General features: G+C 69.2%; 50 protein-coding genes (1 of these 50 running past the window's edge). 24 read left to right on the top strand and 26 right to left on the bottom strand.

All coding sequences use genetic code 11. The features are described from left to right. Positions 1-1038 carry the 3' portion of an LCP family protein gene (locus ACWGSK_RS04090; RefSeq protein ID WP_452455215.1) on the top strand. The gene continues 216 nt to the left of window position 1, outside the view, so the window shows 1038 of its 1254 coding nt (coding positions 217-1254); its start codon lies beyond the left edge, outside the window; it ends in the stop codon at positions 1036-1038. A 623-nt stretch (positions 1039-1661) separates the two neighbouring features. On the opposite strand, the gene ACWGSK_RS04085 is transcribed toward ACWGSK_RS04090, so the two are convergent. Further along, complete coding sequence (locus tag ACWGSK_RS04085; protein WP_358510352.1) at positions 1662-2879, bottom strand: NADP-dependent isocitrate dehydrogenase; 1218 nt, start codon at positions 2877-2879, stop codon at positions 1662-1664. A 187-nt stretch (positions 2880-3066) separates the two neighbouring features. Further along, positions 3067-3420 (bottom strand): DUF3017 domain-containing protein, encoded by a 354-nt coding sequence (locus ACWGSK_RS04080; protein WP_452455214.1) that lies wholly within the window; start codon positions 3418-3420, stop codon positions 3067-3069. 525 nt (positions 3421-3945) lie between these two features. On the opposite strand from ACWGSK_RS04080, the gene ACWGSK_RS04075 reads away from it, so the two are divergent. Beyond that, entirely contained in the window at positions 3946-4548 is a 603-nt protein-coding gene (locus ACWGSK_RS04075) for an FHA domain-containing protein (protein ID WP_452455213.1), read from the top strand. Between the two features lie 33 nt (positions 4549-4581). Here the strand turns inward: ACWGSK_RS04075 and ACWGSK_RS04070 are convergent, their stop codons facing one another. Genes ACWGSK_RS04070 through purN form a run of 3 tightly spaced genes read right to left on the bottom strand, consistent with a single transcriptional unit; the run spans position 4582 to position 7625 of the window. Further along, positions 4582-5442, bottom strand: a complete 861-nt coding sequence (locus ACWGSK_RS04070; protein WP_452455212.1) for a bifunctional methylenetetrahydrofolate dehydrogenase/methenyltetrahydrofolate cyclohydrolase — start codon at positions 5440-5442, stop codon at positions 4582-4584. 9 nt (positions 5443-5451) lie between these two features. Beyond that, positions 5452-7017, bottom strand: a complete 1566-nt coding sequence (purH, locus tag ACWGSK_RS04065; protein WP_452455211.1) for a bifunctional phosphoribosylaminoimidazolecarboxamide formyltransferase/IMP cyclohydrolase — start codon at positions 7015-7017, stop codon at positions 5452-5454. Beyond that, on the bottom strand, positions 7014-7625 hold the full coding sequence (gene purN / locus ACWGSK_RS04060) for a phosphoribosylglycinamide formyltransferase (protein ID WP_452455356.1): 612 nt from the start codon (positions 7623-7625) through the stop codon (positions 7014-7016). Before purN ends, purH begins: the two co-directional genes overlap by 4 nt. A 296-nt stretch (positions 7626-7921) precedes the next feature. On the opposite strand from purN, the gene ACWGSK_RS04055 reads away from it, so the two are divergent. From ACWGSK_RS04055 to ACWGSK_RS04015, 9 genes are all read left to right on the top strand, one after another. Then, complete coding sequence (locus ACWGSK_RS04055; protein WP_358510367.1) at positions 7922-8314, top strand: DUF4190 domain-containing protein; 393 nt, start codon at positions 7922-7924, stop codon at positions 8312-8314. Positions 8315-8571: 257 nt separating this feature from the next. Continuing rightward, positions 8572-10236: a chain length determinant family protein gene (locus tag ACWGSK_RS04050; protein WP_452455210.1), complete on the top strand. Its 1665-nt coding sequence runs from the start codon at positions 8572-8574 to the stop codon at positions 10234-10236. Positions 10237-10277: 41 nt separating this feature from the next. Then, entirely contained in the window at positions 10278-11639 is a 1362-nt protein-coding gene (locus ACWGSK_RS04045) for a ligase (protein WP_452455209.1), read from the top strand. Beyond that, positions 11636-12859 carry a phosphotransferase gene (locus tag ACWGSK_RS04040; RefSeq protein ID WP_452455208.1) on the top strand — a complete coding sequence of 408 codons (1224 nt, stop codon included), beginning with the start codon at positions 11636-11638 and terminating at the stop codon, positions 12857-12859. Before ACWGSK_RS04045 ends, ACWGSK_RS04040 begins: the two co-directional genes overlap by 4 nt. Before the next feature lie 64 nt (positions 12860-12923). Next, entirely contained in the window at positions 12924-13799 is an 876-nt protein-coding gene (locus ACWGSK_RS04035; protein WP_452455207.1) for a sulfotransferase family protein, read from the top strand. Beyond that, positions 13769-15316 (top strand): lipopolysaccharide biosynthesis protein, encoded by a 1548-nt coding sequence (locus tag ACWGSK_RS04030; protein WP_452455206.1) that lies wholly within the window; start codon positions 13769-13771, stop codon positions 15314-15316. The genes ACWGSK_RS04035 and ACWGSK_RS04030 overlap by 31 nt, the downstream gene beginning before the upstream one ends. A 70-nt stretch (positions 15317-15386) precedes the next feature. Beyond that, entirely contained in the window at positions 15387-15845 is a 459-nt protein-coding gene (locus tag ACWGSK_RS04025) for a UDP-N-acetylglucosamine--LPS N-acetylglucosamine transferase (RefSeq protein WP_358510381.1), read from the top strand. Continuing rightward, positions 15842-17344 (top strand): glycosyltransferase, encoded by a 1503-nt coding sequence (locus tag ACWGSK_RS04020; protein WP_358510384.1) that lies wholly within the window; start codon positions 15842-15844, stop codon positions 17342-17344. Before ACWGSK_RS04025 ends, ACWGSK_RS04020 begins: the two co-directional genes overlap by 4 nt. A 139-nt stretch (positions 17345-17483) precedes the next feature. After that, on the top strand, positions 17484-18068 hold the full coding sequence (locus ACWGSK_RS04015) for a GNAT family N-acetyltransferase (RefSeq protein WP_358510473.1): 585 nt from the start codon (positions 17484-17486) through the stop codon (positions 18066-18068). Here the strand turns inward: ACWGSK_RS04015 and ACWGSK_RS04010 are convergent. Together ACWGSK_RS04010 and ACWGSK_RS04005 are read right to left on the bottom strand one after the other, a co-directional pair. Next, positions 18065-19186 carry a glycoside hydrolase family 26 protein gene (locus ACWGSK_RS04010; protein ID WP_358510476.1) on the bottom strand — a complete coding sequence of 374 codons (1122 nt, stop codon included), beginning with the start codon at positions 19184-19186 and terminating at the stop codon, positions 18065-18067. The two genes, ACWGSK_RS04015 and ACWGSK_RS04010, sit on opposite strands and share 4 nt — an antisense overlap. Before the next feature lie 129 nt (positions 19187-19315). After that, a complete protein-coding gene (locus tag ACWGSK_RS04005; RefSeq protein ID WP_358510387.1) occupies positions 19316-20242 on the bottom strand; it encodes a sulfotransferase in 927 nt (308 codons plus the stop codon). Between the two features lie 148 nt (positions 20243-20390). Here ACWGSK_RS04005 and ACWGSK_RS04000 point away from each other — a divergent pair, with 148 nt between their 5' ends. Continuing rightward, positions 20391-22622 (top strand): alpha-glucosidase, encoded by a 2232-nt coding sequence (locus ACWGSK_RS04000; RefSeq protein ID WP_358510390.1) that lies wholly within the window; start codon positions 20391-20393, stop codon positions 22620-22622. 104 nt (positions 22623-22726) lie between these two features. Here ACWGSK_RS04000 and ACWGSK_RS03995 read toward each other — a convergent pair whose 3' ends face one another. The 6 genes from ACWGSK_RS03995 to ACWGSK_RS03970 all read right to left on the bottom strand — a co-directional run bounded on the left by ACWGSK_RS03995 (position 22727) and on the right by ACWGSK_RS03970 (position 30378). After that, complete coding sequence (locus ACWGSK_RS03995) at positions 22727-23887, bottom strand: S8 family peptidase (RefSeq protein WP_358510393.1); 1161 nt, start codon at positions 23885-23887, stop codon at positions 22727-22729. A 455-nt stretch (positions 23888-24342) separates the two neighbouring features. Then, positions 24343-25611 carry a sulfate adenylyltransferase subunit CysN gene (cysN, locus tag ACWGSK_RS03990; RefSeq protein ID WP_358510396.1) on the bottom strand — a complete coding sequence of 423 codons (1269 nt, stop codon included), beginning with the start codon at positions 25609-25611 and terminating at the stop codon, positions 24343-24345. Between the two features lie 91 nt (positions 25612-25702). Then, on the bottom strand, positions 25703-26635 hold the full coding sequence (cysD, locus tag ACWGSK_RS03985; RefSeq protein WP_452455205.1) for a sulfate adenylyltransferase subunit CysD: 933 nt from the start codon (positions 26633-26635) through the stop codon (positions 25703-25705). A gap of 59 nt (positions 26636-26694) precedes the next feature. Then, entirely contained in the window at positions 26695-27486 is a 792-nt protein-coding gene (locus ACWGSK_RS03980; protein WP_358510402.1) for a 3'(2'),5'-bisphosphate nucleotidase CysQ, read from the bottom strand. 3 nt (positions 27487-27489) lie between these two features. After that, entirely contained in the window at positions 27490-29055 is a 1566-nt protein-coding gene (locus ACWGSK_RS03975) for a sugar transferase (RefSeq protein WP_358510404.1), read from the bottom strand. A gap of 342 nt (positions 29056-29397) precedes the next feature. Then, positions 29398-30378 (bottom strand): DsbA family protein, encoded by a 981-nt coding sequence (locus ACWGSK_RS03970; RefSeq protein WP_452455204.1) that lies wholly within the window; start codon positions 30376-30378, stop codon positions 29398-29400. Between the two features lie 59 nt (positions 30379-30437). Between ACWGSK_RS03970 and ACWGSK_RS03965 the strand changes: the two genes are divergently transcribed. Beyond that, positions 30438-30989: a TetR/AcrR family transcriptional regulator gene (locus ACWGSK_RS03965; protein WP_358510410.1), complete on the top strand. Its 552-nt coding sequence runs from the start codon at positions 30438-30440 to the stop codon at positions 30987-30989. Positions 30990-30995: 6 nt separating this feature from the next. On the opposite strand, the gene ACWGSK_RS03960 is transcribed toward ACWGSK_RS03965, so the two are convergent. Then, complete coding sequence (locus ACWGSK_RS03960) at positions 30996-32015, bottom strand: LacI family DNA-binding transcriptional regulator (RefSeq protein WP_452455203.1); 1020 nt, start codon at positions 32013-32015, stop codon at positions 30996-30998. A 173-nt stretch (positions 32016-32188) separates the two neighbouring features. Between ACWGSK_RS03960 and ACWGSK_RS03955 the strand changes: the two genes are divergently transcribed. Further along, positions 32189-33322 (top strand): endo-1,4-beta-xylanase, encoded by a 1134-nt coding sequence (locus ACWGSK_RS03955; protein ID WP_358510416.1) that lies wholly within the window; start codon positions 32189-32191, stop codon positions 33320-33322. 56 nt (positions 33323-33378) lie between these two features. Here ACWGSK_RS03955 and pth read toward each other — a convergent pair whose 3' ends face one another. The 4 genes from pth to glmU form a co-directional block, all read right to left on the bottom strand. After that, positions 33379-34014, bottom strand: a complete 636-nt coding sequence (gene pth / locus ACWGSK_RS03950) for an aminoacyl-tRNA hydrolase (protein ID WP_358510418.1) — start codon at positions 34012-34014, stop codon at positions 33379-33381. A 105-nt stretch (positions 34015-34119) separates the two neighbouring features. Continuing rightward, entirely contained in the window at positions 34120-34716 is a 597-nt protein-coding gene (locus ACWGSK_RS03945) for a 50S ribosomal protein L25/general stress protein Ctc (RefSeq protein WP_452455202.1), read from the bottom strand. 393 nt (positions 34717-35109) lie between these two features. Then, positions 35110-36078: a ribose-phosphate diphosphokinase gene (locus ACWGSK_RS03940; RefSeq protein ID WP_358510424.1), complete on the bottom strand. Its 969-nt coding sequence runs from the start codon at positions 36076-36078 to the stop codon at positions 35110-35112. A gap of 17 nt (positions 36079-36095) precedes the next feature. Beyond that, positions 36096-37562, bottom strand: a complete 1467-nt coding sequence (glmU, locus tag ACWGSK_RS03935) for a bifunctional UDP-N-acetylglucosamine diphosphorylase/glucosamine-1-phosphate N-acetyltransferase GlmU (RefSeq protein WP_358510427.1) — start codon at positions 37560-37562, stop codon at positions 36096-36098. A gap of 549 nt (positions 37563-38111) precedes the next feature. On the opposite strand from glmU, the gene ACWGSK_RS03930 reads away from it, so the two are divergent. The 4 genes from ACWGSK_RS03930 (at position 38112) to ACWGSK_RS03915 (ending at position 41436) form a co-directional block, all read left to right on the top strand. Continuing rightward, on the top strand, positions 38112-39092 hold the full coding sequence (locus ACWGSK_RS03930) for an acyl-CoA desaturase (RefSeq protein WP_358510430.1): 981 nt from the start codon (positions 38112-38114) through the stop codon (positions 39090-39092). 14 nt (positions 39093-39106) lie between these two features. After that, a complete protein-coding gene (locus ACWGSK_RS03925; protein WP_358510432.1) occupies positions 39107-39763 on the top strand; it encodes a TetR/AcrR family transcriptional regulator in 657 nt (218 codons plus the stop codon). A 76-nt stretch (positions 39764-39839) separates the two neighbouring features. Then, on the top strand, positions 39840-40349 hold the full coding sequence (locus tag ACWGSK_RS03920) for a MarR family winged helix-turn-helix transcriptional regulator (protein WP_358510435.1): 510 nt from the start codon (positions 39840-39842) through the stop codon (positions 40347-40349). Between the two features lie 88 nt (positions 40350-40437). Further along, the gene (locus tag ACWGSK_RS03915) at positions 40438-41436 is read left to right on the top strand and encodes an SGNH/GDSL hydrolase family protein (protein WP_452455201.1); all 999 of its coding nucleotides are present in this window, start codon (positions 40438-40440) and stop codon (positions 41434-41436) included. Positions 41437-41544: 108 nt separating this feature from the next. On the opposite strand, the gene ACWGSK_RS03910 is transcribed toward ACWGSK_RS03915, so the two are convergent. From ACWGSK_RS03910 to ACWGSK_RS03890, 5 genes are all read right to left on the bottom strand, one after another. Continuing rightward, positions 41545-42030 carry a glutathione peroxidase gene (locus tag ACWGSK_RS03910; RefSeq protein WP_358510444.1) on the bottom strand — a complete coding sequence of 162 codons (486 nt, stop codon included), beginning with the start codon at positions 42028-42030 and terminating at the stop codon, positions 41545-41547. A gap of 14 nt (positions 42031-42044) precedes the next feature. Further along, complete coding sequence (locus tag ACWGSK_RS03905) at positions 42045-43832, bottom strand: ABC-F family ATP-binding cassette domain-containing protein (RefSeq protein WP_358510447.1); 1788 nt, start codon at positions 43830-43832, stop codon at positions 42045-42047. A gap of 106 nt (positions 43833-43938) precedes the next feature. Next, positions 43939-44838, bottom strand: coding sequence for a transketolase family protein (locus ACWGSK_RS03900; protein ID WP_358510450.1), 900 nt, complete (start codon positions 44836-44838; stop codon positions 43939-43941). A gap of 20 nt (positions 44839-44858) precedes the next feature. After that, positions 44859-45563 carry a thiamine pyrophosphate-dependent enzyme gene (locus tag ACWGSK_RS03895; protein WP_358510452.1) on the bottom strand — a complete coding sequence of 235 codons (705 nt, stop codon included), beginning with the start codon at positions 45561-45563 and terminating at the stop codon, positions 44859-44861. 83 nt (positions 45564-45646) lie between these two features. Further along, complete coding sequence (locus ACWGSK_RS03890; protein WP_452455200.1) at positions 45647-46594, bottom strand: 4-(cytidine 5'-diphospho)-2-C-methyl-D-erythritol kinase; 948 nt, start codon at positions 46592-46594, stop codon at positions 45647-45649. Between the two features lie 262 nt (positions 46595-46856). Between ACWGSK_RS03890 and ACWGSK_RS03885 the strand changes: the two genes are divergently transcribed. Then, positions 46857-48752, top strand: coding sequence for a serine/threonine-protein kinase (locus tag ACWGSK_RS03885; RefSeq protein WP_452455199.1), 1896 nt, complete (start codon positions 46857-46859; stop codon positions 48750-48752). Positions 48753-48821: 69 nt separating this feature from the next. Here the strand turns inward: ACWGSK_RS03885 and guaA are convergent, their stop codons facing one another. Together guaA and galE are read right to left on the bottom strand one after the other, a co-directional pair. Then, the gene (gene guaA, locus ACWGSK_RS03880) at positions 48822-50402 is read right to left on the bottom strand and encodes a glutamine-hydrolyzing GMP synthase (protein ID WP_452455198.1); all 1581 of its coding nucleotides are present in this window, start codon (positions 50400-50402) and stop codon (positions 48822-48824) included. Between the two features lie 102 nt (positions 50403-50504). Then, complete coding sequence (gene galE / locus ACWGSK_RS03875) at positions 50505-51518, bottom strand: UDP-glucose 4-epimerase GalE (protein ID WP_452455197.1); 1014 nt, start codon at positions 51516-51518, stop codon at positions 50505-50507. A gap of 118 nt (positions 51519-51636) precedes the next feature. Between galE and ACWGSK_RS03870 the strand changes: the two genes are divergently transcribed. From ACWGSK_RS03870 to ACWGSK_RS03850, 5 genes are all read left to right on the top strand, one after another. Then, positions 51637-52857, top strand: coding sequence for a sensor histidine kinase (locus ACWGSK_RS03870; RefSeq protein ID WP_452455196.1), 1221 nt, complete (start codon positions 51637-51639; stop codon positions 52855-52857). Continuing rightward, entirely contained in the window at positions 52854-53549 is a 696-nt protein-coding gene (locus ACWGSK_RS03865; protein WP_358515903.1) for a response regulator transcription factor, read from the top strand. Before ACWGSK_RS03870 ends, ACWGSK_RS03865 begins: the two co-directional genes overlap by 4 nt. A gap of 97 nt (positions 53550-53646) precedes the next feature. Further along, positions 53647-54546, top strand: a complete 900-nt coding sequence (locus tag ACWGSK_RS03860; RefSeq protein ID WP_358515906.1) for an ABC transporter ATP-binding protein — start codon at positions 53647-53649, stop codon at positions 54544-54546. Beyond that, entirely contained in the window at positions 54546-55307 is a 762-nt protein-coding gene (locus ACWGSK_RS03855) for an ABC transporter permease (protein ID WP_452455195.1), read from the top strand. Before ACWGSK_RS03860 ends, ACWGSK_RS03855 begins: the two co-directional genes overlap by 1 nt. Beyond that, positions 55304-56050 (top strand): ABC transporter permease, encoded by a 747-nt coding sequence (locus ACWGSK_RS03850; RefSeq protein WP_358515909.1) that lies wholly within the window; start codon positions 55304-55306, stop codon positions 56048-56050. The genes ACWGSK_RS03855 and ACWGSK_RS03850 overlap by 4 nt, the downstream gene beginning before the upstream one ends. Positions 56051-57042: 992 nt before the next feature. Here ACWGSK_RS03850 and ACWGSK_RS03845 read toward each other — a convergent pair. Next, a partial coding sequence (locus ACWGSK_RS03845) for an HNH endonuclease signature motif containing protein (protein ID WP_452455194.1) occupies positions 57043-57671 on the bottom strand: 629 nt, incomplete at its 5' end.

Below are 57671 nucleotides of genomic sequence, written 5' to 3'. Positions count from 1 at the left end.
AGCGGACGCGAGTACGACGGCCGCGGCATCCAGCGTCGCGCGAAGGAGCAGCGCAAGAAGCGCTTCCGCAACACCCTGGTCGTCCTGTTGGTCCTGCTGCTGGTGGTGCCCGGAGGCTTCTACCTGTGGGCGAACTCGCGGCTGGAACGCGTGGAGGCCCTGCAGGACTACGAGGGCCGTCCGGACAGCGCTCGCGGCACCACGTACATGATCGTGGGCTCCGACAGCCGCGAGGGCATGGACGAGGAACAGATGCAGGAGTTGGCCACCGGCAACGCCGAGGGCCGCCGCACCGACACCATCATGATCCTGTACGTGCCGCGCGACGGCGAACCCACGATCGTGAGCGTGCCCCGCGACTCCTACGTCCCGATGCCCATCCCCGGCTACGCGGACAACAAGATCAACACGGCCTTCGCCGACTCGGTGTGCGGCGCCGACGAGGAGGGTGAGGAGGTCTGCGGTGGTCCCGCTCCCCTGGTCCAGGCCTTTGAACAGGCCTCGAACGTGCGGATCGACCACTACGTCGAGATCGGCATGGGCGGCTTCGTCGACCTGGTCGACGCCGTCGGCGGCGTGGAGCTGTGCCCCGAGGAACCGATGGCGGACCCGAAGGCGGGCCTGGACATCGAGGCGGGCTGCCAGGAGATGGACGGCGGCACCGCGTTGGGTTACGTCCGTACCCGAGCCACCCCCCGCGCCGACCTGGACCGGATCCAGCGTCAGCGCGAGTTCTTCTCCGCGCTGATTCAGGAGGCCAGCGCCCCCTCCACACTCTTCAACCCCTTCCAGTCCGTCCCCCTGGTACTCGCCGGCACCGACACGTTCATGGTCGACGAGGGCGACAAGCTGCGTCACCTGGCGACGATGCTGCTGGCGATGCGCGGCGGCACCCAGACCACGGCGGTGCCGGTCGGTGAGACCCCCACCCTGGACGGCGTGGGTTCGGTCGTGTTGTGGGACGAGAGCCGGTCGCAGCTGATGTTCGACGCCATGAACGAGGGCGAGCCGATCCCCGAGGAGGCCATGCAGGACTGATCCGGATCGGCGGCACCGTCGCGTCCTCGCGCCCGGCCCCCGTCACCGTCGTGGGAATCCCCCGATTCCACGGCCGGTACGGGGGCCGGTGCGCGTCCGGGGCCGTTCGGGGGAAACCCGTTCCGGGTTTCGGGGTTCGGGGGGATTTCGGAGAAAGTCGAAGGGCCCGTCACCGGAGTGACGGGCCCTTCTTCGTGACGTTCCGTACTGTGCGCGCCTACCCCCCAGCGGGCGCACGGCCGGCACGTCGGCTCGTGGTGGCCGAGGGGCTCGAAACCCGCTCTGGCCTGCCGGTTCTCACCGGCGTGTCTCCACCATAAGTCAAAGTTCGCCAAAGGTGCGAATCGTATGCACGTGTCATACATCGCACTAGGGCCGGGAACTCCCTCTCGACACCACCATCTTCCCACCACCGGCACTTCCATGGGGCCCGAACAGAGGAAACACGCCGGGTGAGTTCGTCGATCGCGTGAACTCGAAACCCCATGGAAACGGCATTTCACCGCGCATCGACCCCGGAGACGACGAAGCCCGGGTGCCCCCTTGGGGACACCCGGGCGTGAGCGGTGTCTCAGCGTGGGCGCCGGCTCAAGACGCCCTGGTGAGGAACCCTCCGCTCCTGCCTAGCCGAGACGCTTGCTCAGGTTCTCGTCCAGCGCGGCGAGGAACTGCTCGGTGGTCAGCCACTCCTGCTCGGAACCGACCAGCAGAGCGAGGTCCTTGGTCATCTGGCCGCCCTCGACGGTCTTGATGACGACGTCCTCAAGGGTGTTGGCGAACTCGATGACCTTCGGGGTGTTGTCCAGCTTGCCCCGGTGCTCCAGACCACGGGTCCACGCGAAGATGGAGGCGATCGGGTTGGTCGAGGTGGGCTTGCCCTGCTGGTGCTGGCGGTAGTGCCGGGTCACGGTGCCGTGGGCGGCCTCGGCCTCGACGGTACGGCCGTCCGCGGTGCGCAGCACCGAGGTCATCAGGCCGAGCGAGCCGTAGCCCTGGGCGACGGTGTCGGACTGGACGTCACCGTCGTAGTTCTTGCACGCCCAGACGTAGCCGCCCTCCCACTTGAGCGCGGCCGCGACCATGTCGTCGATCAAACGGTGCTCATAGGTCAGGCCGGCGGCGGCGAACTTGTCCTTGAACTCCGTCTCGAAGATCTCCTCGAACACGTCCTTGAACATGCCGTCGTAGGCCTTGAGGATCGTGTTCTTGGTGGACATGTAGACCGGGTAGTTGCGGTCCAGGCCGTAGTTGAGGCTGGCGCGCGCGAAGTCCTCGATGGACTTGCGGTAGTTGTACATGCCCATCGCGACACCGCCCGCCTCGGGGAAGTTCGCGACGTCGAACTCGACCGGCTGGCTGCCGTCGGCCGGGGTGTAGGTCATGGTGACCGTGCCGGGGCCGGGCACCTTGAAGTCGGTGGCCTTGTACTGGTCGCCGTGGGCGTGACGGCCGATGATGACCGGCTTGGTCCAGCCCGGCACCAGCCGCGGCACGTTCTCACAGATGATGGGCTCGCGGAAGACGACGCCGCCGAGGATGTTGCGGATGGTGCCGTTCGGCGACCGCCACATCTTCTTCAGGCCGAACTCCTCGACCCGGGCCTCGTCCGGCGTGATGGTGGCGCACTTGACGCCGACACCGTGCTCCTTGATCGCGTTGGCCGCGTCGACGGTGATCTGGTCGTCGGTGCGGTCGCGCTCCTCGATGCCCAGGTCGTAGTACTTCAGGTCGACGTCGAGGTACGGCAGGATCAGACGGTCCTTGATGAAGGACCAGATGATCCGGGTCATCTCGTCGCCGTCGAGCTCGACTACGGGGTTCTCGACCTTGATCTTGGCCATGGCTGTGTGGCTGTCCCTTCAGTCTTCGCTACCGCCTCTTGTCGCGCGAGGCCCTCCGTCGGTTCGTGACCGACGTTCGGGCCGACACGCACACGGCGATCCCCTGATCCCGCCGGGTGTCCGTGCCACCCGGGGAGGCGGTGCTTTTTCGGTGTCGAGGTATCTCGACATCAAGCTTATTAGACGCTCATGAGGAGAGTTGCGGCGCCACCCAGGCCAACACGATCAGCAGGACCGCGAGGGCCACCAATGTGGCCAGATCGACCCAACGGCGGCGCACCGCCAGCAGGCCGATCCAGTCCTTGGGCAGGAACAGGCGGAAGGTCGCCGCGAGCAACAGGGCTCCGGCGATGATGGCCGGCCCACGTTTGAAGTAGGCCGCGGCGACGACCACGATCCCCGCCGCCAAGGCGGACAACACGAGGGCGTAGGGCACCTGGGAGAGCCAATACGGCACCTCCCCCCTTGGTGTGTCCTCACCTCCGTCATCGGGGACGTTCCCGTCCGATCCCGCAACCTCAGCCTGCTCCGCGTCGTTCACCGCGTTCCGACCTGTTCGCTTTCCGGGTTTCCTGGCCGCCGCGCGGCTCGTCCTCACGGCCTCCCCCGGTGTCTGGCACGGACCGGCCACCAGACGGGACGAACGCTGTCCGAAACGGAAAGACGCTCCCCCGTGGCTCATGTTCCTGGCGTTTTCGATCGGCCCCGTTGAGATACGGGTTCCGGCACCGGGAGGGACCGCGCCCATTGTAGTCTCCGTCCCCGCCGACACCTCAGGGCTCACGGATACGGACATGGCGCACTCGGAGAGTCACCACGACCGTTTCCCACTTCCGAGGGGGACACAAGACCGTATTTCCAGGCCTTATCCCTCTAACTCCGAAGTAAGCGCGTAGAACACGTACCAGTCGGGTAACCCAGCCAGAGATGAGCGCACCGGTGAGCGAGGACCCCCATGAAGCCCACACCACGTGTAGACGGAACCGTCGCCCCCCGACAATCACCCCTCCCGCACCGACGCTCGTATCCGCATCGACCGCGCACGGCCGGTACTGGAGGAGTCACCGTGGAGGGTCCCTACCTACGGGTCGAGGAGAGCGCAGAGGTGTGTCCGCTCTCCGGTGAGGTCACCACCGTCGGCCGTGGCGAGGGGGCGGACATCCGCCTGGACGACCGCAGCGTCTCCCAGCTGCACGCCGAACTGATCCGTCGCGGGCCCTACGTCTACGTGGTGGACCTCGGGCTCTCCCGCAACGGCACCCGGGTCAACGGGCGCCCCATCGCCCGCCGCGTCCTTGAGGAAGGAGACGTGGTGACCTTCGGCACCGCCCGCTGCCGGATCGGCGGTCTGCCCAAGGAACAGCTGAGCCCCGACAAGGTGCTGCGCCGTGGCGCGGCCCCCGAACTCACCCGCCGCGAACTGGACGTGCTCACCGCCCTGTGCAGGCCGGCGCTCTCGGAGGAGGCGTTCGTGGCCCCGGCCACCGCGCGCGACATCGCCGAGGCCCTGGTGGTCACCGAGGCCGCGGTCAAACAGCACCTGCTGCGGCTCTACCAGAAGTTCCGCATCCCGGAGGGACAGAACCGACGCACCCGCCTGGCCAACGAGGTGGTGGCTCTGGGCCTGGTCCGACCGATGCCCGTCGGCCACGCCCGCCGCGCCGGCTGACGCGACGGGTGGGCCAAAGCGCCGGCGGCGGCGCTAAACGGTGGTAACGGCTTGGCGTTCGGCGGCCTCGACCACGTTGACCAGCAGCATCGCGCGGGTCATCGGGCCCACGCCGCCCGGGTTCGGGGACACGTGCCCGGCGACCTCGTCCACGCCCGCGGCCACGTCGCCGACCAGGCCCGAGTCGGTGCGTGAAACACCCACGTCCAGCACCGCGGCGCCCGGCTTGACCATGTCCGCGGTGATGAGCCCGGGCACACCCGCGCCGGCGACGACGATGTCGGCCTTGCGGGTGTGCTCGCCCAGGTCACGGGTGCCGGTGTGGCACAGGGTGACGGTGGCGTTCTCCGAGCGACGGGTCAGCAGCAGGCCGAGGGGGCGGCCCACGGTCACGCCACGGCCCACCACGACGACCTCGGCGCCCTTGATCGGCACCTCGTAGCGGCGTAGCAGCTCCACGATGCCGCGCGGGGTGCACGGCAGCGGGGCCTTCTCCATCAGGACGAGCTTGCCCAGGTTGACCGGTTGGAGGCCGTCGGCGTCCTTGACCGGGTCGATCAGTCCCAGCACCCGGTTCTCGTCCAGGCCCTTGGGCAGCGGCAACTGCACGATGTAACCGGTACAGGCCGGGTCCTCGTTGAGCTCGTGGACGGCCTGCTCCACCTGCTCCTGGGTGGCGTCGGCGGGCAGGTCGCGGCGGATGCTCGCGATGCCCACCTGCGCGCAGTCGCGGTGCTTGCCGCGCACGTAGGAGTGGCTGCCCGGGTCGTCGCCGACCAGGACGGTGCCCAGCCCGGGGGTGACGCCCTTGGCGTGCAGCTTCGCCACCCGCTCCGTCAGCTCCTCGCGAATGGCCTTCGCGGTGGCCTTTCCGTCCAGAACGATCGCGCTCATGTGTTTCCCCTAGTGGAAGAAGTGGCGGGTGCCGGTGAGGTACATGGTGACCCCCACGGCCTCGGCGGCGGCGATGACCTCGGCGTCGCGCACGGAACCGCCCGGCTGGACGACGGCGCTCACCCCGGCCTCGGTGAGGATCTCCAGACCATCCGCGAACGGGAAGAACGCGTCACTGGCCGCGACCGAACCCTTGACCCGGTCGGCGGCGCGGGTGACCGCCAAACGCGCGGAGTCGACCCGGTTGACCTGACCCATGCCCACACCGATGGTCGCACCATCGGCGGCGAGGAGGATCGCGTTGGACTTGACCGCCCGCACGGCCTTCCAGGCGAAGGCGAGGTCGGCGAGGGTGGCCTCGTCGGCGGGGGTGCCGGTGGCCAGGGTCCAGGTGAAGGGGTCATCGCCCTCGGCGTCGATGACGTCGGTGTCCTGGACCAGCAGGCCACCGCTGATCTGACGGGTCTCCTGACGGGGGCCCCGCGCCGGATCGGCGACGACCAGCAGGCGGATGTTCTTCTTCTTGGAGAGGGTGGCGACGGCCTCGTCGGTGAACGCGGGGGCGACCACCACCTCGGTGAAGATCTCGGAGATCTGCGCGGCCAGCTCGGCGCCGACCTCGCGGTTGGTGGCGATCACCCCGCCGAACGCGGACACCGGGTCGCAGGCGTGCGCCTTGCGGTGGGCCTCGACGTTGTCGACGCCCACGGCGATCCCGCAGGGGTTGGCGTGCTTGATGATGGCCACGCACGGCTGTTCGAAGTCATAGGCGGCGCGCAGGGCGGCGTCGGAGTCGACGTAGTTGTTGTACGACATCGCCTTGCCGTGCAACTGCTCCGCGCCGGCCAGACCACCGCTCGCACCGGCCTCGGTGTAGAGCGCGGCCTTCTGGTGCGGGTTCTCCCCGTAGCGCAGGGTGTCCTGGCGGGTGTACACCGAAGCGCGAAAGTCCGACCAGCCGGTCTCCGTCGCCTGGCCGTCGGGGGCGTAGGTGGAGGCGAACCAATCGGCGACCGCCGCGTCGTAGGCGGCGGTGTGCTGGAAGGCCTTCCCGGCCAGGGCCTTGCGCCGGTCGAGGGTGAACCCGCCGTCGCGCACGGCCTCCAGCACCGTGTCGTAGGCGGTCGGGTCGACCACGATCGCCACACTGCCGTGGTTCTTGGCGGAGGCGCGGACCATGGCGGGACCGCCGATGTCGATCTTCTCGATGCAGTCGGCCGCGGAGGCGCCCGAGGCGACCGTGTCGGAGAAGGGATAGAGGTTGACCACGACCAGGTCGAAGGGGGCGATGCCCAGCTCGTCGATCTTGGCGACGTGCTCGGGGTTGCCCTGGTCGGCGAGCAGTCCGGCGTGGACGGCGGGGTGGAGGGTCTTGACCCTCCCCTCCATGATCTCGGGGAAGCCCGTGACGTTCTCGACCGGGGTGACGGCCACGCCCGCCTCGATGAGCTTGGCCGCGGTCGAACCGGTGGAGACGATCTCCACCCCGGCAGCGGCCAGGCCGGCGCCCAGCTCCGTCAGGCCGGTCTTGTCGTACACACTGATCAACGCGCGCCTGATGGCCTGTCGGGTCACCGGTTCTCCTCTGTGTCGGTGCGGCCGAACCGCACGTGCCTACCGTCGATGGTCCAGCCCTCGCGGGCGAGCCGGCCGACCGTGTCGACCAGCATGTGCCGCTCCACGACCTTGATCCGTTCGTGGAGGGCGGACTCGTCGTCACCGTCCTCGACGGGCACCGTGACCTGGTCGATGATCGGACCGGAGTCGACGCCCTCGTCGAGGAAGTGGATGGTGGTGCCGGTGACGCGGACACCGTGCGCGAGCGCGTCGCGTACCGCGTGCGCGCCGGGGAAGGAGGGGAGCAGGGCCGGGTGGATGTTGACCGCTTGGTGGCGGCCCACCACGGCGGGGCCGAGGATGCGCATGAATCCGGCGGAGACGACCAGGTCGGGCTCGTACTCGGCGATCCGGTCGGACATGGCAGCGTCCCACTCGGCACGGTCTCCGTAGGCACGGAAGGGCACCACGAACGTGGGTACGCCGGCGGCCTCGGCCACCTCCACCCCGCGGGTTCCTTCACGGTCGGCGCCCACGGCGACGATCTCCACCCCGTAGGCGGGGTCCTTCGCGGCTTCCATCAGGGCGGCCATGTTGCTGCCCGTCCCCGATATGAGAACCAACACTCGCGCGGACAAAGCGTGCTTCTCCCTCATGTGTAGAAGAACGGTGTGGGAACACCGGGTCCCCACGTCCGGGGGCGCCGGGGGACGGCGCAGCATCCGGAAAAATCGCGTACGCCGGGCATGATCGACTGGCATGGGCACAGTCGGCCCGTCCGCGCTCCCACCCTATCGGGCCGGGTAGCGTCTACCCCACGCGGACCTTGAGTTCCCCGCGCGCACGAAGAGCCCCGCCTCCGTCCCGGCGGAGGTGGTCCACGGCGCCCCACCTGCATCGGCGCCACCGAAGGAGTGAACCTGTGACCGACAACAGCCCGGAGACCCAGGCCGACGACCGTTCTCCGAAGGTCGAGCGAGGCGGCCTGTGGGGTCTGTTCCTGGGCCTTGCGGGCCTGTTGTTCCCGCCCTATAGCGGTGTGCTGTCCGCGATGGGCGTGGTGCAGGGCCTGCGGGCCCGTCGGGCCGCGCGGACCAACGGTTCCGAGGCCCCGGGGGCCCTGTCGAGCATGGTCCTCGGCGTGGTCGGTGTGGTCATCTCCGCGTCGATGCTCTCCGTCCTGTTCATCTACAACGACCAGGTCACCGAGTACCGGGACTGCGCGGCGCGAGCGCACACGGTCTCCTCGCAGAAGGCGTGCGACGAGGCCTGGGAGTCCGACACCGGCCTCCCCCCGGTCGTCGTCGGAGGGTAGCTCCGACCTCCCGCACCGCGCGGGGTGCCCGTTCACGTTCGGTGAGGGGCGGCGGGATGATCCCGCCGCCCCTTTCGTGTGCCCATAGGCCGAACATCCGACTTCTCCCCACAGAGCACCCCTGGTCGGAGCAGTTTCCGGACACCTTCGACAAGAAAAAGGGTTGTTTCTGAAACCACCAAGCACACCCAAAGGGATTACACTTAGCATTCAATCGTTCACTAAAAGTGCTGCCATGTCTGCGTGGAGAGGACCCGATGGACACCGACGTCCCCGGCTCGTCCGGACCGGAACTGAAGGAGTACACCGCACTGTTGAGGCGCCGCCGGCGCCTCGTGTGCGTCGGCGTGCTCGGCGGCCTGGTCCTCGCCACCGCCGGGGCTCTCGCCGTGCCCTCCACCTACACCTCGGTCGCGTCGGTCCAGGTCCATCCCACCGAGATGGCGGAGTTCACCGGAGAACGGTCCGGCCGGCTGACCGGCGAGGTCAACCTCGACAGCGAGGCCCAGATCGTGTTCTCGGAGCGGGTGACCGGAACCACCGCCGAGGAGCTCCCCGGTTCACTCACCTCGGAGGACGTGAGCGAGAACATCGAGGTGACCGTTCCGCCCAACAGCAACATCCTGAAACTGAGCTACTCCGCGGGCAGCCCGGAACTGGCACGCGAGGGCGCCGATTCCCTCGCCGACGCGTACCTGGCGCAGCGGGAGGCCCAGGCCCACACCATCATCGAGGGGCGGTTGGAGGCCCTGCGCGCCGAACAGCAGGACCGTTACGACGAACTGGCCGAATCGACCGGGGCGGGCCCGGGGACCGCCGGTACGGACGCCGACGCCGAGGCCCTTCGCCAGGAGATCGCCGACATCGGCAACGGCATCACCCCCCTGAGCGCCCTGCGCGAGACGGTCTCCCCCGGCCAGGTCATCACCCCCGCTTCGCTTCCCGAGTCGCCCTCCTCCCCCATCCTGACCTTGTGGACCGTCGCGGGCGCCGCGCTCGGTCTACTGGTCGGACTCCTGGCCGCCGTGATCCGCGACCGGATGGACCCGCGCCTGCGGGACGTCGAGGAGACCGAGCGGATCGGCGCCCTGCCCGTCCTGCTCGACCTGTCCGCCCCCGGGAAGCACTCCGGCCGTTCACCCGGACTGCTCGACGACACCACCCCGACCGGGCAGCGGGCCAACGAGTTCGCGCACCTGGTCCGGGCCCGAACGGCCGGGACCGACGACGGCGGCACCGAGGCCGACGAAACCGCTCAGGGGCGGGTGATCGTGGTCACCGGAACCACCCCCGGGCGCGCCGGTATCGCCGCCGCGGTGAACCTGGCCGCCGCGCTGGCCCGCGGCGGCGCCGACACCCTGCTGGTCTGCGCGGACCCGCGCACCGACTCCGCCCGAGAACTCCTCGGGCTGCCCGATGGCCCCGGCCTGGCCGACGTCCTCATCGACGGGGAGGACCCCGCCGAGTTGGCGACGCACCCCGCCCACACGCCCAGGCTGCGAGTACTGCGGCATGGGTCCACCGGCGCCGAGGCGCCCCTCCAGGGCGGCGCCGCCGAACTCGTCGACCTGCTGCGTTCGCGCGCGGGCTTCGTGGTCGTGGCCACCGCCTCCGCCGGGGAGCGCGCCGACGTCCACGCCCTCGCCGCCTCCGCCGACCTACTGCTACCGGTGGTGGAACTGGGCCTGAGCCTGCGTTCGGACCTGACCGACCTGGTCACCGCGGGAGCCCGGTTCGGGGTGACCGTCCCCGGGTCGATCACGGTTCCGCGCCAGCCCGGCCCCGGACCCGTCCCGACACCGCGCATGCCGGTGCCGCCCGCGCCGCGTCCGCCCAGTGAGTCCAGGACCACCACCGACCGGTCGTGTGAGGCGGCGCTGCCGGCCGCCGGTGGGTCCGCGTCCGTCGGATCCCGGCGTTGACGGCCCTGGGCGCGGCCTCTGGGGGGACGCGTTCGGCGGGCGTGACCTGGCAGGTCACCGCGCGAGCCGGAGCCACCCCGGCGACCGGGTGGCCGCTCATCTGGTTGTTGGCCGGGTATCCGCTGTGGTGGGCGCTCGGGATGGGCCAGTTCGCCTACTGGCTGTTCGCGGTGCCGATGCTCGCCGAACTGGTGCGCCGACACCGCGCGGTGGGCCTGCGGGTACCACCCTGGTTCTGGTTGTGGGCGCTGTTCCTGGTGTGGACGATGCTCGGTTCGGCGTTGGTGTCGGTGGAGATGCCCGGGACGGTGCCGGACAGCGGCGGCTACCCCGGCGCGATGCTGCGGGTGATCAACTACCTGGTGCTCACCGTGGTGATGCTCTACGTCGGCAACCTCACCGAACGTGAACTGCCGGTCCGTCTGGTGGCGGGGTCGTTGGCGGTACTGTGCCTGGTCACCATCGCCGGCGGTTACCTGGGGATGCTCGCGCCGACGTTCGAGTTCACCGCTCCACTGGAATACCTGTTGCCGGGCGCCCTGGTGTCCGACCCTTACATGCAAACGCTGATCCATCCCGCGTCGGCGCAGGTCATGGACATCTTCGGATATGAGTCGGCCCGTCCGAAGGCCCCCTGGGAGTACACCAACATCTGGGGCTACATGCTCTCCCTGCTGTTGGTGTGGCTCATGGTGGCCTGGGTGGCCCAGGGGACCGGCTGGGCACGTTGGGGCGCGCTCCTCGCGGCCGCGGTGTCGGTGGCCCCGATCGTGTACTCGCTGAACCGCGCCCTGTGGGCCGGCCTGGTGCTCTCAATGGCCTTCGGCGCCGCTCAGGCGCTGCGTCGGGGTCGGGTGGTGTTGGTGGGCGCCGGCGTGGTCGCCACCATCACGCTGTTGCTCGCGCTGGCGGTGTCCCCGCTGGCGGACGTGGTACGCGAGCGGGCCGAGAACCCGCACAGCGACGACGGGCGCGCGGCCACCAACGCCGCGTCGGTGGAGGCCGCCGACCTGTCGCCGATCGTGGGCTGGGGCACCACCCGTGAGGGGTTGGGCAGCTCCGACTCGATCGCCATCGGCCCCAGCCCCGAGTGCCCGGGCTGTGGCCAGCACGTGATCGGCAACGCCGGTCAGCTGTGGATGACGCTCATCGCCTCCGGGTGGGTGGGCACGGCCCTGTTCGTGGCGTTCTTCGCACTGGTGGCCTGGCGGTATCGGGCCGCGACGACCCTGGTCGGGCAGGCCGCCCTGCTCACCGTGCTGCTTCTGTTCTGGTACATGTTCTTCTACGTCGCGCTCATGTCCCCGCTCGCCGTCACCATGATCTCCGTCGCCCTGCTGTGGCGGGTCGAGGAACCCCTGGTGGCCGGGCGTCGGACAGCGCGGGCCGGGGGTGCCTGGTGAGGACCGAGACCACCTACCTGACCGATCTGGCCGCCGTACTGTGGCCATGCGGCGGGCTACTCGGGCAGGGAGACGGCAGTGTGCTGCGCATGGCGCCCCGCGACCGGGGCAACCAGTACCTTCCGGTACCCAACGCGCACAACCCGCGGGTGATCCTGCCCGCGGGCAACCGCTCGGTGGCGACCCGGGGCATCACCTCGTTCGCGCAGGGCCACTCCCTCAAGGAACGGCTGCGCACCCTGGTGTTGGCGGGCGCCTTCGCCACCGGGATGGCGCCGCTGCTGCTGCGCGACCGCCTCTACGTGGGCGCGGGTCCGGGCATCGAGCACGCGCTCACCACCGCGCTCGACCGCGAACTCGCCATCGCCATCCACGTGGGACCACCGCGCGCCAACCGCAAACCGGTCCTGCTGCTGCTCACCCCGGGCGGGCGGACCATCGGATACGCCAAGGTCGCCATCAACGAACTCACCGCGCGGCTGGTGCGGGCCGAGACCCGGGCGCTGCGTCACCTGGCAGAGAGACCGATGCGGGACGTGACCGTCCCCCGTCTGCTCTACGACGGCGAGTGGAACGGCCAACCCCTGCTGGTGCAGGAGGCCCTGCCCGTCGGCGACCAGACCGACCGACCCACCCGCCGCCAGCTGCTGCGCTGCGTCACCCAGATCGTCTCCCTCGCCCCGATCCGAGAGCGCCACCTGTCGGCGAGCCCCTACCGGCGTTCCCTGGACGAACGCATCGCCAAGCTGGGTTCGCGCCCGGAGGTCGCGCCCCTGCGCGCCGCGCTGCGCCGGCTGCCCGACGTACTGCTGCCCTTCGGTGCCTGGCACGGCGACCTGACCCGGTGGAACATCGCCGGTACGGCGCGGCGCGCGTTCGTATGGGACTGGGAACGCCTGGCCATGGACGCGCCCGCCGGGTTCGACGCGTTGCACTACAACCTCAACGAGTGCGTCCAGGCGGGGGTCCATCCGGGGGTCCACCGCTGGTTGGACAGCGGTTCACGACTGCTGCGCGACCCCCTCATGGCCGAGCTCGGACTGCGTCCGCACGCGGTGTCCACGGTGATGGCGCTGTACCTGATCGACCTGGCCACCCGCTACCTGCACGACCGGCAGGCGGAGAGCGGTGGCCACCTCGCCGCGGTCGACGACTGGCTGCTCCCCGCGTTGGAGGGCCTCCAGGAGAGAGCCGCGCATGAAGCCGCCCACGCCGGCTGATCCGGCGTGGTCCCACCCCGTTCACACCCTCTTCGCCATCCACCTCTCATCGAAGGAAATCGTGATGCCTCGGGCCACCTCCATGTTGATCCGCCTGGCCGTGCCGGCCAAGCGTGCTCTGCTGCCCATCGCCGATGGTCTGGGCGGCATGACCCGCCGCGCCAGGGCGCTGCCGGACTTCCTCATCTGTGGTGCCCAACGTTCGGGGACCACCTCCCTGTTCAAGACGTTGAACCTGCACCCCGCGGTCACCGGCCCGGTCCTGCGCAAGGGTGTCCACTACTTCGACACCGGACACCACAACGGCCTGGACTGGTACCGGTCGCACTTTCCCCTGCGCAACGTCCTGCGCGCCCGATGGGGCCGCCCCCGGACCCGGGTGTTCGAGTCCAGCCCCTACTACCTGTTCCACCCCCTCGCGGCGGAGCGGATCTCTCGTGAACTGCCGGAGACGAAGGTGGTGGTGATCCTGCGCGACCCGGTGGAGCGGGCGTATTCGGCGCACGCCCACGAGACCGCGCGGGGCTTCGAGACCGAACCGTTCGCGCGCGCCATCGAGTTGGAGGATCGGCGGCTGTCCGGGGCGGAGGAACGGCTGATCGCCGACCCGACCCACTACTCCCGCTCGCACCAGCACCACGGCTACGTGGCACGGGGGAACTACGTGGACCAGTTGATCCGAATGGAACGTCATCTCGGCCGCGAGCGGATGCACGTGGTGGACTACGCCGACCTGTTCGACGGCACCTCCCGGACGGTGGCGGAGATCATCCGTTTCCTGGAGCTGCCATCGGTCTCGATGGAACCACCCGGGCGGCACAACGCCCGCAAGAGGGCGATGATGCCCGAGTCCCTGCGAGCGGAGCTCACCTCCAGGTTCGCCGAGAACGACGCCCGGTTGGCCCATTGGTGGGGGCGAACCCCCTCGTGGTGCCGGTGAGGACTTCCGAGCGCCGGTCCGACGGCGGGCTGCGGCGCGTTCTGCGCGGCGGTGTGGTGAACATGGCCGGCGCGGTGGTGGGCGCCGCGCTCAACCTCGCGTTGATCGTGGCGATCACCCGGGCCTTCTCACAGGAGACCGCGGGGTTGCTGTTCTCCGCCACCTCGGTGTTCCTCATCATGGCGGCGGTGGCCGGCCTGGGCGCCCCGGACGGGCTGGTGTACTTCATCGCCCGAATGCGGCTGTTCGGCCGGGCCGGGGGTGTTCCGGCGCTGCTCAGGACGGCCATGGGACCGGCGGTGGTGCTGTCGCTGGTGGTGGCGCTGCTCCTGTTCGTGTTCGCCCGGCCCCTGGCCCAGGCCCTGGGCTCAGAGGAGGCGGCCGCGTACCTGCGCCTGCTCGCCGTGTTCCTGCCGTTCGCCGTGCTCACGGACTCCGCGCTGGCCGCCACCCGCGCCCACCACGACATGGTGACGACGGCGCTGGTGGACAAGGTCGGTCGGCCCTCCGCGCAGTTGGTGCTGGTGGGGTTGATCGTGTTGAGCGGCTCGGCGGGGCTGCTCGCCCTGGCGTGGGCCGGGCCGTATCTGCCGGCGGCGGTGCTGGCCTGGTTCTGGTTGGGCAGGATCGTCCACCGGGCGGGCCCCGATGGGACGACCCCCGATCCGGACGGCGCGTCGGATCGGGCGCGGACGCAGGCCGAACGGGTCGCCCCGGCGGCGTTCTGGTCCTTCGCCCTGCCCCGGGCCCTGGGCGGGGTGGCCCAGATGGGCGTGCAGCGCGGCGGCGTGGTGATGGTGGCGCTGTTGAGCGGGTTGACCGGCGCCGCGATCTTCACCGCCGCCACGCGGATCATGGTGGTGGGACAGTTCGGGACCCAGGCGGTGCTGAACGCCGCCCAACCGCGCTTCGCCGAACTGTTGGCCTCGCGCGACCACACCGGGGTCCGTTCGCTGTACCAGGCGGGAACGGCCTGGCTGGTGTGCCTGACCTGGCCGCTCTACCTGTCGGCACTGGTGTTCGCGCCCGAGGTGATGCGGCTGTTCGGCGCCGAGTACGACACCGGCGCGACCGTGCTGGTGATCGTCTGCGCCGGGCAACTCGCCGCGTCCGTCCTGGGGATGGGCGACCTGGTCCTCACCATGACCGGACGCACCGGGCTGAACCTGCTGAACAACCTGCTCTCCCTCCTGGTCAACGTGGGTGTGTGCGTGCTGCTGGTGCCCTCCCACGGAGCACCCGGTGCCGCCGTGGCCCTGGTGTCGGCCGTCCTGCTGCGTAAGGTCCTGCCGCTGTGGCAGCTACGGACCACGGTGGCACTGCACCCGGTGAGCGGGCCGGTGTCGGTGGCCGTCGGCGGGACCCTGGTGTGGTTCGGCGTGCTGCCGCTCCTGGCCGAGGCGGGTCTCGGTGGCGGGCTGCCCACCCTGGTCCTGGCCGTGGGCGTGGGCGCGCTCGGCCATCTGGCCTCGCTCTGGTGGGCGCGCGACCATCTCGAACTCCACCTACGGAAGTGATCCGCGCTCCTGCGAGCCTCCCCCGACCCCCCTCTTCGTTCATCACCCACAGCAATGAATGGAGTACGCATTGTCCGCGCGTCCGGTTCTCCTAGTGGCCTCCAGCGGCGGCCACCTCACCCAGTTGTGCTCGCTACGCCCCTGGTGGCGGGGGAAGGAGCGGGTGTGGGTCACCTTCCGCACCCCCGACGCCGAGTCCGTACTCGGTGACGAGTCGGTCCGTTGGGCCCACCACCCCACCACCCGCAACGTCGGCAACCTGCTGCGCAACACCGGGCTCGCCCTGCGAACGATGCGCGAACGGCGCCCGTCGGTGGTGGTCAGCACCGGGGCCGGGGTGGCCCTGCCGTTCTTCGTCCTGGCGTGGCTGCTGCGGATCCCGACCGTCTACATCGAGGTCTACGACCGCATCGACACCCCCACGCTCACCGCACGGCTCTGCAGGCCGTTCACCCGTCTGTTCCTCGCCCAGTGGGAGGAACAGCGCTCGTTCATGCCGACCGCGATCACCGTAGGACCGCTCCTGTGACCGAACAGACCACATCCCACCGTCCCCGCCGCGGGGGCGACGACGCCCATCCCGACGTGGTCGTCAGTGTCGGAACCGACCACCACGCGTTCGACCGGCTCGTGCGCTGGGTCGACGACTACGCCCGCCGCCACCCCGACCTGCGCGTGCTCGTCCAGCACGGACACAGCGCGGCCCCGTCCCGAGCCACGGGATCGCCGTTCCTGCCCGGGAACGAGCTGTCCGAGGCCATGGGGCGCGCCGGGGTGGTGGTGTGCCACGGCGGGCCCGGCACCATCATCCAGGCCCGGACCGCGGGCCGCCTACCGATCGTGGTGGCGCGCGATCCGGAGCTGGACGAACACGTCGACGCCCACCAGCTCCTGTTCGCCGACCGGTTGGAGGGGGCCGGGCGGGCCCGCGTCTGCTCGACCGCCCAGCAGTTGCACGCCCTCATCGACAAGGCGTTGTCCTCGCCGGCGGACTTCCGGGTGGACCCGGCCGCCGACAGTGGCCCGGGCGACGCGGCCGAACGCGCCGGGACGCTCATCGACCTGCTCAGCGAACAGGAGGCTCCCGAACCCCGGACCAACCCGACGGGCGCCGACGAGGAGTGGCCGCGGGTGACCGTGGTGGTGCCCACCCGGGACCGCCCCGAGCTGCTGCGCCGTACGCTCCGGGCGGTGGCCGAGCAGGATTACCCGGGGCGGATCACGGCCATCGTGGTCTTCGACAACAGCCGACCCGACGACTCGTTGGCCCGGGACGAGGGCGAACGACCCGTCCGGGTGGTGACCAACTCGCTCACCCCGGGGCTGGCGGGGGCGCGGAACACCGGGGTCCTGGCCGCCGACACCGAACTCGTGGCGTTCTGCGACGACGACGACACCTGGATGCCCGGCAAGCTGCGCACCCAGGTGGAGGTCCTGCGGGCCGAGCCGGAGACCGAGATGGTGTGCTGCGGAATCCGGGTGGTCTACGACAAGGTCGAGACCGAACGGGTCCTGGACCGCACCCACGTCACCTATCGGGACCTGTTGGCGTCGCGCCTGACCGAGCTGCATCCCTCCTCCTTCCTCATCCGCCGGTCCGCCATGGTGGACGGCTGCGGCACGGTGAGCGAGGAGATCCCGGGCAGCTACGCCGAGGACTACGAGCTGTTGCTGCGGCTGGCCAAGCGGGCACCGATCCGCAACGTCCCCGAGGCGGGGGTGCGGGTGCTGTGGCACCGCAAGTCGTTCTTCTCCGAGCGGTGGCAGACCATCTCCACCGCGCTGCGCTGGCTGCTGGAGAAGTACCCCGAGTTCCGGGTGGTGCCGCGCGGATACGCCCGCGTCGCCGGTCAGATCGCCTTCGCCGAGGCCTCGGCCGGGCACCGTGGGGCTGCGCTGAGGTGGATCGGCACCACCCTGCGCACCCGCCCACTCGAAGGACGCGCCCATGTGGCGTTCCTGGTGGTCTGCGGAGTGCCGCCGGGATGGATCCTGCGTCTACTGCACCTGCGCGGCAAGGGGGTCTGAGCACCGCCGGGGCGCGCTCCCGCACCGCGCCCCGGCGGCGTCACCCACTGGGGAAAAGACGTGGTCTCCGCCGAAGGTGGACGGATAGTCTCCGCTCATGGGGTCCGGCACACGGCCGGACGAGAGCGAGGGGGCGCACATGATCAGAGAGGCCACCGACGAGGACGTCGCGGCGGCGGCGGACACGTTGGCCGCGGCGTTCGCGGACTATCCCTTCACCAGGCACACCATCTCCGCCGACGACCACCTCACCCGGCTCCGGGAGTTCCAACGGATCTTCCTCGCCGAGGTCGGCCTGCCGCACGGACGTGTGTGGGTCAGCGAGGACCTGGCCGCGGTCGCCGTGTGGTCCACACCGGACTCCGGCGGGGCCGACGTGGTCATGGAACGGCTGCTGCCGACCCTGGCCGAGCTGGCCGGGGACCGCGCCGAGGCGTACGCGTCGGCCGAGGGGACCATGGAGCGACACCGCCCCGCCGGAACAGCCTGGTTCCTGGGCAGCGTCGGTGTGCGCCCCGAAGCCCGTGGACGCGGGCTGGGCCGTCGTGTCATCGAGGTCGGTCTGCGCGAGGCGGACCACGCGGGCGTCCCCGCCTTCCTGGAGACCTCGACCGACACCAACGTCCGTCTTTACGAATCACTCGGGTTCACGGTGACCGCCGAGTACGACCTGCCCGACGACGGCCCCCGCACCTGGGCCATGTCCCGCCCCGTCGGCGGCTAGTCGCGGGCTTCGTCGTTCTTACGGGACTCGGCGAACTCGGCGAGGCGGCGAACGCGTTCGGGCAGGTTCACATAGGGGTCCTCGCCGGCCAGTTCGAATCCGCGACGGGCGTGCTCGTTGGCGTTGACGCGGAAGTCGCAGCCATCGGAGACCTTGTTGTCCCAAACCTTGACGGCGCGGACGCGTTCGTAGCGCTTGAGGACCTCGGGGATGTCCGCGTACCACTGGAAGGTCTCACGAGCGCCGATGTCGGTGGTGCCCATCTCGCCGATCATCACCGGCTTGTCCGGGTCGATCCCGTGTTCGGGCCCTTCCTCCTGGATCCACTCGTAGGCGGGGGCCAGGGCCTCCTCGAAGGAGTACACCTCGGTCCAGTGCGGCTGGATGTCGCAGCCGGTCATGTTGTACGCCTCCCAGCTGATCCAGTCGACGTAGTCGTTGCCGGGCCACAGGCCGGGGAGCCGGTCGAGGTTGCCCTCCCAGCCGGTCACGTTCCACACCCAGATGACGTTGTCGGCGCCCTCCTCCCGGTAGAGGTCGACGATGTGCCGCCAAGAGCTCACGAACTCCTCGGGGGTACCGCGGCTGTTGTAGCGCTTGTTCGCGTCGGCCTCGTGGTCGAAGGTGACGAAGTAGGGGACCTCGGTGTCGGCGATGGTGCGGGCCTGGGAGCGCAGGGACGAGTCGAATTCCCCGGCGAGGATGTCCGCGTAGTCGATGTCGGGGTGACCCTCCCGGGTGAAACGCCGCGCCTCGATGTTGGTGTGGACGTACCGGCCCTCGGCGATCATGTCGAGTTCCCTCTGGTTCGGCACGTGCGGTTGGTCGATACCCCGCCAGGTGTAGACGATGTCCATGCCCCGACCGGCCGCCTCCTCCAGCTGCGTGATGTCGTCCTGGTAGGGGCTGGCGCCCCACCAGACCCCGCAGGAGGGTTCGAGGATGTCGGAGACGGTGCAGTCGGACTCGACGATGGGCGGCCGCCCCAGGAGGGTCGACGCGTTGGACGCGGACCTCTCCCCCGGCAGCGGTTCGTCTCTCGGGGTGTCCGCGATCGTCGGCTCGTCGCCCGTCCCGGTCAGTCCCAGGACGAAGAGCAGTGCCCCCGTCGCCGCCATGCCTCGTACCGGTCCGCCGCCCACGGCGCATCGCCCCCTGATTTCCCTGACCACAACTCAGAGTGTTCTATCAGTGACGATACGTTATTTTTCGTATATACAACATCCCTCGCGGCCGCACAGCGGACATCAGTACCCATAGCGCCCGCGGAGTGGTGTGGTGACCGCGGCGACCAGACGGCGCCGCCAGGAGGGCAGGTCCTCTCGCCAACGGTGGTCGGCCCGAACACCGACGGGCCCGCTCCGAAAACGCATCGGATTGCCCGAGATCGCGTGCCCCACGGACAAGCGCACTCCCCCCTCCCCCAGGGCGAGCGACGGCCCGTCGTGACCCGCGAACTCCGCGATCCGCCCGAACTCGGCCTCCGGATCGGCGACGAAGTCCTCGTAACGGACCCTCAGGGTGGGGACCCCCAGCCGCGCCAGGGCGTCCATCGAGGCGTTCTGCGTCATCCACTGCACCGCGGCGCGCCCCGCGGTGTACCGCGCCATCTCCTGTTCCTCGCTGGCGGCGGTGGCGTCGGGGCGAACCACCCTCTTGCTCCAGGAGTGGGCCACGGCGCGAGGGTCGCGCACCACGTGCAGCAGTCGCATCCGACCGCCGTAGCGGCGCCGCAGACAGGCCGCCAGGGAGGCGTGCTTGCTGGCGTCGACGATCACCCGCGCCCCGGAGATCTCGGCGACGGCGGCGTAGAGCCGGTGGTACAGGTCGGTGTAGCGCATGCCCCGCGCGGCGACGGAACTCTCGTCGGCGGCCTCGTTGAGCAGGAGCGGCAGGAACCGGGTGCGGTCCACGCTGTCCTTCAGGCTCAGGACCCGGGGCAGGTCCAGTCGTTCCCACCCACCGAAGGCGCGCTTGCCGACCTCCACCCAGAACCCGCAGTCGGCGAACGTCGCGCCACAGCCACAGCGCTCGTTCTCCAACAGGCCGCGGCGCCACAGGTGCACGACCTCTCCGACGGAACAGAACCCGGGCAGCTCTCCGAGGAGACGCTCGATCAGGGTCGAGCCGGAACGGCCCATCCCCCCGACGAAGACCAGTCGATATCCATCCACATCCCCAGGGTATTACTTTCGGTCACTTCATCGGAGCGAAAGGTCACCATTCCCTCGGCTCTCGGAGCACATCCTTCCCAAAGCGACTCCGGGCGTCATAACGTGACCCGGGCCACTCCCGACGCTCACGCACCTGGAGAGACCCCCTATGGCCCGATCCCCCTGGACACGTCGTGCGTTCCTCACCCTGGCCGCGGTGGTCGGAGCCGCCGGGGTCGGGGCGGTCGTCGCCCACCACACGGCCCGCGCCCGCTACGCTCCCCCGATCCCACTCGCCACCGGGGTCCTGACCGTGGCCGACGACGTACCCGCCACCATTTCCTTCGGTGACCACCGGATCACCCTGACGAAGAACGGCCTGGACCTGCGCGACCACCGTGATCGCTCCCTGTGGGCTTCCGGAAGCGCCTTCCTCGCAGTGGTCCACGGCTCGCTCACCTGGCACGAACACGTGGGCCACTTCTCCTCCGAACGCGTCCTCGACTTCGCCGGGACGGACCAGACCGTCACCGAACTGGCCCACGACACCCGGAACGTGACCCTGCGCGGCCGGCTCGCCGGCCCCGGATCCGTCGAGGGTTCCGAGTACACGCTCACCCTGCGCTCGGTGGACCGAGAGCGTCTGGGGGTCGAGGTGGAGGTCCTCGGCGGCGACCTTGTACTGCTGCGTTTCGACCGCGCGGCCGAGGAGGGGATACACGGACTCGGCGCCCAGTTCACCGACTTCGACCTCACCGGCCGCTACGTGCCCGTCGTGGTGCGCGAGCAGGGGGTGGGGCGCGGTCGCGAACCCCTCACCACCCTCGCCGAACTCACCCAGGGCGGCGGTGGCGCGCCGGAGACCACCTACGCCGCCATCCCCTTCGCCGTCACCGACGCCCTGCGCGCGGTGTCGGTGGACACCCACCACCCGAGCGCCTTCGACCTACGTCCGAACGACCGCTTCGACGTGGAGGTGTGGCGCCCCTCGGTCCGAGCGACCCTGTACTCGGGGGACACACCCGCCGACCTGCTACGGGCGCACACCGAGGACACCGGGCGACCCGAACCCCTCGCCGAGTGGTCCGGCGAGGGCGCCGTCGTCGGGGTCCAGGGCGGCACCGAGGCCGTACGCGCCGCCGTGGCCGACCTGCGCGCGGCCGGGGCCCGGATCACCGGTGTGTGGGTACAGGACTGGTCCGGGCAGCGGCGGACCGGGTTCGGTGAGCGCCTGTGGTGGAACTGGGTCCTGGACCGCGAACGCTATCCGGGGTGGGAGGAGCTGGTCGCCGAGCTGGACGCGGACGGCATCCGGATGCTCACCTACGTCAACCCGTTCGTGGTGGACACCTCCGACAAACCCGATCCCGCCCGGCGCGACCTGTTCCACGAGGCGTTGGCCGCGGGCTTCCTCGTGGCCCGTCCCGACGGCGGCCCCTACCTTCTGGACCAGGGCGGGTTCGAGGCGGCCCTGGTGGACCTGACCCATCCGGACGCGTGGGAGTGGTTCCGCGACGTGATCGTCGACGAGGTCGCCGGGGCCGGGGCTTCGGGGTGGATGGCGGACTTCGCCGAAGGGCTGCCGCTGGACGCGGTGCTGCACGACGGGGATCCCAAGGAGTGGCACAACCGTTGGCCGGTGGAGTGGGCACGGCTCAACCAGGAGGCCCGTGAAACTGCCGGGATCCCCGACGCCCTGGTGTTCCACCGCTCCGCCGGAGCGGGTTCGGCCGCGCACGCGGGCCTGTTCTGGGCCGGGGACCAGTTGGTCACCTTCGATCGGCACGACGGGTTCGGTTCGGCGATTCGGGGCCTGTTGTCGGCCGGGGTGTCGGGGATGACCCTGAACCACAGCGACACGGGCGGGTACACCGGCCTGGACCAACCGCTCGTGGGGGTGTCGCGGGACCGAGAACTGCTCCTGCGTTGGGTGGAGACCAACGTGTGGGGGCCGGTGCTGCGCACGCACGAGGGGAACCTGCCGGGAAGCAACGCCCAGGTGTACGACGCCGACTCTCGCGAGGCCTTCGCCGAACAGACCCGGGTCTTCGAGGCCCTGGCCGAGTATCGCCGTGGGGTGGTCGCCGAGGCGGTGGAGACCGGTATGCCGGTACTGCGGCACGTGTGGCTGCGTCACCCCGACAGCGCGGCGGCCCGTTCGGACGAGGTGTTCCTCTTCGGCGACTCGTTCCTGGTCGCGCCGGTGCTCGGAGCCGGAGAGTCGGAGGTGACGGTGACGTTGCCGCCCGGCACCTGGCGACACCTGTGGAGCGGCGATCGACACGAGGGCGACGAGGAGGTGACCGTGCCCGCGCCGCCGGGCCGACCGGCCGTGTTCTTCCCGGAGGGCGACGCCCGGGGTGAGGAACTACGAGAACGCCTCGGTGACCTCGTGGACTGACGCGGCCCCGGGCCGGAGGATGGAACCTCTGGCCCGGGGCCGTCCCGTCGGCTGTCGATCAGTCCGTGTTGCGGACGCGCGGGGTCTCCACAACGCGGTGGGTCCTACAGACCCTCGACGTTCAGCAGAAGGTTGACGGTGTCGCTGGGCACGCCGCTCAGCTTGTCGTCGCCACCGTTGGTGGTCATCCAGTCCAGGATGGTGTCCTGGTCGTCGTCACCCTGTCCGCTCTTGTACAGAGCGGCGGCGCCGGCGACGTGCGGGCTGGCCATCGAGGTGCCGCTGTAGGTGTCGGTCCCGCCACCGGGGATGGTCGACTCGACGTCCACGCCCGGGGCGTAGATGTCGACGGCGGGGCCGTAGTTGGAGAAGGACGCGGCGGCGTCGCTCTCGTCGGAGGCACCGACGGAGACGACACCCTCGGCACCGCCCGGGGAGACGTTGTCGGTGTCCTGGCTCTCGTTGCCCGCGGCCACGGCCACGAACACACCGGAGGCCGACAGGTTGTTGACGGCGTCGTCGACGGCCTGGGAGGCGGGGCCGCCCAGCGACATGTTGGCCACGGCGCCGGCCTCGGCGTTCTCGGCCACCCAGTCGATACCGGCGATGACGTCGTCGTAGGAACCGGAGCCGTCGTCGCCCAGAACCTTCACGCCGACCAGGTCGGCGCCGGGGGCGACACCGTAGGTCTCGGAACCGACCGTACCGGCGACGTGGGTGCCGTGGCCCTGTCCGTCCATGCCGTCGCCACCGCTGGCGTCGAAGCCGACCGAGGCGCGGCCACCGAACTCGGGGTGCTCCGGGTCGATGCCGGTGTCGATGACGTAGACCGTGCTGCCGGAGCCGTCGGCCTCGGTGGTGTAGGAGTCGTCCAGGGGCAGGTCCTCCTGGTCGATCCGGTCGAGACCCCAGGTGAGGTTGATCTCGGCCTCGCCGACCTGCTCGATGTAGGCGACGCCGTCCTGGGCCCGCAGGTCCTGGACCTCGGAGCCGCTCAGCGAAGCCGAGTAGCCGTTGATGACCTCTTCATAGGTGTGGTTCACCTGGTCGGAGGAGATCCCCAGGGACGAAGGGGAGACCGAGGAAGTGGTGATCGAGTCCTCCAGGACGACGAACCAGTCGCTGCCCGTGGCGGAGGAGGTGGTGTAGACCGGCGCGAGGTCGTCGGCGCCGGCGGCGGTGGCCCCGGTGAGGGCCATGGGGATGGTGAGCGCGCCGACCGCGACGGCGCCGATGGCAACCCTGCGGGTGGGGTGCTTCTTCACGCGGTTTCCTCCTTGTGGGGGTGATGGGGGTTCCAACACAGACCGTTCTCACCGTGCGTATTCGCTCGATTGCGAACTGCCTGTGATTTGGACACTTTAGGCAGACTTGAACCTCGATTTCCATACTTGTGGAGATTTTTTTCTTCGAGTCTCATTCATCCCATGTCTGACAAAGGGCGCCGAAACCGCCGCCCCGGCCTGACAAACCGCCAGACCGCCACCCTCATAACCGGCCCTAACGCCCGGTAACTTCGACCCCATGGTGGACACCATTCACACGGATCAATTCGGTACCGCGAACCGGAAAACCGCATCCTAAACCTTTACGTTCGGAAATCCAGACGTAACATTTCACCTTTGTTCGACGCGATCGGATCATCCTTCCCGACCGGAACACGAGAACGGGACCGTCCGAGGACGATCCCGTTCACGAAGCGTGTCTGGACGGCCGAACGCTACTCGGCCTTGACCACCATCCCGGCGCCCACCGTGACGTTGGTGGCCTCGTCGATGAGGATGAACCCGCCGGTCTGCCGGTTCTTCGTGTACTCGTCCACGAACAACGGCTGGGTGGAGCGCAGTCGGACCCGACCGATCTCGTTGAGCGCCAGGTGGTCGGCCCGCTCGTCACGGTGCAGCGAGTTGACGTCCAACCGATAGCGCAGATCCTTGACCATCACCTTCGCGGTACGGGTCGTGTGCTTGACGATGAGCTTGGAGCGCGGGGTGAGCTTTCGGGTGTCCGTCATCCAGCACACCATCGCCTCGATGTCCTGGGAGACGGTCGGGGTGTTGTTGGGGCGGCAGATCATGTCGCCCCGGGAGATGTCGATGTCGTCCTCCAACAGGAGGGTGACCGACATGGGTGAGAAGGCCTCGGAGACCTCGCCGTCGGCGGTGAGGATCCGCGACACCCGCGTGGACAGCCCCGAGGGCAGGTGGGTGACCTCGTCGCCCGGCTTGAGCACACCACCGGCGAGCCGGCCGGCGTAGCCGCGGTAGTCGTGCAGTTCGGGATCGTCCGACCTGTGCGGACGGATGACGTACTGCACCGGGAAGCGCGCGTCGATGAGGTTGCGGTCCGAGGCGATGTGCACGTTCTCCAGGTGGTGCAGCAGCGAGGGGCCCGCGTACCAGGGCGTGTTCTCGGACCTGCTCACCACGTTGTCGCCGTGCAGCGCCGAGATCGGCACGAACGTCAGGTCGCGCGTGTCCAGCTTGGCGGCGAACTCGGTGAACTCGGCCTTGATCTCCTCGAAGCGGTCCTGGGAGTAGTCGACCAGGTCCATCTTGTTCACCGCCAGCACCAGGTGCGGCACCTGGAGGAGGGTGGTGAGGAAGGCGTGGCGACGGCTCTGTTCCTGAAGACCCTTGCGGGCGTCCACCAGGATGATCGCCAGGTCCGCGGTGGAGGCGCCGGTGACCATGTTCCGGGTGTACTGGAGGTGCCCGGGGGTGTCGGCGATGATGAACGTGCGCTTGGGCGTGGCGAAGTAGCGGTAGGCCACGTCGATGGTGATGCCCTGCTCCCGCTCGGCTCGTAGACCGTCGGTGAGCAGCGCCAGGTTGGTCTGTTCCTCACCGCGGGCGACGCTGGTGCGCTCCACGGCGTCGAGTTGGTCCTCGAAGATCGACTTGGAGTCGTACAGCAGTCGGCCGATGAGGGTGCTCTTGCCGTCGTCGACGGAGCCCGCCGTGGCGAACCGCAGGATGTCGTTGGTCATGTACCTGGTCCAATGTGCGAGGAGTGAGAAGGTCGAAGCGTAGACACCGAAGGTTCCTGACTTTTAGGACTTTTAGGGCGCCCGAACACGACTAGAAGTAGCCCTCGCGCTTGCGGTCCTCCATGGCGCTCTCACTGGCCCGGTCGTCCGCCCGCGTCTGACCACGCTCGGTGATCCGGGTCGCCGCGATCTCGGCGATGATGTCCTCCAACTCCACGGCGTTGGACTTGACCGCGCCCGTGCAGGTCAGGTCGCCGACGGTGCGGTAGCGGACGGTCTCGTTGAAGGGGACCTCGGTCTCGTCGCGCTGGATGAGCGGGGAGTCGGCGAGGAGGATGCCGTCGCGCTCGAACACGCTGCGCTCGTGCGCGTGGTAGATGGAGGGCAGCTCCAGCCGTTCGCGCTTGATGTACTCCCACACGTCCAGCTCGGTCCAGTTGGAGATGGGGAAGACCCGGATGTGCTCGTCCCGGTTGATCCGGGTGTTGTACACGTCCCACAGCTCGGGACGCTGGTTCTTGGGGTCCCACTGGCCGAACTCGTCCCGGAAGGAGAAGACCCGTTCCTTGGCCCGGGCCTTCTCCTCGTCTCGACGGGCACCACCGAAGGCCGCGTCGAAGCCGTTCTCCTCGATGGCCTCCAACAGGGCCGAGGTCTGGAGCCGGTTGCGGCCGGCCCAGCGCCCGGTGGGCTCCACCACCTTGCCCGCGTCGATCTGCTCCTGCACCGAGGCGATGACCAGGCGCACCCCCGCCTCGGCCACACGGCGGTCGCGGAAGTCGATGACCTCCTCGAAGTTGTGGCCGGTGTCCACGTGCATCACGGGAAACGGGATCGCTCCCGGCCAGAACGCCTTCTCGGCCAGACGCAGCATGACGAGAGAGTCCTTGCCACCGGAGAAGAGCAGCACGGGCCGCTCGAACTCCGCGGCCACCTCGCGCATGATGAAGATGGACTCTGCCTCGAGCACGTCCAGCTGGGAGAGCTGGTAACGCCCGAGGGTCTGCTGACTGGCCTGACCCATGAAACCCGCCTTAGAAGTACCGACACACATGGCCGGACCCACCGCGGAGGATCGTTCGGTCAGCCCCCCGCGTGAGGGCCGGCGCTGTCAAGGTCCGCGCCGTCGCGGATGCTAGCCAACAACATACCCGACAATTCCGATCGACATACAAGGACATCGGGGAGTAGTGGGTCGGCTACGTTATAGCGAAGTTCGGAGCCGTCGATCCGGGAGGTGTGCAGCCCGGCGGCGCGCGCGACCGCGACCGGGGCCGCGCTGTCCCACTCGTACTGGCCGCCCGCGTGCACGTAGATGTCGGCCATGCCGAGCAGCACGGCGCAGATCTTCGCCCCCGCCGACCCCATCGGGATGACCTCGGCGCCCAACTGGGTCGCCATGCGCTGCACGAAGGCAGGTGGTCGGGTCCGGCTGGCGGTGATGCGCAGCCGTTGCCCCTCCGGACGTTCCTCCGGCAACCACGGTGGGTCGACCGTGGACAGGCAGCTGCCCTGCGCGGGCAGGGCGACCGCCCCGGCGACCAGGTCGCCGTTCTCCCACAGCGCCACGTGCACGGCCCAGTCGGTGCGACCTGGCTCGGAGAACTCCCGAGTGCCGTCGAGGGGATCGATGATCCACACGCGATGCGCGTTCAGTCGCGCCGGGTCGTCGGCGCCCTCCTCCGACAACACCGCGTCGCTGGGTCGCAGGCGACCGAGCGTGGAGAAGAGGAACTCGTGCGAGGTCCGGTCGCCCAGTGTGCGCAGGACCTCGGGCTCGTCGAATCCGTGGCGGGCTCGTAGGCGCAGCAGCAGCTGTCCGGCCTCGCTCGCCAGGTCTCGGGCCACCTCATGATCGTTTCGGATGCTCTTCACCGGCTAGTATGCTCCCGCCCCACGGATCACCGCTGACCACGTCTTCCACAGGATCTGGATGTCCAACGTCAGCGACCAGTTTTCCACGTACCGCAAGTCCAGACGGACCGATTCCTCCCAAGAGAGGTCGGAACGACCGCTGACCTGCCACAGGCCCGTCAACCCCGGTTTGACCACCAACCTCCGTCGAACGTCGTGCCCGTACCGGGCGACCTCCTCCGGCAGCGGCGGCCTGGGACCGACGAGCGACATCTCTCCGCGTACCACGTTGAGGAGCTGCGGAAGCTCATCGAGGGAGTAGCGGCGCAGCCACGTCCCCACGGACGTGACCCTGGGGTCCCGCCGCATCTTGAAGAGCACACCGTCGTGCTCGTTTCGGGATTGGAGCACCGTCTTCAGCGCTTCGGCCCCGACCACCATCGTACGGAACTTGTAAACAGTGAACTCGGTCCCGTCCCGTCCTACGCGTGTCTGGCGGAACAGGACGGGACCGCCGTCCTCGGCACGGATCAGGACGAACAACACGATGTACACGGGCGAGAGCAGGACGAGGGCGAGGATCGCGGCGCAACGGTCGAAGGCCCCCTTGAACAACCGTCGGGCACCGACGAGTTCGGGGTGCTCCACGTGTAGCAGCGGCAGCCCCGCGACCGGACGGATCGTGGTGCGCGGACCGGCGACCTCCATGAGGGCGGAGGCGACGGTGAGGTCCGTCCCCGTCTTCTCCAGCCGCCAGGCGAGCCGGCGCAGCTCCACCCCGTCCATCTCCGGACAGGCCAGTACCGCGACGACGTCCGCCCGGACCAGTGCGGCGGCGTCGGCGGCTTCGGAGAAGGTGCCCAGGACCGGGCATCCCTCCACCTCGGTGACACCGGCCTCGTGTTCGGGCAGGCACACGCCGACGACCACCATGCCGTGGTAGATCTCGTCGCGAAAACGGGTGATGAGCTCGCCCGCGGCGCTGCGGTGGCCGACGACCACCACGCCGCTGACGCACCGTCCGGCGCGGCGGCTGCGGTGCAGGGCCTTACGGCGCGCGTAGCGCAGGCCGAGGCCGAGCAGGACGATGAGCGGCAGGGTGATGAGCACGTAGCCGCGGGCCAGGTCGAACTTGACGGCGTAGGCGCCGATCGCGACGGTCGCGGCGAGCACCGCCCCGGCCATGGCGACCCGACGATATTCCTCCGTGCCGACTCCGAGGAAGCGACGTTCGTATCCGCCGCCGAGAAGCACGAAGAGCACCCACACCGGCGGGAAGACGAGTCCAAGGAGCAGATAGGGCGCGGTGGCGTCGGTGCCCAGGGAGCCGTGGAACCTCACGGCGACCCCCGCGAAGCAGGCCAGGAGCGCGGCGAGGAGATCGAGTCCGATCAGATCGACGACGTAGCGGCGCAGCCAGCCGTCGGCCCGGGGTACGGGTCCGGGTCGATCGACGACCCGAATTCGGCGCGGTCTCGGGCCGGCGCCCCATACCGGCGGTCCCTCTGGTCCTACGGTCGCACGGACGTCGGCGGATGGTCCCGCCACGACCGTGGGCTCTTCCTGGATGGTCCCACTACCTGTGATCACGCACTCTCCCAAGACCACGTAAGGCTTCGGTTACTCACGATGGGTAATCGCCCCTGGCGCCATGGGACTCACGCGGAGGGTATGAGCGGGGCGTGCCGTCGGGCGCAAAGTACGTACCGCCAACCCGAACAGTAACCAAAAGTAGTGGAAAAGTCGCTTGGAGTTGCCACGCGAGGCGGAAGAAGTCCCGTTCCCGGCAAGAATGTGGCTGTCTTGAGACCGGGACCGGCCCCACCGAAGGGGACATCTCGGAGGCCGAGCCCACCAGGACCGAAACCCGTCACACAGCGCGACGCCCCGCCCGGTGGTACCGGGCGGGGCGTCGATGAGACAGTTCGGAGGCTAGGCCAGGGCCGGGTTCATCACCGCGGCCAACCGCAGGTGCGGTCGGGCCGACTCCCGCTCCCCCTGACGCTGGAGCGTGCGCCCCAACAGCAGGTGGGCGTAAGCGTCGTCGGCCCCCTCGGAGACGAGTTGCTCCAGCGTGCGGCGGGCCCGACCCAGCTGAGCCGAGTGGAAGTAGGAGCGCGCCACCAGCAGGCGGAGCGCCGGGTCCGAACCGTGTTCGTCCATGAGCGGGCCGAGCAGTTCGAGGGCGCCCAGCGGGTCCCGCAGGGCGAGCAGGGCCTCGGCCCGTCGCATGCGTTCCACCTCCTCGGGCAGCTCCCGAGGTCGCCGGGCGGCGGCCTCGGTCAGGAAGTCCACGATCAGCGCCGGGTCCTGGGCCCCGGACAGGGACATCCCGTTGACGACGAAGGTCGGGGAGGTGCGCACCCCCTCGGCCTTGCCGATGAGCAGGAGTTCACGCACCCTACGGTCACCGGCCTCGGCCGAGAGCTCACCGCCCCGGTCGGAACCGGCGTCGGCGGCGATCGCGGCCAGCACGGCGTGGTCGGCGATGTCACGGCCCTCCACGAAGTGGGCGCGCAACAGCCGCTCCACCACCGCGTCCTGGAGCGCGGGGCCGCCCTCCTCCTCGGCCAGGGCCAGCAGACGGTGGGCGTCGTGGGTGTTCGCGCGCCAGGCGGCGCCCCACTCACCCTCGATGCCCTCGGCCGCGGCCAGTTCGGACACCTGGAACAGCTCGCCGTCGGCGGCGTCCCCGGATTCCGGACCACAGGACCGGAGGGCCTCCTCGACAAAGGGGTCGCGCATGACCTCGTCGATCGGCTCGGACACGGCGGGAGCGGTGGGGTCGATTCGGTAGGGACGCCACACGACCTCGGCCGACTCTCCGGTCCAGCCCTTGAGCGCCCTCTCCAGACGGCGCTTGCCGATGTACGCCCAGGGGCAGACCGGGTCCGCCCAGATCTCGATTCTCATGTCGCCAAGATAAACGACACTCGTTGCTAAAGCAACACCTGTTGTTTATGCTGTGGGTCATGAACCCCGACGATCCCCGGGTACGCCGGACCCGCCAACGCCTGCGCGCGGCACTGTTGTCCCTGGCCGCGGAACAGGAACTCGCCACCGTCACCATGGCCGCCGTCGCCCGCAGGGCCGAGGTCAACCGGGCCACCGCCTACCAGCACTATGCCGACCTGGATGGGCTGGTCGCCGACGCCATGGAGGACGCGGTGGCGCACGTGGCCCGTTGCGCGGTGCTGTGCCCGCTCGACACCCCCGGCGACGCGACCCCCGAGCCCCTGGTCGACCTGTTCGCCCACGTGGTGGAGAACGCCGTGCTCTACCGACGGATGTTCGCCGAACGTGGCAGCGCCCGCTTCGCCGAACTCCTGCGCGAACGTGTCGCCGGCGCACTGGTGTCGGGGTTCTCCGAGGGACGGCGCCCCGCGACGCATTCGCGGGTCCCCCCGGAACTGCACGCCTCGTTCGTTGCCGGCGCACTGGTGGGCGCGATCGCCGTCACGGCCGAGGGTGGCCGCTCCCCCGACATCGACGCCCGCGACACCTGGCTCCTGCTCACCCGCTGACCCGGGTCAGCGGTTCGGGGGCGTGGTGCTGTCGCGGACCACGAGCCGCGTGGCCAGTTCGATGCGCGAGCTCTCGATGTTCTCGTCCCGGACGATCCGCTGGATGGTGCGCACCGCCATCCGACCCATGTCCGCCAAGGGCTGGCGGACCGTGGTCAGGGGCGGCGACGACCAGCGCGCCTCGGGCAGGTCGTCGAACCCGACCACGCTGACGTCGTCGGGCACCCGGAGCCCGCGCTGTCGCAGCGCCTCGTACACACCAAGGGCCATCTGGTCGCTGGAGACGAACACCGCGGTGGGCGGGTTCTCCCCCTCGAACAGTTTCTGACCGGCCCGGAAACCCGACTCGTAGGTGTACTTCCCCGAGGCGATGAGGCCGTCCTCCACGGCGATCCCGGCCATCTCCAGCGCGGCCCGGTACCCGTCCATCCGGGCCCGGCTGCACCACAGCTCCGGGCGCCCCTCGACGAAGCCGACGCGTCGGTGACCCAGTTCGATGAGGTACTCGGTGGCGCTCAACCCGCCCGACCAGTTGGTGGCACCGATGGTGGGGGTGGCCAGGTCCGGGACGCCCACGGCGTCGATGACCACGGCCGGCACCTTCAGCTCCCGCAGCTCCTCGTTCAGCGAGGGGTCCAGGTCGGTCGTGACCAGGATGACGCCGTCGCTGACCCGGGCCCGAACGTTGTCCAACCATTGTCGGGCCGAGGTCGCCCTGCGATGTATCGCCGAGACGACCACCCCGGCGCCCGACTGGTGGGCGACGTCCTCCACCCCACGGATGATCTCCACCGCCCACGGGCTGTCCAGGTCGTTGAAGACCAGGTCGATCAGGCCGACACGTTCCTTCGACCGCTGCCCACGACGTCGGTAGCCGTGCGTGCGCAACAGCTTCTCGATCCGCTCCCTGGTGGCGGGGGCGACGTCTTCGCGCCCGTTGAGGACACGAGAGACCGTGGGGGCCGAGACTCCGGCCTCCGCGGCGATGGCGGAGATGGTGACGTCTCGGGATGGGGTACCGACCACTGATCCTCCTTGGTGCTCACCCAGAGTACGAGCCCCCGGGACCACCGGCCCCGGAATTCCTCCCCCGTAGGGGTCTTGACGCTCACCGGGCCCCGATCTACTGTCCATTTCCACTCATGTTTCGGAATATTGCCGAAAAGTTTCGAAACCCGACCCTCTGGAGTGCCCCCGCAATGAGACAAGTACGAACGTCGACGCTCCTGGTCGGAGCCGCGGTCGCCGCCCTGGCCGTACCTCTGACCCTCTCCCCCGCCCTTTCGAACTCCAACGCCCGACCGGCCGAAACGGTCGGCGACGCACAACAGGTGACTCTGGGAGACGCCGCCCCCGACGGCCTGGTCATCGGCAGCGCCGTGGCCGGTGGCGGACACCACGGTGACCAGGACTACCCCGACCCCTTCACCGGTGACGCCCCCTACCGGAACCTGCTCGCCACCGAGTTCACCTCTCTGTCGGCGGAGAACCAGATGAAGTGGGACCACCTTCGCCCGGACCGGGACACCTACGCCTTCGACGAAGCCGACGCCATCGTCGAATTCGCCCGGGCGAACGGGCAGGTCGTGCGCGGCCACACCCTCCTGTGGCACAGCCAGAACCCCGAATGGCTGGAGAACGGCGACTTCACCGACGAAGAGCTCCGCGACATCCTGCGGGACCACATCGAGACCGTCGTCGGACGCTACGCCGGACAGATCCAGCAGTGGGACGTGGCCAACGAGATCTTCGACGACAACGGGAACCTGCGGACCCAGGAGAACGTCTGGATCCGCGAACTCGGCCCGGAGATCATCGCCGACGCCTTCCGTTGGGCGCACGAGGCCGACCCCGGGGCCGAGCTGTACCTGAACGACTACAGCGTGGAGAGCGTCAACGCCAAGAGCGACGCCTACCTCGCGCTCAGTCGGGAACTGCTCGCCGACGGTGTGCCCCTGCACGGGTTCTCCGCCCAGGGACACCTGAGCCTGCAGTACGGCTTCCCCGCCGACCTGGAGGACAACCTGCGTCGCTTCGAGGAGCTCGGACTGGGCACCGCCCTGACCGAGGTGGACGTGCGTATGCCCCTCGCCGAGGGCGCGGAGCCCACCGAGGAGCAGCTGCGGCAACAGGCCGACTACTACGCGCGAACCCTGGAGGCCTGTCTCAACCTGGACTCCTGCGGCTCCTACACGGTCTGGGGACTGCCGGACAAGTACTCCTGGGTCCCGGTGACCTTCGAAGGTGAGGGCGCCGCCACCATCTACTGGGACGACCTGACCACCAAGCCCGCCTACGACGCGCTCTTGGAAGCCCTGCTCGACGCCTCCTGAGCCGGCACCCGGGCGGGGCGACGACCCCGGATCCCGTGCCCGCCCGGGGCCATCGGTCAAGCGGCGGTGTGGAAGACGTTCTGCGCCTTGCCCAGACCATCGGTCAGGATGGTACGGACCGCGTCGGCCGCCCGATCCACGTTCAGGTCCAGCTCACGGCTCTCGGTGGTGGAGAAATCGCGCAGGACGTACGCCGCCGGGTCCATCCGTCCGGGGGGACGGCCCACGCCGAAACGCACCCGAAGGTAGTCGGGGCCGCCCAGGGAGGCGGTGGTCGACTTCAGCCCGTTGTGGCCGCCGGAGCCCCCGCCCTTCTTCAGCTTCAGGGCCCCGTAGTCGATGTCCATCTCGTCGTGCACGACGATGATCCGCTCCATGGGGACCTTGTAGAACTTCGCGAGCCCGGCGACCGGGCCCCCGGACACGTTCATGAAGGTACGGGGCTTGGCCAGGACCACGGCGGCGCCGTCGATTCGGGTCTCCACGACCTCGGCGTGCGCCTTGTGGGCCTTCCATCGCTCACCCTTGTCGGCCGCCAGCGCGTCCACCACCATGAAGCCGGCGTTGTGCCGGTTCCCCGCGTACTTGGGGCCTGGGTTGCCCAACCCCACGACCAACCATCGCTCGGTCTCGGCCATGTCCTTGTCGTCCCTGCTCTTCCTGACACCCAGCCTGCTCAAAAAGCCCCACATGTCGAATGACCCTATCGAGACGCGTCCGGGCTCCGAAACGCCGAACGCGCGGACCCCTGGGGGCCCGCGCGTTCGGTGTGAAACTCGTGATGACGAGTCGCCGACTTACTCGGCTGCGTCACCAGCGGCCTCGGCGGCCTCGGTGCTGGTCTCCGGCTCCTCGTCCACGCGAGGCGCGGAAACGGTGAGCACGGTGGTCTCAGCGTCGTCCACCAGGGTTGCGCCCTGGGGAAGCTCGACCTCTCCGGCGGTGGGAACGGCACCGATCTCCATGCCCTGGATGTCGAACACGACCTGGTCGGGGATGTTGTTGGCCTCGACCAGAACGCGAACGGTCACCAGCTCCTGGTTGAGAACACCCGGGGCCTTGACCTCGCCGGTCAGGATCAGGGGCACCTCGACCTCGACCCGCTCGCCCTTGGTCACGACGAGCAGGTCGACGTGCTCCAGGAAGCCCTTGATGGCATCGCGCTGGATGCTCTTGGGCAGGGCGAGGTTGTCCTTGTCCAGACCCTCGATGCGGATCAGGACGTTCGGGGTCTTCAGGGCGAGCATGAGCTCGTGGCCCGGCAGGTTCAGGTGGCGGGGCTCGGTGCCGTGGCCGTAGAGGACGGCCGGCACCTTACCCGCGCGGCGGGCGCGACGAGAGGCGCCCTTGCCGAATTCCGTGCGGGGCTCGGCAGCGATACGTACCTCGGACACGACAAAACTCCTCGGGTTCAACCCCGCAGCACGGGGAACACGACTCCAGTAGTACGAACGATTCCCGCCCTCGGCGGGGAATACGGCGGGGTCGCCCATCTGGTTGGGGACTCGACCACCCAGGTTCCAGGCGTGCCCGGCGAGCCGCCACCGGACCCGCCCGGCCCGGGAACGCTCGTCGCGCACCCCTGCCCGTGTGGGTTTACCAGATGGGGAACACACGCGGGAAGCGCGCGCATCCATCCGGGCACGGGGACACTCGGTCAAGTCTACTGCTTCTGGTGACGACTCCGTACATCCCCCACCGGGGCCCACCCGCGAAGCGGTGGACCCCGGTGGGGGACGGGCGTTTCAGCGCCTGAGAGGGCCTCTGATGTGAGGCCGTTCTCTCACTCAGTCGAACAGGCTGGTCACCGAACCGTCGGTGAACACCTCGTTGACCGCACGGGCGATCAGCGGGGCGATCGACAGCGTGGTCAGCTTGTCGAAGCAACGCTCATCCGGGATGGGGAGCGTGTTGGTGATGACGACCTCGGAGATGCGCGAGTTCTGCAGACGCTCGGCGGCCGGCCCCGAGAGGACCCCGTGGGTGGCCGCGACCAGGACCTTCTTGGCGCCCTGCTCGAAGAGGGCGTCGGCGGCCTTCACGATGGTGCCACCGGTGTCGATCATGTCGTCGACCAGGACGCAGACGCGGTCCTTGACCTCACCGACGACCTCGTGCACCTTCACCTCGTTGGCGATGTCCGGGTCACGACGCTTGTGGATGATGGCCAGCGGCGCGCCCAGACGGTCGGCCCAACGGTCGGCGGTGCGCACGCGGCCGGCGTCGGGGGAGACCACGGTGATCTCGGAGTGGTCGACCTGGGCACCGATGTGGTCGGCCAGGATCGGCAGCGCGAACAGGTGGTCCACCGGCCCGTCGAAGAAACCCTGGATCTGGTCGGTGTGCAGGTCGACGGCCATCATCCGGTCCGCGCCCGCGGTACGGAACAGGTCCGTCATGAGGCGGGCGGAGATGGGCTCGCGGCCGCGGTGCTTCTTGTCCTGGCGCGCGTAGCCGAAGAACGGGGTCACCACGGTGATCCGCTTGGCGGAGGCACGCTTGAGCGCGTCCACCATGATCAACTGCTCCATGATCGACTCGTTGATCGGGTCCGCGTGACACTGGATCACGAAGGCGTCGGACCCTCGCACCGACTCCAGGTAGCGAACGAAGATCTCGCCATTGGCGAAGGTGTCGAACCGGGTGGGGACCACGTCGATCCCCAGCTCCTTGGCCACCTCCTCGGCCAGCGCGGGGTGCGTGCGCCCCGAGAAAAGCATCAGTTGTTTCTGCCCGGTGGCCTTCATCCCGGTCACGTGATTCTCCCCCACAGTCACTGCTCGTCGGCGTCGGCGCCCGCGCGCCGTTCCGCCTGCTCCGCCGCTTCGGCGGAGGCTGTTCCCGGACGCTTGCGAAGCGTCCAGCCCTCGACGTTACGCTGCCGGTGTCCCTCGGAAACGGCCAGGGCCCCCGGCGGAACGTCGTCGCGGACCACGGTCCCGGCGCCGGAGTAGGCGCCGTCGCCCACGGTCACGGGCGCGACGATGGTGTTGTCGCTGCCGATGCGCACGTGGTCGCCGATGGTGCTCCGGGACTTGTCGACCCCGTCGTAGTTGACGAACACCGAGGAGCAGCCGATGTTGCTGCCCACACCGATGTCGGCGTCGCCCACGTAGGTCAGGTGCGGGATCTTCGATCCGGCGCCCACGTTCGAGTTCTTGACCTCGACGAAGGCCCCGGCCTTGGTCCGCCCGGCCAGGCGGGTGCCCGGCCGAAGGTAGGTGTAGGGACCGACGCCGGCCTCGGCCCCGATCTCGGCGCCGTCCGCGGTGGTCTGTCGCACCACGGCGCCGTCACCGACGACGGTGTCGCGCAGGTCGGCGCCGGGGCCGATCTCGGCGTCCTCGCCGATGCGGGTGGTGCCGTACAGCCGGGTGTCGGGGTGCACCACGGTGTCGCGACCGATGACGACCTCGGCCTCCACCCAGGTCGTCGCGGGGTCCACGATGGTGACGCCGGAGAGCATGAGGTCATGCAGGAGACGGTCGTTGAGCAGTCGACGGGCCTCGGCGAGCTGGACGCGGTTGTTGACGCCCTGGACCTCGTGCCAGTCGTCGGCGACCCACGCGCCGACCCGGTGACCGTCGCCGCGGAGCAGACCGACGACGTCGGTGATGTACTCCTCACCCTTGGCGTTGTCACTGGACAGACGCTGGACGACCTCGGTGAGCAGGGCCGCGTCGAAGGCGTACATGCCGGAGTTGATCTCGTCGATGGCGAGCTGATCGGGCGTCGCGTCGGACTGCTCGACGATCTCGGTGAACCCGCCGTCGGCGTCGCGGACGATGCGGCCGTAGCCGTGCGGGTCGGGGACCCGGGCCGACAGGGCCGTGACGGCGTTGCCCTCGCGCTCGTGTTCGGCGATCAGACCGACCAGGGTCTGGCCGCGCAGGAGCGGGGTGTCACCACAGGTGAGAACGGCGGTCCCGGTGAGCTTGAGCCCTTGCCGGGCCAGGTCCTCCAGGGCCATGCGCACCGCGTGACCGGTGCCGTTCTGTTCCTCCTGGATGGCGGTGGACGCCTCTGGGGCGACCCGCGAGAGGTGCTCGGTGAAGTGTTCACGCTTGTGGCCGAGCACCACCACCGTGTGTTCGGGATCGGTCGCCCGCGCCGCTTCGAGAACGTGGCCGAGCATGCTGCGGCCGCCGATCTCGTGCAGCATCTTGGGGAGCTTGGACTTCATCCGGGTGCCCTCTCCCGCGGAGAGGACGATGACGGCAGCCGGGCGTTTCACGCTCACTGAAGGAGACCCCTCGTGATAGCTGGCACTTGAACAGTCGGCTCACCCTTCGGCGGCGCGTCCCGCATGCCGAGCGGGCGGCCGTCGGATGACCGGCGGCCGACATGGGAAGGATACATGCGCGTCATGAGCGCTCTTCTGCGGTGGCGCGCGTGGAGGGTGACACCGATTTCGAGCGCCGTGCGGCGGAACCACCGGATATGGCGGGGAAAGGCCACCCGAGTGGGACCGCGGCTCGTGTGATCCACACGATCGTGTGGTCACCGTCTCAGGCCTGACGGCGGGCCGCTCCCGGACCAGGGCTCGAACCTGGACGATGGGGACCAAAACCCCACATGCTGCCGATTACATCATCCGGGAACGCGACGGGCGGGTCCGCCCGTGCGTCCGCCACCAACATAGCGCCTTTCACCGAGGGCTTGCCAAACCTACGGGGACGTAGGTTACGGTTACGTAGGAATAGGTTGGGCCGTCCCGCCGGGTACACCAAACCCCTGTGACGCCGTACTGACCAGCGACGACGTTTCCTGCGACGAGGTGTGCAAGACCATGACCGCTGCCCCTGAAGTTCCCGCCGAAGAGACCGAGAGCACCGCGACACGCGCCGCCAAACGTGAGCCGATTCCCGAGTACGAGCCCGAACTGAGGGGCAAGGCCGAGCGCTACACCGTCTTCGCGTTCGTGTTCGTCCCGCTACTCGCCCTGCTCGCCGCGGTGCCGTTCTTCTGGGGTTGGGGCCTGACGATCACCGACATCGTCATCGCGACGGTCTTCTACGTGATCAGCGGTCTGGGCATCACCGTCGGCTTCCACCGTCACTTCACACACGGTTCCTTCAAGGCCAATCGCCCGCTGCGCATCGCGCTTGCGGTCGCCGGAAGCCTGGCCATCGAGGGCAGTGTCATCAAGTGGGTGGCCGACCACCGCCGCCACCACAAGTACGCGGACGCCGAGGGCGACCCGCACTCGCCGTGGCGCTTCGGCGACGACTGGAAGTCCGTGGCCAAGGGCATGTACTACGCGCACATGGCGTGGATGTACCTGGACGAGAAGAAGACCTCACCGCGCCGCTTCACCCCGGACCTGCTCAAGGACAAGGACGTCGTCCTCGTCGACAAGCTGTTCCTGCCGATCGTGCTGTTCTCGCTGTTCGCCCCGGCCGCCATCGGTGGTCTGGTCACCATGTCCTGGTGGGGCGCCGTCACCGCCTTCTTCTGGGCCAGTCTGGTCCGCATCGCCCTGCTGCACCACGTCACCTGGTCGGTCAACTCCATCTGCCACACCATCGGCGAGGAGAACTTCGAGGTGCGCGACCGCTCCCGCAACGTGTGGTGGCTGGCCATCCCGTCGTTCGGCGAGTCCTGGCACAACCTGCACCACGCGGACCCGACCTGCGCCCGCCACGGTGTACTCAAGGGCCAGATCGACATCTCCGCCCGGGTCATCTGGGCGTTCGAGAAGTTCGGCTGGGCCACCAAGGTGCGCTGGCCCAACAACGAACGACTCGCCGCCAAGCGGGTCAAGGTCTAGGATCGGTAACCATCATGGGAGCAGCCGACAGCGAACAGGGGACCCGCGTGCGCCGCAAGCGCATGACGGGCAAGGAGCGTCGGCAACAGCTGTTGGGGATCGGCCGGGAGCTGTTCGCCGAACGAGGGTTCGACGCGACCTCCGTTGAGGAGATCGCCGCGCGGGCCGGTGTGTCCAAACCCGTGGTGTACGAGCACTTCGGCGGCAAGGAGGGCATCTACGCCGTCGTCGTGGACCGGGAGATGCGCACGCTCCTGGACATGATGGGCGAGGCCCTCACCGCGGACAACGCACGGAACAAGATCGAGAAGGCGGCCCTGGCCCTGCTGCGCTACGTCGAGGAGGACAGCGTCGGTTTCCGGGTACTCACCCGCGACTCCCACGTGGCCTCCGGGACGGGCAGTTTCGCCAGCCTGATCAACGACATCGCCAGCCAGGTCGAACACATCATGGCCGACGAGTTCGACGAACGCGGTTACGATCCCGGACTCGCTCCCATGTACGCGCAGGCACTCGTGGGCATGTGGGCGCTGACCGGCCAGTGGTGGCTGGAAGTGCGCAAGCCCAAGCGCGAGGTGGTCGCGGCCCACCTGGTCAACCTGGCCTGGAACGGGCTCTCCGCGCTGGAGGCCAAGCCGAGGCTGGACACGCGCCGCAAGCGCTCGGTTTGAAGGACATCGACGGTGGGGCGGGTACGTTTCGTGTACCCGCCCCACTATCTTGATGTCAAGAGATAGGCTGTGTCCCATGCGCGATGAGGTGGATGGGCTCTTGGAGGCGTGGCGCTCCCAACGGCCGGACGTGGACGTGTCACCGCTAGAGGTGTTCAGCCGGGTGTCCCGGCTCGCCCGCCACCTGGACCGTGCCCGGCGCACCGTGTTCACCGAGCACGCCCTGGAACCCTGGGAGTTCGACGTCCTCGCCGAACTGCGCCGCTCCGGGCCACCCTACGAACTCAGCCCCGGCCGACTGCTGCGCGCCACCCTGGTCACCTCCGGCACCATGACCAACCGGGTCGATCGTCTGACCGCCGCCGACCTGGTGCGCCGCCGCCCCGATCCCGCCGACAAACGCGGTGTGCTGGTGCGGCTCACCGACAAGGGCGCCGAACGCATCGACGCCGCGCTGGCGTCCCTGCTCAGCTACGAGGAGACCCTGCTCGCCCCCATGCCCGCCGCCGAACGCGAGCAGTTGGCATCGTTACTGAGAAGCCTCTTGGCCCCCCTCGACAGGACGCCCTCGGGCCAGCAAGGCTAGTTACTCGGCGGTATCCGCCCTCTCACCGGGGATCCGCCTCTGGGCGCGCGAGTCAATTGCCACTACAGGGTCTTGGTTGGAGAGCATTGTGAGAATCCGGTGGACGGCCGCGGTCGCCGCGGTCCTGGTGGTCGCGGGATGTTCCGGAGGGGGTGGCGAGGAGGAGACGAGCACCTCCACGCAGAGTCACTACCTCTCCCTGGGAGACTCGCTGACCGTCGGTGTGCAGCCCGACGAGTCCGGTATCCAGCGTGAGACCCCGGAGGGGTACACCGACGTCCTGTACCGCACGCTGAAGGACACCGACTCCACGCTCCAGCACGAGCGGATGGGCTGTGGCGGTGAGGACACCACCACGTTCATCGAGGGCGGGATCGCCGACTGCGACACCCGCTACGAGCAGGGCTCCCAGCTGGATGAGGCCGTGGACTTCCTTGAGGAGCACGAGGGCCGGGTCGGTCTGGTCACCCTCACCATCGGCGCCAACAACTTCACCGACTGCGTGGAGGGCATCGCCCCCGAGACCGGGAGCAGGACCGAGCTCGACATCGACGATGTCGGCCTGGACCGGGACTGCGTCGACGACGGCCTCGAACGGCTGGAGACCGAGGTCCCGGTGATCGCCGAACGGCTCACCGACGCGGCCGGTCCGCAAACCCAGATCGTCGCGATGACCTACTACAACCCCTTCCTCGCCCTCTCACTGCTGGAGGAGAACGAGGAGAGCGGCGGGGACGCCGAAGAGTCCGAGGACGTCTCCGAGGACATCCCCCGGGAGAACGCGGACGAGGTCGCCGAGGACGCCGAGGCGGGTGTGGCGGAGGGCACCGTCGAAATCATGGAGGACGTCAACGACTCCCTCACGACCACCTATCAGGCGGCCGGGATCGACGTCGCCGACGTCGATGAGGTGTTCGACGGCTCCAACACCACCGTGCCCGACGACAGCGGCACCGGGATGCCGGTCAACCTGCAGAACGTCTGCGACCTGACCTGGATGTGCAACACCGCCCAGGGTCCGGACATCCACACCAACCTCGCCGGGGCCCAGGAGATCGCCGAGGTCTTCCGCGAGCGGGTCCGGTAGTACTTTCCGGTGGTGCCGTCAGGGTCCTACCGTGCCCGACGGCACCACCGAGGTCCACGACAGCGGTGTCGCGAGCGATGGTTCGAGGTAGCGACCCGAGAGGCCTGATCAGCGAGGCAGCGCGCCCTCGATGAGGTCGACGACCTCGGGGGCGTCGGGGACCGTGGTGGGGCGGAAGCGGTGGACGGTGTTGTCCGGCAGCACCAGGAACTTCTCGAAGTTCCACTTCACCTTCCCCGCCTTGCCCTCGGCGTCGGGGACCTCCGTGAGCTCGGCGTAGAGAGGATGCCGGCCCCGGCCGTTCACCTTGACCTTGCCCATCATGGGGAACGTCACGCCCCAGGTCATCGAGCAGTACTCGGCGATCTTGTCGTCACCACCGAACTCCTGGAGGAACTGGTTGCTGGGAAAACCCAGGACCGTGAAGCCACGGTCGGCGTAGCGCTTCTGGAGCTCCTCCAACGCGCCGTACTGCGGGGTGAGACCGCACCGGGAAGCGACGTTCACCACCAGGCGCACCTTCCCGGCCCACTCGCCGAAGGTGGTCTCGCGCCCGTCGATCAAGGTCACCGGGATGTCGTCCAGTTCCGCCATGTCGCTCCCTCTCGTCAGTCGCCCACGAGTTCGGCCTGTTCCAGCCAGACCATCTCCAGCTCGTCCTTCTCGCCGGCGAGGGCCTTGGCCTCCGCGTCGAGCTCGGCGAGCCTGGTGTAGTCCTCGGCGGCCGCGGCCATCTGCTCGTGCAGCCGGGCCTCCTGCTTGGCGATCTTGTCCATCCGCCGCTCGACGCGCTGCATCTCCTTCTGGGCGGCGCGACGCTCGGCCGCGGAGACGGCCGGTGTCTCGTCCTCGGTCCGCTTCTCGGCGGCGGCCGTCTCGGAGGCGCCCAACGGCACGGTGACGTCACCGGCGCCGGCGGCGCGGCGGTCCAGGTACTCGTCGACCCCGCCGGGCAGGAACGCCAGGGAACCGTCGCCCATCAGGGCGAGCACACGGTCGGTGATGCGCTCCAGGAAGTACCGGTCGTGGCTGACCAGCACGAGGGAACCGGGCCAACCGTCGAGCAGGTCCTCCAGCTCGGTGAGCGTCTCGATGTCCAGGTCGTTGGTGGGCTCGTCCAGCAACAGCACGTTGGGCTCGTCCATGAGCAGACGGAGTAGCTGGAGTCGGCGGCGCTCACCACCGGACAGGTCACCGATCGGGGTCCACTGGCGTTCGCCTCGGAAACCGAACTTCTCCAGCATCTGGCTCGCGGTGTAGTCCCGCTTGCCGATGGTGATGTGCTCGCGCACGTCCATCACGGTCTGGAGGGGGCGGGCGGTGGGGTCGAGTTCGGTGACGTTCTGGGACAGGTGCGCGAGCTTGACGGTGCGACCGGTCCGCACGGTCCCGGAGTCGGGGTCGCGCTCCTCGGCGAGGATCTTGAGCAACGTGGACTTGCCCGCGCCGTTCACGCCCACCAGACCGACCCGGTCGCCGGGGCCCAGCTGCCAGGTGAGGTGGTCCAGCAGGGTGCGGCCGGGGATCGAGTACGACACGTCCTTGAGGTCGATGACGGTCTTGCCCAGCCGGGAGGTGGCGAAGCGCGTCAGTTCGACGGTGTCGCGGGCCGGCGGCTCGTCCGCGATGAGCTGGTTGGCCGCCTCGATGCGGAACTTGGGCTTGGACGTGCGCGCGGGGGCGCCGCGGCGCAGCCAGGCCAGTTCCTTGCGCATCAGGTTCTGCCGGCGGTCCTCCGCGGCGGCGGCCTGACGGTCGCGTTCGGCCTTGGCGAGCACGTAGGCCGCGTACCCGCCCTCGTAGCGCTCGACGGAGCCGCGCCCGACCTCCCAGGTGCGGGTGGTGACGGCGTCGAGGAACCAGCGGTCGTGGGTGACGACCACGAGCGCCTCGGGGCGTGCGCGCAGGTGCGCGGCGAGCCAGGCGATGCCCTCGATGTCGAGGTGGTTGGTGGGCTCGTCCAGCACGATGAGGTCGTGGTCGTCGACCAGCAGGCGCGCCAGTCCGGAACGGCGGCGCTCACCACCGGAGAGGCCCGACATCGGCAGGTTCAGGTCCCAACCACCGAGCAGCCCCTTCAGGATGTCGCGAATGCGCGCGTTGCCCGCCCACTCGTGCTCGGCCAGCCCGCCGAGCACGAACTCGCCGACGGTACTTTCGGGGAAGTCGTCCCGCTGGTGCAGGAAACCGACCCGTAGTCCGCGGTTGTGCACGACCCGGCCGGAGTCCGGCTCGGTGATCGCGGACAGCACGGAGATCAGCGTGGACTTACCACCGCCGTTGCGGCCGACCACGCCGATGCGTTCGCCCTCGTCCACGCCAAGGGACACCTTGTCGAGGAGTACGAGCGGCCCGTAGGCCAGGGACACGTCCTGAAGGTTGACCAGATTCGTCATCACCCTCCATTGTGCTGCCCCCGCGAAGGTGCGCGGACCGCGCACCGGGGAACGCCCGGGGCCGCACCACGCGAGGCCCCGGGCGGGTTCACGGGGGAAGGACCCCTCACACCAAGAAGAACTCCCTGGCGGACTTGGCGATTCCCTCGGTGTCCAAGCCGTGGGCGCGGGCGTGCTCGGCGGGGGTCCCGTAGGCGCGCAACTCGGCGTCCCGGGGCACTCCCAGGGACAGCTGGCGGTGTCGCCGGTCGGCGAGTGCCTCGGAGACCTCGTGCGCGGACGTTCCCCGCAGGTAGGGCTCCACCAGGAGCACGTCGGCGTTGCCCGCCGTGGCGGCCAGCACACCGAGCCCCTCACGGTCGAAGGGGCGCACGGTGGAGGTGTAGGCGACCGTGACGTCGAGGTCGGCGGTGGCCTCCAGGGTCCGGTCGAGCATCGGGCCGACCGCCAGTACGACGCCGGCGGAGCGGGGCGATCCTGTGCGCACCACGTGCAGTCGGGACCGTACGGGCAGCGCGGCCCGGTTCGAGGTGTTCGACAGCCTCAGGTAGACGCGGTGGTCCCCGGGGATGTCCTGTTGAAGGGCGTCTCGGACCTCGTCGGGGTGACCGGGCACCCGCACGGTCCAGCCGGGGAGGGTGTCGAGGACGGCGACGTCCTCGGGCGCCTGGTGGGTGCGGCCCTCCTCGGCGGCGTCGTAGGATCCGCCGATGCTCACCAGGATCGCGCCCGCGTCCTGGTGGCCGAGACCGATCTTGAGCTGTTCGAAGGGGCGCTCGATGAGGAACGGCGCGTAGCTGTGCGCGATCGGGCGCATGCCGGTGAGCGCGAGTCCCCCGGCCACGTCGATCAGGGCCTGTTCCCGGATGCCCAGGTTGATCACCCGGCCCGGGTACTTGAGCGACGAACGGCGGAACATCCCGGCGGAGATGTCGGCGAGGACGACCGCGGTGCGGGGGTCCTCGTCCATGGCCTCGTTGACGGTGGCGGCGAAGGTCTCACGCATGTCTTGGGCTCCTCGGCTTCTCAGTTGCGGACGCGTGCGACGACGGCCAGGGGCCGACCGATCCGGGACGGGACGAAGGCGTCGTGCAGGGCGGTGTGGTCGCGCCCGTTCACCTCACGGGTCTCCCAGCCCTCGACCTCGAAGCGACGGCCGATCCCGCCGGGCCAGCCGTGGGTGGCGGAGCCGTTGTCGATGGCCACGACGGTGAGGTTGTCGACACCGAGTCGGCCCGCGGCGGCGATGGCCTCGTGGTTGCTGCCCTCGTCGAGTTCGCCGTCGCCGACCAGTACCACCACTCGTGGTTCGGTGCCGTCGGCCCGACGGATCCGTTGGGCGCGCAGGCCGAGGGCCATGCCCAGTCCCAGCGGCATCCCGTGCCCGAGGGAGCCGCTGCCGATCTCGACCCCGGGCACCAGGACGCGGTCCGGGTGGTGACCCAGCGGGGAGTCGAAGGTGGTCCAACCCCGCAGGGTGGGTACGTCGAGGAAGCCCTTGGCGGCGAGCACCGCGTAGTAGGCGGCGGGCCCGTGCCCCTTGGAGAGCAGGAAGCGATCGCGGTCCGGTGCCTCGGCGGTGTCGGGCGTGACGTCGAGGACACGGTCGTAGAGCACCCACAGGACGTCGAGGGTGGACGAGGAAGCCCCGTTGTGCTTCTCGTCCCCCTCCATCAGCCCGATGAGCGCCGGAAGGTCGGCGTACCTGGAGAACGTGGCTGTGATCGTCATGCGACCCAGTGTTCGACCTCAACAATGGTTGAGGTCAACCCGAACGAAGGGCCCGACCCCCGAAAAACCTCACATGATTTGCGTCACAGAATCGTGGCGCCGGGGACGTCGCCATCGGCCGCCACGACCTGCTCGCACAGTCCGGTGCTCCGCAACGCCGCCACCACCGCCGCCTCACGTTCGGCGACCACCGACGAATCCTCGTCCCCGCCCACCAGGAACGCGCAGGTCGGGCCGGAACCGGACACCAGGGCACCGAGTGCCCCCACGCCACGCCCGGCCGCCAGGGTCCGCTCCAGCTCGGGCAGCAACGACAGGGCCGCGGGCTCCAGGTCGTTGCTCAGCGACCGACCCAGCGCCACGGCGTCCCCCGCGGCCAGCGCCTTCTCCAACTCCGGGTCCGCTCGGGGGGTGGGCGCGTCCGGTCGCAACCGGTCGTACTCGGCGAACACGTCCGCGGTGGACAGCCCGCGCTTGGACAGGGCGAACACCCAGCGGTAACGGCCAGGGCTCGCCATCGGCTCCAGGATCTCGCCACGGCCGGTGCCCACCGCGGTGGCTCCGACCAGGCCGAACGCGACGTCACTGCCCAGTCGGGCGGCCAGCTCCAACAGACGCTCACGGGACAGCTCACAGCCCCACAGGCGGTCGCAGGCGATCAGCGCCGCCGCGGCGTCCGCGCTTCCCCCGGCCATGCCGCCCGCCACGGGGATGTTCTTCTCCAGGTGGATGTCGACCGGCCCACCTCTGCCGGTCTCCCGCGCCACCGAAAGGGCGGCGCGGGCGGCGAGGTTGCTCTCGTCCAAAGGCACCCTGGCCAGGTGAGATCCCAACTCACCGCCCGCGGTGAGGGTTACGAGGGGACTCTGCCGACGCGGGTACGCGTCCTTGACGGTAACCTCGTCGAACAGCGAGACGGCGTGGAACACGTTGACGAGGTCGTGGAATCCGTCCTCGCGGCCGGGCCCTACCGCCAACTGGAGGTTCACCTTCGCGGGGACCCGCACGGTTACGGTGGTATTAACGGTCACGAGTCCCCAATCGTAAAGGAACCCCCACCTTGCGTGAACACACACCCCGGAACGGGGCCCAGGGTGTTCACCGGCTTCGATCAGCGCGAAGATCCGCGCCTCGGAGTTCGACCGAAATCCATGTCCATGGACTCGCTACCACTGTCATGTCAGTTTCCGCCCGCCCTCGAAGCGGCCCAATCCGGCCTACGAGTGGGAATCCGGGCACAAACACCGCTACCTTGGGGCAAGGCGGAGTTTGGACACCGTCGGGGAGGGTCGCTTGCCGTCGGATGGGCTCCCGAAGAACCTGGAACCGTTGGCCGCCGGAGATCCGGCCACCATCGGTCCCTATGTGCTGTCCGGGAAGCTGGGCAGCGGCGGCATGGGTACCGTCTACCTGGGCAGCACGCCCGAGAAGAACACCCATGTAGCCATCAAGGTGATCCGCCCGGAACTCGCGTTCGACGAGCAGACCCGGGCGCGTTTCCGTGACGAGATGGAGAACGCCCGCAAGGTCGCCTCCTTCTGCACCGCCAAGGTGCTCGACCACGGGACGTTCGAGAACCGTCCCTACATGGTGACCGAGTACATCGCGGGCACGGCCCTGGCCGAGCACATAGCGGAGAACGGTCCCCTGGACTCCTCCACGCTGCACGGCTTCGCCCTGGGCGTGGCCGCGGCGTTGGCGGCCATCCACCGCACCGGGCTGGTCCACCGCGACCTCAAGCCCGCCAACGTGCTGCTGTCCATCTCCGGTCCCCGGGTGATCGACTTCGGCATCGCGCGGGCGATGAACACCGCCACCAACCACACCCAGACCGGCATCGTCATGGGCAGCCCCGGCTGGATGGCTCCCGAGCAGTTGCTGGAGGAGAAGGTCACCACCTCGGCGGACATCTTCGCCTGGGGTTGTCTGGTGGCCTTCGCCGGCAACGGCACGCACCCCTTCGGCAACGGCGACGCCATGACGCTGGGCAAGCGGGTGCTGTTCGCCGAACCCCAGATCAGCAACCTGGACCCGCCGCTGGACCGGCTGGTCGCCCGGGCCCTGGCCAAGGAACCCGGACGCAGGCCCACCGCGCAGGACCTCCTGCTGGAACTCGCCGGTGGTGAGGAGGCCGGCAACCCCAACGACATGGTGTCGCACGCCCTGCACCAGTCGTGGCGACCCAACCTGCCGCCGATGCCGCCGGGTCCGCCCGGGCCTCCGGGCATGCCGCATCCGGCGCACCAGAGCGCGACGGGCATGCGCCATCCCGCCCCCGGCCAGTACCAGGCGGCGGCCCCCATGGCCCCGCCCGCGCACCAGACCGGCAACTTCACCCACCCGCCGCAGCAGGCGCCCCACCAGCCGCCCCGACAGCCGCAGCAGGCTCCTCAGCAGCAGCACGCGGCGCACCCGTCGACCGGTCACCCCGCGCCGTCAGGGCCCGCTGGGCCACAGGGACCTCCGCCCGCGCATCACCCGGCCTCCACCGGGCCCATCCCGATGGTGCCGCCGCCCGAACAACAGCGGGGCCCGCAGCCGTACGTTCCGCCGGTGCCCCCGCCGCCACACCGCCCCACCACCCCGGGCAGGCACGGCACCTTCTACTGGGGTGTCATCGCGGCGGCCATCGCCCTGACGGTGGCCCTCGCCCTGCTGTTCCTGCTCGCCATGAACGGCGCCTTCTCCCCGGACCGGAACCAGGAAGGCGGGACCGACGATCCCGGGGCCGCGGCGGAGAGCCCGGAACGGGAAGGGGACTCCCAGGCCGGGCAGGCCCCGGACGAACCCGCGCCCACCGACGAGAACGGCGCTGCGTTCTCCGCCGACGAATCGGTCCGCTACCAGGTCGAGGATCTCTCCTGCGACAAGGAGCTGCCCGGACGTTCGACCCCCTCCGGCGGCCGTTACTGCGTGATCGACCTGACCGTGGAGAACAGGGGCGACACCCCGATCGACTTCGGTTCCGACAGCCAGAAGCTGGTGACGGACGACAAGCGTTGGCTCACCTCCGAGTCGCCGACCGCCGCCGAGGCCACGTCCAGTCTGTGGGGGACGATCGATCCGGGTGAGGCCGGTGTGGGTCCGCTGGTGTTCATCCTGGCCGTGGACGAACTCCCCGAGACCCTGGAACTGTTCCACGACCCGGAACAGGACCCGACCAGCATCAGGCTTCCCGTCACCGAATAACGGACACGCGAACGAGGGCGGGGTCCGGCGCACACGCGCCGGACCCCGCCCTCGTTCCACCGGGGAGTCCTACTCCCACTCGATCGTGCCCGGGGGCTTGCTGGTCACGTCCAGCGTCACCCGGTTGATCTCACGGACCTCGTTGGTGATCCGGTTGGAGATCAGGGCCAGCACGTCGTAGGGAACCCGCGACCAGTCCGCGGTCATGGCGTCCTCGCTGCTGACGGGGCGCAGCACGACCGGGTGACCGTAGGTGCGGCCGTCACCCTGCACACCCACCGAACGCACGTCGGCGAGCAGCACCACCGGGCACTGCCAGATGTCGCGGTCCAGCCCGGCGCGGGTGAGCTCCTCCCGGGCGATGGCGTCGGCCTCGCGCAGGATCTCCAGCCTCTCGCGCGTCACCTCGCCGATGATGCGGATGCCCAGGCCGGGGCCGGGGAAGGGCTGGCGCCACACCATCTCGGAGGGCAGGCCCAGCTCCTCGCCGACCCGACGGACCTCGTCCTTGAAGAGCTCGCGCAGCGGCTCCACCAGGGTGAACTGCAGGTCCTCGGGAAGGCCGCCGACGTTGTGGTGCGACTTGATGTTGGCGGTACCGGAACCGCCGCCGGACTCCACCACGTCCGGGTAGAGGGTGCCCTGTACCAGGAACTCGACCTCGGAGCCGTCCTCGCCGCTCTCGTCGACGACCTCACGGGCCGCCTGCTCGAACACGCGGATGAACTCGCGGCCGATGATCTTGCGCTTCTCCTCGGGGTCGGTCACCCCTGACAGCGCGGTGAGGAACCGCTCCTCGGCGTCGACCACCTTGAGCTTGGCGCCGGTGATCGCCACGAAGTCCTTCTCGACCTGCTCGGACTCGCCCTTGCGGAGCAGACCGTGGTCGACGAACACGCAGGTGAGCTGGTCACCCACGGCGCGCTGGACCAACGCGCCGGCCACGGCGGAGTCCACGCCACCGCTGAGGGCGCAGATGACTCGCTTGTCGCCGATCTGGGCGCGGATGCTCTCCAGTTGTTCCTCGACGATGTTCACCATCGTCCAGGTGGGACGGCAGCCGGCCCCCTCGTACAGGAAACGGCGCAGCACCTCCTGGCCGTGCTCGGTGTGCATGACCTCGGGGTGGAACTGGACGCCGAACAGGCGGCGCTCGGTGTCCTCGAAGGCCGCGACCGGGGCGCCCGCGGTACCGGCGATGCTCTTGAAGCCGTCGGGGGCCTGGACCACGGAGTCACCGTGCGACATCCACACGTTCAGCTCCGAGGGCATCCCCTCGAACAGCACCGAGTCGGCCGTGGTCGACATCCGGGTGCGGCCGAACTCACTCAGGTCGGTCCGGTCGACGACCCCGCCCAGGGCACGCGTCATCGCCTGGAAGCCGTAGCAGATACCGAAGGTCGGGACCCCGGTCTCGAACAGCTCGGCCCCCACGTTCGGGGCTCCCTCGGCGTACACCGAGGACGGGCCGCCGGAGAGGATGATGGCCTTGGGTTTCTTGGCGAGCATCTCCTCGACCGGCATGGTCGAGGGCACGATCTCGCTGTGCACGTGACACTCGCGGACCCGTCGCGCGATCAGCTGCGCGTACTGCGCACCGAAGTCGACGACGAGGACGGTGTCGAACGTGCTGTCAGCAGCAACGGACACGACGGAGGACCTTCCGCAGAAAAATCGGGATGTCCGTCCAGTCTAGGGCGTTGGCCATGTTCGGGACGCCTGCTCGGGTATGCGAACCGGCACGCTCCGGGCTCAGCCCGCGAAACCGTTCGGGTTGGCCGACTGCCAGCGCCAGGCGTCCTCACAGGCGTCGGCGACGGACTTCTGTGCCTTCCAGCCCAGTTCGCTCGCGGCCGCGGCGGGATCGGCGTAGCAGACGGCGATGTCGCCCGGTCGGCGGCCGACCACCTCGTACGGGATGGTGTCACCGGTCGCGCGTTCGAAGGCGCGCAGGCTCTCCAGGACCGAGGTCCCGTGCCCGGTGCCGAGGTTGTAGATCCTGTGCCCGGGGGCGTCGGCCAGGTGGTCGACGGCGGCCAGGTGCCCGGCGGCCAGGTCCACCACGTGCAGGTAGTCGCGCACCCCGGTGCCGTCGGGGGTGTCGTAGTCGTCGCCGTAGACGCTCAGCTTCTCCCTGCGCCCGGCGGCGACCTGGGCGATGTAGGGGAAGAGGTTGTTCGGGATGCCCTGGGGGTCCTCGCCGATCAGGCCGCTGGGGTGCGCGCCGATCGGGTTGAAGTAGCGCAGGGAGATGATCCGCCAGTCGGATTCGGCGATGGCCAGGTCGTCGAGGATGCGCTCGGCGAACAGCTTGGTGCTGCCGTAGGGGTTGGTGGTGGACAGGCCGGCGTCCTCGGTGATGGGCACCCGCTCCGGGTCCCCATACACCGTGGCCGAGGAGCTCAGGACCAGGTCACGGACCCCGACGTCCCGCATGGTCTCGCAGAGGGTGAGCAGCGCGTCCAGGTTGTTGCGGTAGTAGCGCAAGGGCTGTCGGACGGACTCGCCCACGGCCTTGAGCCCCGCCAGATGGATGACCGCGTCGACGTCGTGCCGATCGAAGATCGCCCGCATCGCCTCGGGGTCGGCGCAGTCGGCCCGGTGGAAGGTGAGGGCGCGACCGGTGATCCGCTCCACCCGACGCAGCGACTCCTCGTGGCTGTTGACCAGGGAGTCGACCACCACCACTTCGTGGCCCGCCTCCAGGAGTGCGACGGCGGTGTGGGAGCCGATGTACCCGGCGCCACCGGTGAGCAGGACGTTCATCGATCCATCCCCTGGAAGTGAGGGTGCTGCTGACCCCTCCAGGATAGGCAATGCCCCGGCCACGGTTCGTACCGTGGCATGAGGACCTTCGTCGCGGCGCTCTGTAGCGTGTGGAACCATGTCCGCCCCGTCCCCGCGTTCGTTCGCCGCCCGCGCGAAGTCCTGGTCACTCGCGCACGTGTTCTTCATGGACGTGCTCTGGGCCCTGCTCTGGTTCGTCCTGATGGTGGCGACCTGGCCGCTGGCGTCGGCCTCGCCCACGGACTCCGCCGCCTACCTCGCCCTGACGGTGGGGTGCTGCGCGACCTTGAGCGCGCGCCGGGTCCGCCCACTGACCGCCTTGGCGGTACTGGCGGCGCTGTTGGCGCTCCAGGTGCTCTGGATGGAGCACTTCACCACCCTGTCGGTGATCTGCGTGCTGGTCGCCACCTACACCTCGCAGACGGAGTTGTCGGCGTGGTGGCGTCGCGTGGTCCTGGTCCTACTGCTCCTGGGCACGGCCGTGGCGGTCCTGTTCATCCCGGACCTCGTCTACACGGAGAGCCTCGGGGTCAGGATCACCTCCCTGCTGTCCGCCTGGACGACCCTGCTGCTGTTCGCCCTACTCGGCACCGTGCGCAGGCACAACCGGGAAGAGGTCGACCGGCTCCGAGAGCACGCCCGGTTACTACGGGCCAAACGCGAACAGGAACTGAGGTTGGCCACCCTGGGCGAGCGCACCCGCATCGCCCGGGAGATGCACGACGTCCTCGCGCACTCCCTGAACGTCATCGTCGCCCAGGCCGATGGCGGCCGCTACGCCGCGCGATCGTCCCCGGAGGCGGCGGTGACCGCGTTGGAGACGATCGGTCGAGTGGGTCGGGAATCCGCCGGCGAACTGCACAGACTGCTGGGGGTACTGCGGGAGGATCGAGAACGCGAGGTCTCCCCCATGCCCGGTCTGGGCGAGCTGCCCCTCCTGGTGGAGGAGTACCGGCGGACGGGTCTACGCGTCCGTCTGGCACAGGACGACCCACCCTCTCGCGAGGAGGCGTCCCCGCCCGCCAGCGTGGGCCTGACGGTCTACCGCCTCGTCCAACAGTCACTGGCCAACGCCCTCGAACACGCCGGCCAGGTCGCCGTGACGGTCCACCTCACCCGCTCACCCGGGCTGATCGTGGTCACCGTGACCAACCCGATCGGTCCCGAGTCGCACGAACCCGGTGAAAGGGACGGAGGGCATGGTCTGATCGGTATGCGAGAAAGGATCGCCCTGCACGGTGGCGACTTGGAGGTCGGATGGAACGAGGGCACCGACGTCTGGCGGGTCCGTGCGAGCGTTCCCTGGGAGGAGACGTGATCCGGATCGGGTTGGCCGACGACCAGCGGCTCTTCACCGCCGGGATGGCCATGGTCATCGACTCCCAGCCCGACATGGTCGTGGCCTGGCAGGCCGGTGACGGGGCCGAGGCCGTCGAGCTCCAACGCGCGGACCCGGTGGACCTGGTGCTGATGGACGTCCAAATGCCGGGGACGGACGGGCTCAGCGCCACCCGGACACTGGTGGACGCGGGCGCGCGATGTCGGATCGTGGTGCTCACCACCTTCGACACCGACGAGTACGTGATCGAGGGCATCGAGGCCGGCGCGACCGGGTTCCTGCTCAAGAACACTCCCCCGGAGGAACTCCTGGAGGCGCTGCGCACCGTACATCGGGGCGACTCGGTGGTCTCGGCGAGCTCCACCCGAAGGTTGCTCCAGCACGTGCGTCCACTATTGAGCGGCGGATCGGGGCCGTCGGCCCCTCCCGTACGGGAGACCCGAAGGGCCCTGGAGTCGCTGACCCCGCGGGAGCGCGAGGTCCTCACCGCGGTGGCGCGCGGGTACACGAACACCGAGATCTGCGAGCTGTTGGTGTTGTCCATGCCCACGGTCAAGACCCACGTGGGCAACGTGCTGGCCAAGACCGGCTCCCGGGACCGGGTCCAGTCGGTGCTGTTCGCCTTCCGCTCCGGGTTGGTGGACCGCGAGGACCTGCTCCGCGACGCCTAGGTCCTGCCTCAGACCTTGGTATGAGCCCTTTCTCGGTACCGCGATCCGATGCGCCGCGCGGGTTCGACGGTGGAGTCTCCTCGGTGGAAGGAGCCTCATGAATCACGTCATCACCACAGAGGGACTGACCAAGACCTACGGGTCGCGCACGGTCGTGGACTCCCTGGACCTGCGCGTACCCGAGGGGTGCGTCTACGGATTCCTCGGCCCCAACGGGTCGGGCAAATCCACCACGATGAAGATGCTGCTGTCGTTGGTGCGCCCCAGCCGGGGCGAGATCAGCGTCCTGGGCCGCCCCATGGACCGGCGTACCCGGCACGAACTCTCCCCCTTGATCGGTTCCCTCATCGAGTCCCCGCCGGGATACGGGCATCTGACCGGCCGGGAGAACATGGCGATCGTCCGCAAGATGCTCGGACTCACCGACGACCAGGTGGAACGCGCCGTGGCCACCGTGCGCCTACGCGACCACATGGACAAACCCGTCCGCGCCTACTCGCTCGGTATGAAGCAACGGCTGGGCATCGCCATGGCCCTGGCCCGAGAACCCCGCCTGCTCGTCCTCGACGAACCCACCAACGGGCTGGACCCGGCCGGGATCGAGGAGATCCGTGACCTCTTGACCTCCCTGGCCGGAGAGGGCGTCACCGTGATGGTCTCCAGCCACCTGTTGGACGAGGTCGACCGGATGGCGTCGGTCCTGGGGATCCTCGGCCGAGGACGATTGATCTTCCAGGGCACCCGGGCGGAACTGTTCGACCGCAGTACACCGGATCTGATCCTGCGGACCCCCGACCCCGAACGCGTCCTGGCCCTGGGGTTGCCCGCCGTGCGCACCCACGAAGGGCTACGCCTGACCGGGGTGAGCGACGACGACACCGCCGACCTCGTGCGGCGACTGGTCCACCACGACGTCCCCGTCCACGGCCTCCATCGGGTGCGCCGCTCCCTGGAGGAGGTCTTCATGGACCTGACCGGGCGGGAGGGACTCTCGTGATGCGGATGGCGGTGGGCCTGGAGGTCCACAAGACACGCGGTCTGCGTGTGTGGGTGTTGTGCCTGGTGATGGTGGTCGCCGTCGTCGCCCTGTCGGGGATGAACCTCTTCTCCGAGAGCGCCCGCGAGGGGTTCGCCGATCCGACCGCGCAACCCTGGGAGTCCCTGCTTCTGAACCAGGTGATGATCTCGGCGATGACCTCACCTGTCCTGGTCGCGGTGCTCGCCGGACGCCAGGTGGACATCGAGCACCAGGGCCAGGGGCGGTTCCTCGCCCGGGTGTCCGGCCTGGGGCCGGGACTGTTGTGCCGGGCCAAGGCTGTCGTCCTGGGTCTGGCCCTGACACTCACGGTCGTGGCGCAGTGCGTGCTGATCCTCCTCGCGGGGCTTGTCGTCGGGATCGAGGTCGCTCCCCCGATCGCCCTGTGGGCGCGCTACGGGCTCTTCCTGCTGCTGGTGAACCTGGCGCTGCTGGGCCTGCACCTGTGGCTGGCCGCCCGGGTGGACAACCAGCTCGTGGGGCTCGGGGTGGGGCTGCTGGGGGCGTTCTACGCGGTCTACGCCCTGCTGATGCCCACGTGGGTGGCCTACGTACTGCCCTGGGGCTACTACGCGGCGATCTCGCCGGTGGCGATGGCCAACGACCAATTGATCGAGGCGGCGCCCATCCCCTGGGCCTTCGCCCTGTTCCTGTGCGCCGCGGCGGCCCTGTTCCTCGGGGCGTGCCGGTACTTGGACCGAGCCGAAGGAGGTCCCGCGTGATCGTCGCCGAACTCACCAAACTGCGCCGCTCGGCCCTGTGGGTCGTCGCAGTCGTGCTGCCTGTGCTCGCGGTCACCGCGGGGACCATCAACTACGCCGCCAACCAGGGGGTGCTGTCCGCCGGGTGGGAGTCCTACTGGTCCCAGGTGGTGTTGTTCTACGGCCTCTTCTTCATGTCGATGGGGGTGGCCGTGCTGGCCTCGGCCGCTTGGCGGATGGAGCACCGAGGGCACAACTGGAACCTGCTGATGGCCACTCCCGCGCGCCCCGGGGCGATCGTGGGCGCCAAGATCACCTCACTCACCATCGTCGTGGCGGCCATGCAACTGGTCCTGCTGACCCTGGTGATCGGAATCGGGATGTTCGTGCTCGACCTGGAGGGCGCACCACCATGGGAGTACGCGGTCATCGCACTGCTCGGGGTGGTCGCGGCCCTGCCCGTGGTGGCCGCACAATCGCTGCTGTCGATGTCGTTCCGTTCGTTCACCGCACCCGTGGCCGTGGGGCTGCTGGGATGCGCGATCGGGACCGGGCTGCTCTACAGCGGCCAGGGCGGTGTGGTGTCCCACCTGTTCCCCCACTCTTTGGTCACCTCGGCGCTGTTCCTGGGCAACAGCGCCGTCTCCGACGCGGCGGGGCTCGACCTCGCGGCGATGGGGCCGATCCTGCTCGCCGCCCTGGCACTCACCGGCGGGTTGTGGGCGCTGTCCGCGTATCTGCTGTCCCGGCGGGACCTGCGCTGACCAGACGGGCGTGTTCGGGCGGGCGTGTTCGGGCGGGCATGTCCGGGCGGGCATGTCCGGGCGGGCATGTCCGAACGAACGCCCTACTCGAACGTCCTCGCTTCCCGTCCACTGGTTTCGTGCTGCCTGGAGGCTGTTTTGGTAGGGCGCCTCAGGCCGTGATCCTGCGGGTGGTTGGGCATTGCTCGGGTGGGTTGGTGGGGCGCCTGGGGGCGGGAGTCTTGGGGTGGTTGGGCGGGGTGGGGGTGGGTTGGTCGGCCGCCTCAGGTTTCTGGCTCTTTGGGGTGATTGGGCGTTGTGGGGGTGGGTTCTCCCTCCTTCCCCGCCGCGTGATTGTTGCCGCCCGCACCGCACGCGTCAAGGCAATGTTGAGTTGCTCGTCAGCGTGGTGGGTGGCCTTGACCCGCACGGCGCGGGCGGCGGTTTGGCGGCTATCGGGGAAGGGGGGAGAGTGGTTGAGGTCCCAAAGGGCCCTGTGGGCCTTCGGCCCACTCCGGCCGCAGCCGGCCGGATCCCTTCCCCTCCCTCTGGCTTTCTCGTGGGCCGCGTAGCCACTACGTGACCGGTGAGGTAACGAAGTACCCGCTACAGGTAGGGCGGATGGCGGGCCGCGTCCCCGCGGTAGCCACCTCTGGTGAAGCTCTCTCCCTGATGATCTTGCTCGTAGCGCCATGTTGGGCGCCCAACATGGCGCTACGGACAAGATCATCATGATGGAGAGACAGCACAGGGTTGCACGGGGTTGGTGGTGCCGGTGGGCCGGTACCAGGGGCGGGAGCCAGTACCGGGGGTGGAAGTCGTGCCGACACCCCCGATGGGAGCCACTCCGGCCCCGGAATGTGACTCTGGGTGGGGGCGCGGTGTTTCTGCCCCTGGGCATGCCGATATCCCCACAGGGCACGGGCCCTTGGGGTCTGACACCCAACCGGGGTGGTCGCGGGGTGGTGGCATTTCGCCTGGCGGAAACACGTGGTGGAAGCGGATGGTGGTGGTTAGGGGGCGGTGGCTGGGGCTGGCTCGCCTTCCCCGTCCCTGTCCCCGCTGGTCTCGGTGTCCTGTCGGTTCTGGGCGTGGTGGTGTTCCCAGATCTGCCGGTTCACCTTGGCCTGCAACCGGTGCTTGAGCCGGTTGTGGGTCGAGCACAACACCTGCATGTTCTCGGAGCTGGTCACCCCGCCGTGGGAGAAGGGGACGATGTGGTCGTACTGCGACCAGCTACGCGGCATGTCACAGCCTTCGTGCCACTCGCAGTAGGGCTTCTTGAACCCCGCTGCCTGGCGGACCGGGTCCGGGGCGCACCGCTGCTTTCGCCCCACATCCAACAAGGTGCGGCCCTGTTCGTCGGTCACGAACCGGCGCAGCCAACTGTCGGGGGTCAGGCGGGCCACCATCTGGTCGGGGATAACCACACCGTCCTCGGTGACGGCGGGTTCAGCCGTCTCATCGCCCAGGAAGCGTGTGAGGGGGACGGTGATGTTGATGGTCGCCAGAGGTTGGCGGCTCAGACTGGAGCAACCCCGGTGGCCCAGAGCGGTCTCGAAGATGCGCATCATCGCGTCATAGGTGCGCTGATGCTTCGGCATCGCCGCGTTCTCCGGCCCATACGGCTGCGTGTAAGCCT

Source organism: Nocardiopsis sp. NPDC055551 (genome assembly GCF_053619415.1).
Note: the sequence above shows the minus strand (reverse complement) of the source record. Positions and strands in the feature narration are given on the sequence as shown.

Bases quoted from the DNA above. Each gene is read 5' to 3' on its own strand.
- ACWGSK_RS04085 (WP_358510352.1), bottom strand. From the start codon at position 2,879: ATGGCCAAGATCAAGGTCGAGAACCCCGTAGTCGAGCTCGACGGCGAC.
- ACWGSK_RS04070 (WP_452455212.1), bottom strand. From the start codon at position 5,442: ATGAGCGCGATCGTTCTGGACGGAAAGGCCACCGCGAAGGCCATTCGC.
- ACWGSK_RS04050 (WP_452455210.1), top strand. From the start codon at position 8,572: ATGGACACCGACGTCCCCGGCTCGTCCGGACCGGAACTGAAGGAGTAC.
- ACWGSK_RS04035 (WP_452455207.1), top strand. From the start codon at position 12,924: ATGCCTCGGGCCACCTCCATGTTGATCCGCCTGGCCGTGCCGGCCAAG.
- ACWGSK_RS04015 (WP_358510473.1), top strand. From the start codon at position 17,484: ATGATCAGAGAGGCCACCGACGAGGACGTCGCGGCGGCGGCGGACACG.
- ACWGSK_RS04010 (WP_358510476.1), bottom strand. From the start codon at position 19,186: ATGGCGGCGACGGGGGCACTGCTCTTCGTCCTGGGACTGACCGGGACG.
- ACWGSK_RS04000 (WP_358510390.1), top strand. From the start codon at position 20,391: ATGGCCCGATCCCCCTGGACACGTCGTGCGTTCCTCACCCTGGCCGCG.
- cysN (WP_358510396.1), bottom strand. From the start codon at position 25,611: ATGACCAACGACATCCTGCGGTTCGCCACGGCGGGCTCCGTCGACGAC.
- cysD (WP_452455205.1), bottom strand. From the start codon at position 26,635: ATGGGTCAGGCCAGTCAGCAGACCCTCGGGCGTTACCAGCTCTCCCAG.
- ACWGSK_RS03970 (WP_452455204.1), bottom strand. From the start codon at position 30,378: ATGAGAATCGAGATCTGGGCGGACCCGGTCTGCCCCTGGGCGTACATC.
- ACWGSK_RS03965 (WP_358510410.1), top strand. From the start codon at position 30,438: ATGAACCCCGACGATCCCCGGGTACGCCGGACCCGCCAACGCCTGCGC.
- ACWGSK_RS03955 (WP_358510416.1), top strand. From the start codon at position 32,189: ATGAGACAAGTACGAACGTCGACGCTCCTGGTCGGAGCCGCGGTCGCC.
- pth (WP_358510418.1), bottom strand. From the start codon at position 34,014: ATGTGGGGCTTTTTGAGCAGGCTGGGTGTCAGGAAGAGCAGGGACGAC.
- ACWGSK_RS03930 (WP_358510430.1), top strand. From the start codon at position 38,112: ATGACCGCTGCCCCTGAAGTTCCCGCCGAAGAGACCGAGAGCACCGCG.
- ACWGSK_RS03925 (WP_358510432.1), top strand. From the start codon at position 39,107: ATGGGAGCAGCCGACAGCGAACAGGGGACCCGCGTGCGCCGCAAGCGC.
- ACWGSK_RS03920 (WP_358510435.1), top strand. From the start codon at position 39,840: ATGCGCGATGAGGTGGATGGGCTCTTGGAGGCGTGGCGCTCCCAACGG.
- ACWGSK_RS03910 (WP_358510444.1), bottom strand. From the start codon at position 42,030: ATGGCGGAACTGGACGACATCCCGGTGACCTTGATCGACGGGCGCGAG.
- ACWGSK_RS03905 (WP_358510447.1), bottom strand. From the start codon at position 43,832: ATGACGAATCTGGTCAACCTTCAGGACGTGTCCCTGGCCTACGGGCCG.
- ACWGSK_RS03900 (WP_358510450.1), bottom strand. From the start codon at position 44,838: ATGCGTGAGACCTTCGCCGCCACCGTCAACGAGGCCATGGACGAGGAC.
- ACWGSK_RS03895 (WP_358510452.1), bottom strand. From the start codon at position 45,563: ATGACGATCACAGCCACGTTCTCCAGGTACGCCGACCTTCCGGCGCTC.
- galE (WP_452455197.1), bottom strand. From the start codon at position 51,518: ATGAACGTCCTGCTCACCGGTGGCGCCGGGTACATCGGCTCCCACACC.
- ACWGSK_RS03870 (WP_452455196.1), top strand. From the start codon at position 51,637: ATGTCCGCCCCGTCCCCGCGTTCGTTCGCCGCCCGCGCGAAGTCCTGG.
- ACWGSK_RS03860 (WP_358515906.1), top strand. From the start codon at position 53,647: ATGAATCACGTCATCACCACAGAGGGACTGACCAAGACCTACGGGTCG.
- ACWGSK_RS03855 (WP_452455195.1), top strand. From the start codon at position 54,546: ATGCGGATGGCGGTGGGCCTGGAGGTCCACAAGACACGCGGTCTGCGT.